Below are 56,640 nucleotides of genomic sequence, written 5' to 3' on the forward strand. Positions count from 1 at the left end.
AGCGCGGTGGTGCCGTCGGCGATGCAGTGCGGCAGCGTCAGCACCAGGTCGTGGACGTCCGGGCCACCGCCGGTGCCGGGGCGGGTGACAATGAGGGCGCGGGCGAGCGGCCCGGTCCGCCAGTTGACGGCGGTGACCAGTTCGTACGTGTTCGCCTCGCTGTGCCAGCGCTCGCCGGCGTCGCCGCTCTCGGCGGAGACGGTGACCGTTCGCAGCGGGATCTCACGACCCGGCGCGGGCCGGAACCGAGGATTGCGGCCCTGCGCGTCGGCGGCGATCGATGCCCGCAGCAGCGGGTGGCGGCGCTGCAGGGCGGCGAGTGCCCGTGCGGCCAGCTCCGCGTCGAACGGCCCGTGCAGCCGGGCGTGGGAAAGGACACAGAGCGGGGAGATCTGGTCGCAGATCCAGTACCACCGCTCCAGCGGGCTGAGCGGGCGGTCCGCCTCTTCGGCTCCGGCGGCTCCGGCCGTCGCGTTCCACTGGCTCATGACCGTACCTCCAGGGTGAAGTCCAGGTACTCGGAATTGGTCTTGTCCAGCACCGACGCAGGGGCGAACCGGAAGAACAGGTCGCGGCCGAGGATGCGCAGTGCCTGCTCGGTCTGCTCCAGGCCACTGAGCGCGTGGGCGCCCTCGACGATCTTCCGGGTACGAGGCTTGCGGGCGGCCTCGTAGGCGCGCAGTCCGCGGCGGGGGTCGTCGCCGGCGGCGACGGCGTCACGCAGGTGGTGGGCGAGAACGACCGCGTCCTCGACGGCCATGCACGCGCCCTGCCCCAAGCTGGTCATCATCGGGTGGGCCGCGTCCCCGAGCAGGGTCACCGGACCGTCGCCCCACTGCTCCAGGAACGGCCTGTCGCGCGCCGGGAAGGCGGAGATCGCCTCTATCGGAGTGGCCTCGACGGCCGCCACCACCTCCGGCGCCCAGCCCGCGTAGGCGGCGAGGATCTCTTCCTTACCACCACGCCAGTCCCGGGCCTGCTCGACCGGCATGTTCTTGGTGCCCCACCAGTAGACCTGGCCGGCGCCTATGTTGGCGATGCCGAAGCGCTTGCCGCGCCCCCAGTAGTGGGCGCCGTACTGCTTGGGCACCCGCGGGTGCGTGAAGTCCGGAGTGGCGACCCAGCACAGGTAGCCGGTCTCCCGGGGCTCCTCCGGCCCGGCCACCTGGGCGCGGATCGCCGAGTTGAAGCCGTCGGCGCCGATCAGCAGGTCGCCACGTGCCTCCCGGCCGTCCTGGAACCGCACGACGACCCCGTCCGAGTCCTGCTCGTAGCCGGTGGCGGCGGCGCCGAGGACGAGCGGGCAGTCGTCGATCTCCTTCAGCAGCAGCTGTTGGAGCAGCGTGCGGGAGACACCGAAGCTGGGCGCACCCAGCCGGTCGCAGAGCTCCTTGAAGTGCAGGGTCCGGATGACCTTGCCCTTGGTGGTGAGGAAGTGCAGCTCCTCCAGGATCTCCGCGTGCTCCTCCATGCGCAGATCGATGCCGAGGGTGCGCAGCGCCAGCACGGCGTTGGTCATGAAGGACAGGGCGCCGCCCGCCGGCTTCAGTTCCCGGGCCCGCTCGTAGACCTCGACGTCCAGACCGACCTTGCGAAGGGTGGCGGCGGCGGTGAGTCCGCCGATACCCGCCCCGACGACGATCGCCTTGATGTTCTTGCCGGCCATCAGTGTGCCGTTCCTTCCTGGGGGGTGTGCTCGATCTCGGTGGTGTCGTGCGGAGTGATGGCCTGGCCGACGGTCTGCACGTACGGCTCGTCCAGGAGCAGCAGGTGGTCGCCGGGCACCTCCACTACGTCGACCCGGCCGCCGGTGAGAGTGGCCCAGCCGTTGGCGGGTGCGGCGTGCAGGGTGCGGGCGGCGCCGTGCATGGGCTTCAGCACGTCCGGCAGCGGAGCGGTCGCCTTGACCAGGGTCAGGTTGATCGGTTCCGGCGCGGGCTTGTAGTCGCGCAGGGAGTTCCAGTTCGCCTTGTAGACCTCGAACAGCCGGCGGATCGCGGTCTGGGCGGTGGCCACCGGGACGATGCCCACGGCCGCCGCGCGCTCGGCGATGTAGTCCAGCCGCCCGTCATCCGTGGTGAGTTCGGCCGGGATCCGGTCCACAGGGGCGCTGCCGCCGCGGTCCACCCAGATCAGCTCCCAGAAGAACCACTCCATCATGGCCTGCTCGGCGACCTCGGGCCGCTCGCCGGGGTCGGGTGCGATGGAGTCCAGCAGGATCAGCTGCGCCAGCTCCGCCTCCCCGGTCCGGCGCAGCTCCCGCGCCATCTCGAAGGCCACGAACCCGCCGAAGGACCAGCCGCCGATCCGGTACGGGCCCTCCGGCTGTACGCGCTTGATCGCATCCAGGTAACTGCGGGCCAGCCCGGCCATGGTGGTGATCGGCACCGTGCCCGGCTCGCCGCCCGCGGCCTGGAGCGCGTACAGCGGCTGGTCGTCGGGCAGGTGCCGGGCCAGACGCACGTAGCAGAGCACGTTGCCGCCCAGCGGGTGGACCAGGAACACCGGGGTACGGCCGGAGCCGTCTGCCGGCCCGGTCTTGATGGGCACCACCGGGTCGAAGGCGGCCACCGCCTCGCCGGAGCGCAGCTTGTCCGCCAGCATCGCGATCGTCGGCGCGGCCACGAACGCGGTCAGCGGCATCCGGACCCCGAACCGCTTCTCGATGGTGACGATCAGCCGCATCGCCGTGAGCGAGGTACCGCCGGCGGCGAAGAAGTCGTCGTGCACCCCGATCCCCGGCCGGTTCAGCATGTCCCCGAAGATCGCGGCGAGGGACTGCTCCAACGCGTCGCGCGGCGGGGTCGGTGCCACTGCGGTACCGGTGTCCAGCTCCCTGCTGCGCAGCGCCGCGTCGTCGCGCTTGCCGCTCGGCGTCATCGGCAGCTTGTCGAGCCACACCAGGTGCGCGGGCACCATGTACTCGGGGAGTACGGCCCGCAGCCGGCTGCGGATCTCGTCCAGGTCGGCCGAGCCCTCCTCGCCGAGCAGGAACCCGACCAGGAAGGAGTCCCCGCCCTCGCCCCGGCGACGGGCCACCACGGCCGCGCTCCGGATGCCCGGGAACTCCTCCGACAGGGCGGTGATGGCGATCTCCACCTCGGCGGGCTCCACCCGGAATCCGCGTACCTTCACCTGGTTGTCGGCCCGGCCGAGCCACACGGTGTCGCCGTCGGGCAGCACCCGCCCCACGTCACCGGTGCGGTAGAGGCGCGCCCCGGCCCGGGTCGGGTGCGGTACGAACCGCTCCTCGGTCAGGTCCGGACGGCCCTTGTAGCCCAGCGCGAGGCAGGCGCCGCCCAGGTAGACCTCCCCGTGCACCCCGGTCGGCACCGGCCTCAGCCCGTCGTCCAGCACGTGGATCTCGGCACCGTCGATGGCCGTGCCGATCGGCGGCAACGCGGGCCAGCCTGCCGGGTCGCCGGACAGCAGGTAGGCGCTGGCGATGTTGGTCTCGGTCGGGCCGTACTGGTTCTCGAGCAGCGTGGGCCGTACGGCGCAGAATCGGCGCAGCTCCTCGGTGACGCGCAACTGTTCCCCGGAGGAGATCAGGATGCGCAGCGCGCGCGGCCGGAGCCCCAGCAGGTCGGAGGCCTCGGCGACGGCCTGCAACGCGACGAACGGCATGAACCAGCGCTCGATCGCCTGCTCGTCCAGAATCCGCAGCAGAACGGCCGGGTCACGGCGGTCGGTGTCGGAGACCAGGTGCAGGGTGCCGCCGCACGCCATCGTGGAGAAGATCTCCTGGAAGGAGACGTCGAAGCTGAGCGGGGCGAACTGCAGGGTGCGGGCGCCGGGCGCGTTGGTCTCGGCGCGCAGCTGCCACTGCGTGTAGTTGGCCCAGAGGCGGTGCGGGAGTTCCACACCCTTCGGCTCGCCGGAAGAGCCCGACGTGAACAGGATCAGGCACAGGCTGTCCAGCGGCAGCGCATCCGGTCCGGCCGCCGTCCCGGCTTCGGCCGAGGCGGCCGCCGCCTCGTCGAATCCGTCCGTGCCCGGCATCGGGATCGTCTCGACCGGCAGCACCAGCTCCGGGTCCGGCACCAGGCCCGCGTGCGCGGCGTGCGTGATCACCCGGAACGGCTCAGCCCGCTCGATCATCCGGGCGATCCGCTCGGCCGGATAGCTCACGTCGAGCGGCACGCAGGCCGCACCGGCCCGCAGTACGCCGATGACGGTGGCGATCATCTCCGGGGAGCGGTCCAGCGCGATGCCCACGCCGACCCCGGCCGGTGCGCCCAGTTCCCGCAGCCGGGCCGTGACCTGGGCGGCGGCCCGGTCCAGGTCGCGGTAGGTCCAGCAGACGCCGCCGAAGACCACGGCCTCCGCGTCGGGCTGCCGGGCCGCCATCGCGGTGAACCGGCTCATCACGTCCGCCGGCTCGGGGGCCGGGTTCGCCGGCAGTTCGCCGTCGGCCGTCAGGAAGTCGAAGCCCGGCGCCTCCTCGGGGTGTTCCACGATCCGGCGCAGCACGGCGGTGAAACCGTCGGCGAGCAGTGCGGCCTGCACGGCGGTGTAGGAGCGGCCCGCGCAGTTCAGCCGGAGCCGGACCCGACCGTCGCGCGGGTCCACGATCGCGTTGGTGAGCAGACCGAAGTTGGTCTCCTCGTAGGTGGTCAGGTCCAGCAGTTCCAGCCGGTCGGTGCCCAGCACCGTCTCCAGGTTGTGCAGCCGGACGAAGGTGAACGCGGTGTCCAGCAGGGGGGCGCCGCCCCGGTCGCTCTGCACCGCGCTGAGCGGGTATGCCCGGTACGGGTGCGAGTCCCGCTCCTGGCGGACCACGTCCCGCACCACCTCCAGCCAACTGGCCTGCCCGCCGCCCAGCCGGAACGGCATGGTGTTGAGGAAGAGTCCTGCCAGCCGGTCGGAATCGGCGACCTCCGGGCGGCCGTGCGTGACCAGGCCGGTGGTGATGTCCGCGGAGCCGGACAGCAGCCGCAGGGTCAGGCAGTGCGCGGCGAACAGCACCAGCCGCAGCGGCACCGCGTGTTCCCGGGCGAACTCCTGTACCCCCCGCTCGAGATCCGCGGGCAGCTCGATGTGGTGGACGATGCCTTCGCCCGGGTTCGGCGCCTCGTACGGCACGAACGGGTCGAGCTGCACGAGCTCCGCCCCGTCGAGCAGGGTGCCCCAGTACTCCTTGGCCTCCGCGGACTCCAGCAGCGCCCGCTCCTGGCGGACGTGTTCGGCGGTGGACGGCAGCGCCCGGTCCGGGACCGGCTCGACGGGCGCGCCCAGGCCGTGCAGGTAGTCCTGGAGCAGCTCGCTCATCAGGTTGGCGACGCTCCAGCCGTCCAGGATCGCGTGGTGGAAGCTGAGCACCAGGTCCACCAGGCCCCCGCGGGCGTGCACCCGGGTGTGGTGCAGTCCGGGACGCTCGTAGTCGTAGGGGTGGTGGCGGCGCTCCTCGATGTGCGCGAGAACGTCCGCCTCGGCCGCCTCCTCGGTCACGCCGCGCAGGTCGGTGACGTCGAGAGCGCCGGTGACCCGGGGGTGCACGATCTGCAGCGGCTCGGTGTACCCGCCGAGGGAGAAGGAGGACCGCAGCACCGGGTGACGCTCCACCAGCCGGCCGTACGCCGCGCGGAAGGCCTGCTCGTCCCAGTCGACGCGCAGCCGGTAGCGGAAGACGTCCCGGTAGACGGTGGTGCTTCCCTCTTCGCTGCCGTGGTACAGCATGCCCAGGTGCAGCCGGGTGGCCGGGTACGCGTCGACCGCGCCCAGGCCCAGCAGTCGGGCCTTGTCCATGCCGGTGACGAGCGCGAACGGCTCGGGCGCCGGGGCCTGGGCCGCGGCCTGCACATCGACCGGGCGGACCTGCGGGGCGAGCGTGGCAATGGTGGTGTACCGGACCATGTCGGGGAGGGTGACGGCCAGGCGGAGCTTCTCGGCGGCCGCCCGGACCCGCAGCATGGTGATGGAGTCGCCGCCGAGCACGAAGTAGTCGTCGTGGACGGAAACGCGCTCGACGCCGAGCACCTCGGACCAGATCTCCGCCAGGGCCTGCTCGGTCGCGTCGCGCGGGGCGGTGTACTGTCCCGCGGCCGCACCGGTGGTCTGGTCGGGCACCGTCCGGATCAGGGCCCGCCGGTCGGCCTTGCCGTTGGGGGTCAGCGGGATCGAGTCGATCCGCACGAACCGGGCCGGAATCATGTAATCGGGGAGGCCGCGGGCGAGTTCGGAGCGCAGACCGGCCGGATCCAGCTCGGTGTCGGCGACGTACGCGCCGATCAGGGAGCCGCCGCGGTCCTGCGTGACCCGGTGCAGCACCACTGCGCCGCGCACCTCGGGCACGAGCGACAAGCGGTGCTCGACCTCGCCCAGCTCGATGCGGTTGCCGCGGATCTTGACCTGGCCGTCGATCCGGCCCAGGTACTCCAGAGTGCCGTCGGCGAGCCGGCGGGCCAGGTCCCCGGTGCGGTACAGGCGCGCGCCGGGCGTGAACGGGTGCTCGATGAAGGCCCGGTGGGTCAGCTCGGGCCGGCCCAGGTAGCCGCGGGCGAGGCCGACACCGGCGATGCACAGCTCGCCGGGGGCGCCCACCGGCTGCGGGTTTCCGTACGGATCGAGCACGTGCAGTTCGGTGTTGTCGATGGGCCGGCCGATCGGGACCCGGTCCAGGGCGACGTCCGGGTCGGCGGGGCAGTCCCAGTACGACACGTCCACGGTGGCCTCGGTGGGCCCGTACAGGTTCACCAGCGACGGCACCGGCAGGCCGGCCGCGGCGAAGATCCGGTTGAAGCGTTCGACCTGCTCCGGCGGCAATGCCTCGCCGGAACAGAAGACCCGGCGCAGCGAGGCGGCCCGCCCCGTCAGCTCCGGCCGGTCCCCGAGCAGCTGGAGGAACTGCCCGAACATCGACGGCACGAAGTGCATCACGGTCACGGTCCGGGCCTCGATCGTGCCCAGCATCTCCAGCGGGTCCTTCTCGGCACCCGGCGCGAGCAGGGTCAGCCCGGCCCCGGCCAGCTGCCACCAGAACAGCTCCCACACCGACACGTCGAAGGAAACGGGTGTCTTCTGGAGCAGTACGTCACCCTCCCCGACGGGGTAGCAGCGCTGCATCCAGTTCAGCCGGTTGACCACCGACCGGTGCTCGACCATCACGCCCTTGGGACGGCCGGTGGAGCCCGAGGTGTACAGGACGTACGCGAGGCTGCGCGGACCGGCGAGCTCCGGCAGCGCCCCGGCCGGCACCTCGGGCAGGACCTCGTCGGCCCGCCGGACGACGGTGCCGAGCCCCTCGGGCAGCGTGGGCGCCCCCGGGCCGGTCAGCACGGCGCGCGCCCCGCTGTCCTCCAGCAGCAGCCGGATCCGGTCGGCCGGGTAGCCCGGGTCGACCGGCACGTAGGCGGCTCCGGCCTTCAGCACACCGAGGATCGCGGGCAGCAGCGCGGGCGAGCGCTCCATCAGGACCGCGACCCGGTCACCCGGTTCCACGCCGTCGCCGCGCAGCGCGTACGCCAGCCGGGCGGCCCGGTCCTCCAGCTCGGCGTAGCTGAGGCGGTCGTCGGGGCCCGGGCCGGTCACGGCGGTCCGGGCCGGGGTGCGGGCGGCCTGCGCGGCGAACAGGCCGTGCAGGGTGGCGTCCTCGGGGAACTCGGCAGCCGTGCGGTTGTGTCCCTCGACCAGCTCGGCCCATTCCTTGGGGTCGAGTGCGGTCAGCGTGGAGACCGGGCGGTCGGGAGCCTCCAGCGCGGCCAGTACCAGGTTCCGCACGTGCCGGCCGAACGCTTCCACCGGGAAGTCGGTGTCGAAGACGTCGGTGGCGTAGTCGAGTTCGACCAGGACGTCCTCGCCGTCCGCGATCTCGTTCACGACCACCGCGAGCACGTCGTGGTCGTGGGCGCGGGTGGCGCCGGTGGTCTGCGCGGTCGTGCCGGGGAGTTCGCGGGCGGCCGGCCACTGCACGTACGACAGGGTCACGTCGAACAGGGCCCGTTGGGCTCCGCCGCCGACCGCGGGAACCTCGCGCAGCACCTCGCCCAGCGGGAACCGCTCGTGGCGCTGCAGTTCGCGCGAGCCGCGCAGCACGGCGGCGACCAGCTCGGTGAAGGTGTCGGTGCCGGCGGCCCGCACGGGCATCGGCAGGGTGTTGGCGAACTGGCCGACCGTACGACGCTGGGCCTGGCCCCGCCGGTTGAACAGGGGAACGCCCAGCACCACGTCCTCGGTCAGGTGGGTCCGCGACAGGTGCACGGCGAACGCCGCCGCGATGAACGCGAACGGCGACTCGCCGCGTTCCCGGATCCGGGCGACGGCGGCATGCGGCAGGGCGAAGGAGTGCCGGGCCGAGGTGCGCTGCCCGCTGGGCGCGCGGCGCGTGAACAGCGGCGGCTCGACGCCCGCCAGCGCGGTACTGAAGTGCTCCCGGTCCTTGGCGTACTGGGCGGAGGCGCGGTAGCGCTCCTCGTCCTCCAGCGCGGCAAGGGCCGAGGGCTCCGGCTCCCGGTCCGGCTCCTCGCCCGCGGCCACCGCGACGGTCTGCGCGAGCAGCAGGTTCAGCGCCCAGGCGTCCGCCAGGATGTGGTGCGCCTTGACGAAGACGTGGACGGCGTCCGGGCCCTCCTTGAGTACCGCCAGCTCGCAGGCCGGGCCCTCGCCGAGGGTGAACGGCCGGTCGTACGAGGCCTCGATCCACTCGGTGATCCGGGCCCCGGCATCCGGCCCGGCGCCGGTGAAGTCCAGCACCTCGACCCGCGGAGCGACCGCGCCGGCCCGCTGCTGCGGAATTCCGTCCACCTCGCGGAACTCCAGCCGCAGCGCGTCATGCCGTGCCGCGGCGGAACCGAGGGCGGCGGCGAATACCGCCGGATCCACCTGCCCGGCAAACCGGCGTGAAATATACAGATTGAACTGCGGCAACCGCGGGAACAGCGAATTCGCCACCCAGATGTCTCGCTGGTAGGCCGTCAACGGTGACCACACGGATGAATTCACGGTTCCCCTGCTCAGTCGTTCTCAGGACATGGACTTGCAGGTCACACCCTGCACAGACACGGTCCGGGCCATCCAGAAAGCCAGATGCCTGGTACTCCCAGTACCAGGCGCGGCATCACCCGGTTCGGAACACCAGGGAATTCCGTCCCTGGATGATCCAGAAAAATGCGGACACTCTGTAAACCCCCCTGGCGGAGGCGTCCTTTCCGTGGCAAGAATCCTGAAGTCGCACCGCAGATCCGTCGGCCGGAAAGGAACTCGATGAGCAGGGAAGTACCGTTGGTTGCCGGACACCCTCTTCTCGGATCGCTCAAGGAGCTGCGGGAGGATGTCCTCGCGGCTTACCTCCGGGCCCAGCGCTCCGTGGGTGACGTGGTGAGGTTCCAGGCCGGCCCGCCCGGCCTGCGTACCGAGGTCTACGGTGTCTTCTCGGCCGACGGGGTCCAGCAGGTGCTCGGATCGCAGGCCGCGAATTTCCGCAAGGACAATCCGACGTATGATGAGATAAGGGAATCCGTCGGAAACGGCCTGCTCACCAGTCAGGACGACGAGTACGTTTTCCAGCGGCGGATGGTCCAGCCGCTGTTCACGCGGCGCCGGGTGGACGAGTACGCCACCGCCGTACGCGCCGAGGCCGTTCGGACCGTGGCCGGCTGGAAATCATCCTCCGATGGCGTCGTGGACGTGTCGTCGGAAATGACTGAATTCGGACTGCGGGCTGTCGCACGCATCCTCTTCGGTGCCGACATCGACACCGCGATCGATGTCATACGACGGCGATTTCCGGTCATCGGCGAGAGCGTGCTCCGCCGCGGTGTCTCCCCGGTCCGGCTGCCCCGGACCTGGCCGACCCCTGCCAACCGCCGCACCATCGCCGCCCAGCGGGAGCTGTACGACGTGTGCGACCGGATCATCGCCCAGCGCGCTGCCGACGGCGAGCACGACGGCGACGACATGATCTCCCTGCTGGTCCGGGCCCGTGACGAGGACGGCTCCGGGCTCACCGCCGACGCGGTCCGCGACCAGATCCTGATCTTCCTGCTGGTCGGGCACGACACCACCGCGACCTCCCTCGCGTTCGCCCTCCACCTGCTCGCGGGCCACCCCGAGGCAAGGGCCCGGGCCCGCGCCGAGGTGGACACCGTCCTGGCCGGCCGGCCCGTGACGGCCGAGGACACGGAAGCGCTCACGTACCTCAACCAGCTGCTGAAGGAGACGATGCGGCTCTACCCGGCCGCTCCCATCATCGGCCGCCGGGCCTTCGCCGACGCCGACGTGAGCGGATTCCGCATCCCCGCCGGGGCCGACGTCTACCTCACGCCCTGGGTCACGCACCGCCACCCGGACTACTGGGAGCGGCCCGAGACGTTCGACCCGGAGCGTTTCACCCCGGACCAGGAGGCGGCCCGTCCGCGCTACGCCTGGTTCCCCTTCGGTGGCGGCCCCCGCGCCTGCATCGGCCAGCACTTCTCGATGATGGAGGCGTGCGTGGCGCTGGCCACCGTCCTTCAGCGCTACGACGTCGAGGCCTACGACCCGCCCGGCCACACCACCCCCGTCGCATTGGGCATGGCCCTGCGCCCCGCCGGTCCGCTCCGCGTCCGGGTGACCGCCCGCACGACGGAGGCGGCCGCGTGAAGCACGTGCGCGAGGCGCTCCTGGCCGCGGACCGCACCCCGGCGGACATCGCCGCCCTGCCGCTGCCCGAGTCCTACCGGGCCATGGTGCTGCGGGCCGAGGACGCCTCCATGTTCGAGGGCATCCCCAGTCACGAGAAGGACCCGCGCAAGTCCCTGCACCTGGACCAGGTCCCGGTGCCGGAACTGGGCCCGGGCGAGGCCCTGGTGGCCGTCATGGCCTCCTCGGTCAACTACAACACGGTGTGGAGTTCGATCTTCGAGCCAGTGCCGACGTTCGCCTTCCTCCAGCGGTACGGGCGCACCTCCGACCTGGCCCGCCGCCACGATCTGCCGTACCACGTCGTCGGTTCCGACCTCGCGGGCGTCGTGCTGCGCACCGGCCCCGGCGTCAACGCCTGGAACCCGGGCGACGAGGTCGTCGCGCACTGCCTCTCGGTCGAGCTGGAGTCCTCGGACGGCCACAACGACACGATGCTCGACCCCGAGCAGCGCATCTGGGGCTTCGAGACCAACTTCGGCGGCCTGGCGGAGATCGCGCTCGTCAAGTCGAACCAGCTGATGCCCAAGCCCGGCCACCTCAGCTGGGAGGAGGCCGCCTCCCCCGGCCTGGTCAACTCCACCGCCTACCGCCAGCTGGTCTCCCGCAACGGCGCCGCCATGAAGCAGGGCGACAACGTCCTGATCTGGGGCGCCAGCGGCGGCCTCGGCAGCTACGCCACCCAGTTCGCCCTGGCCGGCGGCGCCAACCCGATCTGTGTCGTCTCCTCCCCGGAGAAGGCCGACATCTGCCGGGCCATGGGCGCCACGGCGGTCATCGACCGCAAGGCCGAGGGTTACAAGTTCTGGAAGGACGAGAACACCCAGGACCCGCGCGAGTGGAAGCGCTTCGGCTCGAAGATCCGCGAGCTGACCGGCGGCGAGGACATCGACATCGTCTTCGAGCACCCGGGCCGCGAGACCTTCGGCGCGAGCGTCTACGTCACCCGCAAGGGCGGCACCATCACCACCTGCGCCTCGACCTCCGGCTACATGCACCAGTACGACAACCGCTACCTGTGGATGTCCCTCAAGAGGATCGTCGGCTCGCACTTCGCGAACTACCGCGAGGCGTGGGAGGCCAACCGCCTGGTGGCCAAGGGCAAGATCCACCCCACCCTGTCGAAGGTCTACTCCCTGGAGGACACCGGGCAGGCCGCCTACGACGTCCACCGCAACCTCCACCAGGGCAAGGTCGGCGTCCTCGCCCTCGCCCCCGAAGAGGGCCTGGGCATACGCGACCACGAGATGCGCGCCCGACACCTCGACGCGATCAACCGCTTCCGCCCCGCACCGACGGAGCGGACCGATGAACCCAGCCGACCCGAGCAGTGAGACCCACGAGCCAACCGGCGCCGGGCGTTTCCGAGAGGTGAAATAGCTTTGGAATCCACCGCATTCGCAGCAGCTGTGGAAGGTGGCACGAGCGGAACCCTCCCCGTGGGCTCCTTCTACCGCGACGGCGGCGCGCCCGCCATCATGCGCGCCGCCCACTTCCCCGACGAACTGCTGTCCTACCTTCAGATGGAGGGGCTCGCGGCCCTGGAGTCCGCCACCCGCCACCGCTGCGACAGCCTCGTCGAACACGGCTGTTACGACGGCCGGGCCCTGGAGGTCGCGCGCGCCGCCGGCCTGCCCTACCTGGGCATCGACATCAGCCCCGGTGCCATCGCCGCGCTGGCCCACCGGGTCGGCGCGGAGGGTCTGAACGGCCAGGCTCGCGCCCTCGTCGGCGACATCCTGCACAACGGCTCCTGGGTCACCGAGGTCGTCGGCCGGCGCCCGCTCCAGCTGCTTCCCTTCAACCTGCTGGGCAACTTCGCCGAGCCCGAGAAGGTGCTCGCGAGCATCGCCGCGGTCGGCGGGGTAGGGGTGATCTCCGTCTTCAACGAGCAGCCTTGGACCCACGAGGTCCGCCGGGCCTACTACACCGCCTGCGGCATCGAGCGGCTGGACGAGACCGCCGGTGAGTACGGGGGCGTCGTCTTCCGGGGCGACGGAGGTTTCGCCTCCCAGTCCTTCAGCGAGGAGGGGCTGCTCCGACTGCTCGGCACGGTCGACGCGACCGTCCTGAACCGCACCGGCAACCGCCTGGGCCAGTGCGTCACCGTACGCCTGGGCAGCCGGCTCGATACCGATCCGGAGGACTGAGATGACCCCCGAACCGACGGCCACCGCCCGCTCGCCGCGCCCGTCACTCCAGTGGTCGGACGGGGCGGTGCTCGTCGTCGACCAGCGGGCCCTGCCGCACGAGTACCGGCAGCTACGGCTGGAGACCGTCGACCAGCTGGTCGACGCCGTCCGGTCGCTCGCCGTGCGCGGCGCCCCCGCCATCGGCCTGGCCGGCGCGCTGGGCGTGGCCATGTCCGCCTTCCGGCACACCCGGACGGGCAGACTGGACGAGTCGGCCGTCCGTGCCGACGCCGCCCGGATCGCCTCCGCCCGGCCCACCGCCGTCAATCTGGCCTGGGCCGTGGAACGCGTCCTCGGCGTGCTCGGCGGCGGCGCGCAGGCTGTGCTCGACGAGGCGCTGGCCATGCTGGACGAGGACATCGCCGTCAACCGGGCCGCCATAGACCAGGCCGCCGACCTGGTGCTCTCCCTCACCCCGGACCGCCCCCTGCGGATCCTGACGCATTGCAACACCGGACGGCTGGCCACCGCCGCCCTCGGCACCGCCCTCGGCACGATCGTCGAACTGGCCGAACGCGGCCGGGTCGAGGAGGTCCTCGTCGACGAGACCCGGCCGCTGCTCCAAGGCGCCCGGCTGACCACCTGGGAGCTGGCCGAGGCAGGCGTCCCCTACCGGCTGTGCGTGGACTCCGCCGCGCCCGCCGCGATGGCACGGGGCCTGGTCGACGTCGTCCTGGTCGGTGCCGACCGGATCGCCGTCAACGGGGACGTCGCCAACAAGATAGGCACGTACGGACTGTCGGTCGCCGCCGCCCGCCACGGCATCCCCTTCATCGTGGTCGCGCCCGAGTCCACCCGGGATCCGGCGCTTCCCGACGGCTCGGGGATCGTCATCGAAGAGCGGTCCGCACACGAAGTGACCCACGTGGCGGGCACCGCCGTCGCCCCCGCCGGGGCCGGCGCGTACAACCCCGCCTTCGACGTCACCCCGGGCGAGCTGATCACCGCCGTGGTCACCGAAAAGGAGACCATGCGCCCGGCCGCCACCCGGCAGCGGCTCGGCACGGAACTGGCCCGTTTCTCCCGGCAGCTCTACGAACGGGGCTGGATGCCCGGCACCTCCGGGAACCTCTCGGTACGGCTGCCCGGTGAATCCGGGCACGCCCTGATCACCGCCAGCGGCCGGGACAAGGGTGACCTGACCGCCACCGACGCAGTCCTCGTAGACGCCCGGACCGGCGAGAAGACCGAGGAGAGCGCGCTGCGCGCCTCCGCCGAAACCGCCATCCACGCCGCCGTCTACCGGGCCACCGGCGCGGGCGCCGTCATCCATGTGCACGCGCCGTACGCCACCGCCGTGGCCACCGCCACCGGCTCGGCCGACGGTCCGCGGACGGTCGAGCCGGCCGGGTGGGAGCTCCTCAAGGGGCTCGGCCTGGCCGACCCGTCCCGCGCCGCCCTGCCGGTCTTCCCCAACCACCCCGACGTACCGAGGATCGCCGCCGAGGTGGAGGCGTACCTCAGGGCCCCGGTGCCGGACGCCGGCCCGGAGCGGATACCCGGCCTGCTGATCGCCGGGCACGGGGTGACCGTCTGGGGCCAGGACCTGTCCCAGGCCCGCAACCGGCTCGAATGCGTCGAGTCCATCTGCCACCAGATCGTGCTCGCCGGCGCCCACGCCCCCGTCCACGCCCAAGGAGGCCTTCGATGACCCTGCTCCATGTGATGCCGGACGACGCGCCGGACACCGTGCTCCTGCGCACCCGCGACGCCGACGAGATCGCCTCGGCCCTGCGCGAGCACTCCGTCGTGCTGCGCCACTGGGAGGTGCGCGGCCCGGTCTTCCCGGGCACCGACCCCGCCGAGGTACTGGAGCGCTACCGCGCCGAGGTGGACGCGCTCTCCACCGCCGAGTCGCTGAGCCTCGTCGACATCGTTCAGCTGCACCCCGAGGACTCCGACGCCTGGCGGGAGAAGGCCGCCGCCGCACGTGTCACCTTCCTGGAGGAGCACCGGCACACCGAGAACGAGGTCCGCTTCTTCGCGCACGGTACCGGCTGCTTCTACCTCCACCTGGACGGCAAGGTGCTCGCTGTCGTGTGCGAGGCCGGTGACCTGCTGTCCGTACCGGCGGGCACCACCCACTGGTTCGACATGGGCCCGGTCCCGGAGTTCTGCGCGATCCGCTTCTTCGAACGCGAGGACGGCTGGGTCGGAGACTTCACGGGCGACCCCATCGCGCAGCGCTTCCCCCGTCTGGACGCCCTGCTGGCGGCCTCCGGATGACCACCTTCACGGCCGGGGCGGTGGTCCTCGACATCGAGGGCACCACCGGCTCGGCCGCGCACGTCCGCGAGGTCCTCTTCCCCTACGCCCGACAGCGGATCGCCGACTGGTTTGCCGTGCACAGGGGCACGGCGCGCCACGCCGAGCTGGTCCGGGCGACCGGCGCGGCCGAGGAGTCGGATGCCGTACGCATCCTGACCGAATGGGCCGACACGGACGTCAAGGCCGCCCCGCTCAAGGCGGTCCAGGCCCTGATCTGGGCCGCGGGGTACGCCGACGGCAGCCTGCACGGGCACGTGTACGAGGACGTGCCCGGCGCGCTCGCGGCCTGGGCCGACGCGGGAATCGGCCGCTGGGTCTACTCGTCCGGGGCCCGTCCCGCGCAGCGCGACTGGTTCTCCCACACCGCGTACGGGGACCTCACCCGCCACCTCGACGGCTACTTCGACCTGGAGAACACCGGGCCCAAGCAGGACCCGGGCTCCTACCACCGGATCGGGCGCACTCTCGGAGTCCCGGCCGGGCAGATCCTCTTCCTCAGCGACGCGCCGGCAGAGCTGGCCGCCGCGGCCGAAGCCGGCTGGCAGACCGTACGGGTTCACCGTCCCGAGGACCCGCCGGTCGCCGAGCCCGGCCCTCACCCCACCGTCCAGACCCTGACCGAGATCCAGGTGGTACGACCATGAACACGACATCCGACTCCGCGCAGCCGGATACCCCGGCGGACATCCGGGCCGCTATCGGTGCGGAAATAGGCGTCATCGGCGGCAGCGGCTTCTACCAACTGCTCGACGGCGCCGAACAGATCAAGGTCACCACGCCGTACGGTGACCCGTCGGCGCCACTCTCGGTCGGCACGGTGGCGGGCCGCCGGGTGGCCTTCCTTCCCCGGCATGGCCACGACCACGAGTTCCCGCCCCACGAGATCAACTACAGGGCGAACATCTGGGCCATGCGCGCCGCCGGCGTCCGTCAGATCCTCGCGCCCTGCGCGGTCGGCTCCCTCCGCCGCGAGCTGGCGCCCGGCACCATCGTCGTCCCCGACCAGCTGGTCGACCGGACCAGCGGCAGGATCCAGACGTTCTTCGACCGGGGTGCGGTGCACGTGCCGTTCGCGGACCCCTACTGCGCGCACGGCACGGCGGCGATCTCCGAGGCGGGCGGTTCCGGGGTGCGCACCGGCGGCGCCATGGTCGTCATCGAGGGCCCGCGCTTCTCCACCCGCGCGGAGTCCCAGTGGTATGCGGCCCAGGGCTGGTCCCTGGTCAACATGACGGGCGCCCCCGAAGCGGTCCTCGCCCGCGAACTGGCGGTCTGCTACACCTCGCTGGCGCTCGTCACCGATCTGGACGCGGGTCTGGACGCCGACGAGAGCGTCTCCCAGGACGAAGTCTTCAAGGTTTTCGCCGCCAACATCGAGCGGCTTCGCGAAATCGTCCTGAAGACCGTGGAACTCCTGCCGGCCGAGCGCACCTGCCGCTGCGCCCAGACGCTCGACGGGATCCGCCTCCCCTTTGAACTACCGTAGCCCCACAGACTTTTGGACGATTCGGAACAGAGCGAGCAGATGAGCGACGACACCACCCCCAAGCCCCAGACGGACCCGGCCCACTTCTTCTCCACCGACATCCGGGTCGGCCGCATCCTGACGGTCGAGGAGTTCCCGGCGGCTCGAAAGCCTGCCTACAAGATCACGGCGGACTTCGGCCCGGCCGGCGTGCTGGCCACCAGTGCCCAGGTCACCAACTACAGTCCCGCGGAACTCAAGGACCGTCTGGTCATCGGCGTGATCAACCTGGGGAAGAAGCGGATCGCCGGTTTCACCAGCGAGTTCCTGATCCTCGGCTCATACGACGAGGAGGGCGCGGTCCACCTGCTGTCGCCGGAGCCGGTGGCCGCGCCGGGCCATGTCATCGGCTGACGCGCTGCCGGAGCCGCTGCCGACGGGCCTGCCGGACGTCCACCTTGCCCCGGTGGCCCCCGGGCTGGCGCACGCGGAGCGCCACGCGGGGATCCTGAAGCGGCGGAGCGGGCCCGGCCGGCCCGCTTCGCCGCCGCGGCGGACCGCGACCGATACCTGACCGCGCACGTGGCGCTGCGGATCCTGCCGGGCGAACGGCTCGGGGAGCGCCCCGAAGACGTACCCGTCACCCACGCCGCGTGCGTCGGCTGCGGCGGCCCCCGCGGCCGGCCGGTGGTCCCGGCCGACCCGGTCCACCTCGGCGCCGGCCTCCAGACCGACCCCACCACCCTCCTCCTGGGGACGGCCCCCACCCCGCGCGCCCACCCGGCCTGGCATCTCACCCCGATCCCGACCCCCTCCCGCTCCATGGAGGGCTGGAGCAGGATCCGGACCGATAGGCCAGGGCAGCGGCTTCCGACCTCAGGGTGGCGTGTCGATTGCCCAGGCGTCGACACCGGCCCGGGCTGTCCGTCTGTCAGACCTGACGCCGTCAGCGCGCCCGGAATCCCGGTGGGTTGCGACGATCACGACACCTACCCTGGCCGGGGATCCCCCCGATACCCGGTGGGGAGCGGGACACTGACGGAAACTCCCCAGATTCTCCCCAGGGCCCGAGGCTGCCAAGCCGAAGGGACACGCAGGAGGAGAGTGTTCCTTTGAACGCAAGGCTGAATGAACGGATACCCTGGGAAAATGCTTACAGAAGTGGCGGCGACTCGCTATGTCACTCCCTTGAGGGAGGGTGGATCGCTCCCCGGAATCGTCGAGGCCGACGACCTGGGTACCTACGTCATGAAGTTCACCGGAGCCGGCCAGGGCCGCAAGACCCTGGTCGCCGAGGTCATCTGCGGCCGGCTGGCCCAGCGGCTGGGGCTGCGCGTCCCGCGGCTGGTGCAGATGCAGCTCGACCCCGTCATCGGGCTTGGCGAGCCCGACCAGGAGGTCCAGGAGCTGCTCAAGGCCAGCGGCGGGCTCAACCTCGGCATGGACTACCTGCCCGGCTCGATCGGCTTCGATCCGCTGGCGTACCAGGTGGACCCGGTCGAGGCGGGCCGCGTCATCTGGTTCGACGCCCTCGTCAACAACGTCGACCGCTCGTGGCGCAACCCGAACATGCTCGTCTGGCACGGCGACCTCTGGCTCATCGACCACGGCGCCACCATGATCTGGCACCACAACTGGCCCACCGCCACGGCGGCGGCCGCCAAGCCCTACAACGCCTCCGACCACGTACTGGCCCCGGTCGGCCCGGACATCGCCGCCGCGGCCGCCGCGCTCGCGCCGCTGGTGACCGAGGAACTGCTGGTGGAGGTCGCGGCCGACGTCCCCGACGCATGGCTGGTCGACGAGCCGGGCTTCGACTCCACCGACGCGCTGCGCCGCGCCTATGTGGAGGCGCTGCTGCCGCGCGCGGCCACGATCCACGAGAGGATCTCGCTGGAGATCGAGGTGAAGGTGCCCGCCGGTCCCCCCGGCTGGCTCACCGACCACCTGCCGGAATGGCCCCACAAGACCCACAAGAAGAAGAGCGGCAGCGAGTGACCAAGCGGGACGTGTTCGAGTACGCGCTGGTGCGTGTGGTGCCCCGGATGGAACGGGGCGAGTGCTTCAACGCCGGCGTGATCGTCTACTGCCGGGCGCACACGTACGTCGCCGCGCGCACCCACCTCGACGAGGCGAAGCTCCTCGCGCTGGACCCCGGGGCCGACGTGGCCGGGGTACGGGCCGCCCTGCGCGGCGTCGAGGGCGTGTGCGGCGGCGGCGCCGGGGCGGGGCAGGCGGCGGGTGACGACGCGGGGCGGCGGTTCCGCTGGCTGATCGCACCGCGGAGCACCGTCGTGCAGCCGGGTCCGGTGCACACCGGCCTGACGGCCGATCCGGCGGCGGAGGTGGAGCGACTGCTGGACCTGCTGGTGCGCTGAGCGGCGCGGTGCCGCCGCGGGGTCGGCGCGGTGCCGGTGCGGCGGGGCGGCACCGCATGGCGTTGACACCGGGTGCCAGGGCTCCTAGCGTCTCCTCAGCTGAAGCTACTAAGCGGTTGCTCACCTCTGGGCGGCCGCCTCTCAAGGGCGAGGAGATCCAGCATGTCCACCACCGAGCAGCGCGTCGCGATCGTGACCGGAGGGGCCCGGGGCATCGGCGCGGCCACCGCCGTACGCCTGGCCGCCGAGGGCCGGGCCGTCGCCGTACTCGACCTCGACGAGGCGGCCTGCAAGGACACCGTGGAGGCCATCACGGCGGCCGGCGGCAAGGCCCTCGCGGTCGGCTGCGACGTCTCCGACGGCGCGCAGGTGGAGGCGGCCGTCGCGCGCGTCGCGAGCGAGCTCGGCGCCCCGACGATCCTGGTCAACAACGCGGGTGTGCTGCGCGACAACCTGCTGTTCAAGATGACCGAGACCGACTGGGACACCGTCATGAACGTGCACCTGCGCGGTGCCTTCCTGATGTCCAAGGCCTGTCAGAAGTACATGGTGGAGGCCAAGTTCGGCCGCATCGTGAACCTCTCCAGCAGCTCGGCACTCGGCAACCGCGGCCAGGTCAACTACTCCGCCGCCAAGGCCGGTCTGCAGGGCTTCACGAAGACCCTGGCCATCGAGCTCGGCAAGTTCGGCGTCACCGCCAACGCCGTAGCCCCCGGCTTCATCGTCACCGAGATGACCGCCCAGACGGCCGCCCGCGTCGGTATGGGCTTCGAGGACTTCCAGGCGGCCGCCGCCACCCAGATCCCGGTCCAGCGCGTCGGCCGTCCGGACGACATCGCCAACGCCATCGCCTTCTTCACGGGGGAGGCCGCGGGCTTCGTCTCCGGTCAGGTCATGTACGTGGCCGGCGGCCCGCTCAGCTGACGACCCCACGACAGACAGGGCGTACGACATGACGTACAGCGGTAGCGACAGCGGCAAGGTCGCACTGATCACCGGGGCGAGCCGGGGCATCGGCTACGGCATCGCCGAGGCGCTGGTCGCCCGCGGCGACCGGGTCTGCATCACCGGCCGCAACGAGGAGACCCTCAAGGAGGCCGTCGAGCGGCTCGGCGCGGACCGGGTGATCGGTGTCGCGGGGAAGGCGCACGACGAGGCCCACCAGGCCCTCGCCGTGGAGCGCACGATGGAAGCCTTCGGCCGCGTCGACTTCCTGGTGAACAACGCGGGCACCAATCCCGTCTTCGGGCCGATGGCGGACCTGGACCTCGGGGTCGCGCGGAAGGTCTTCGAGACCAATGTGATCTCGGCGCTCGGCTTCGCCCAGCGGACCTGGCACGCCTGGCAGAAGGGCAACGGCGGCGCGATCGTGAACATCGCCTCCATCGCCGGGGTCTCCGCCTCGCCCTTCATCGGCGCGTACGGGATGAGCAAGGCCGCCATGGTCAACCTCACCCTCCAGCTCGCCCATGAGATGGCGCCCGGGGTCCGGGTCAACGCGATCGCCCCCGCGGTGGTCAAGACGAAGTTCGCGCAGGCGCTCTACGAGGGCCGGGAGCAGGAGGCGGCGGCGGCCTACCCGCTCGGCCGGCTCGGGCTGCCGGAGGACATCGGCGGGGCAGCGGCGTTCCTCACATCTGCACAAGCGGAATGGATCACTGGGCAAACTCTCGTCGTCGACGGAGGAATGTTCCTCAATGCCGGGGTCCACTGACCGATAATCGGACATATTTGCCTCCGAAAGAGAGGTAAATGCATACCGAATATGCACGGAACCGGTCAAGTGCCTCACGAAACCAACCCATTGGTTTCGTGGGGCACTGCGGTAGGGTCTGCCGCACCCCTGGCTGATCGAGGAGCGTGCACGTGTTCAACCGGACCAGATGCCTGCAGATCACTGCGGCCCTTGCGTCCATATCCCTGCTCGCCGGATGCGGCCTGCTGTCGGAGGACGACGGCGACGGAAAGAAGAGGATCGTCGTCGGTACCACGAGCGCACCGAGCACCCTCGATCCCGCGGCCGCGTGGGACGGTTCCTGGGAGCTGTACCGGAACGTCTACCAGACCCTGCTGGCCTTCCCGACGGGATCCAGCAAGCCCCAGCCCGACGCGGCCCAGGGCTGCGAGTTCACGGACGCGGCGAGCCAGGCCTACCGGTGCACCCTGCGCAAGGGCCTGAAGTTCTCCAACGGTGAGCCCCTCGACGCCGCGGCGGTCAAGTACTCCCTCGACCGGATCAAGACCATCGGCTCCAACGTCGGCCCCAAGGGTCTCTTCGGCACCCTCGACAAGATCGAGACGCCGGACCCGCTGACGGTCGTCTTCCACCTGAACACCTCGGACGCCACCTTCCCGTACGTCCTCGGCTCGCCCGCCGCCTCGCTCGTCGCGCCCAAGGACTACCCGGCCGACAAGGTCCGCGAGGGCGACAAGATCACCGGCTCCGGCCCGTACGTGCTCGACTCGTACAAGGACGGCGCCGAGGCGGTCCTCAACAAGAACCCGAACTACACCGGCTTCGCCAAGCGGGCCAACGACGGGGTGACCATCCGCTACTTCGCGGACTCCCCGAAGATGGTCGCCGCGCTGAAGGCGAAGGAGGTCGACGCCACCTACCGAGGCCTGTCGGCCGCCGAGATCACGGACCTGCAGACCCCCGCCTCGCACGACGCGGGCGTCCAGGTCGTCGAGAACGTCGGCGCCGAGATCCGCTACCTGGTCTTCAACCCCAAGGACCCGGCCGTCGCCAAGCTCCCGGTCCGCCAGGCCATCGCCCAGATCGTCGACCGGGGCGCCCTCGTCTCCAAGGTCTACCAGGGCACCGCCGAGCCGCTCTACTCGATGGTCCCGAAGGGGGTCGTCGGCCACAAGACGCCGTACTACGACAAGTACGGCGCCGCGGACGTCGCCAAGGCCAGGAAGATCCTCAGGGACGCCGGGATCACCCAGCCGGTCGACCTGACCTTCTGGTACACCACCGACCGCTACGGCTCCTCCACCGCCGACGAGTTCACCGAGCTCAAGCGGCAGCTGGACGAGAGCCAGCTCTTCCGGATCACTCTGCGCAGCCAGCCCTGGAAGACCTTCCAGACCGGCTACAAGACCGGTGAGTACCCGATCTTCGGCCGTGGCTGGTTCCCCGACTTCCCGGACCCGGACAACTTCATCGCGCCGTTCGTCGGCAAGGAGAACGCGGTCGGCACCCCGTACGAGCCCAACGAGATCCTGACCGACCTGCTGCCCAAGACCCGCCGCGAGGGCGACCGCTCGGCCGGTGTCCAGGAGTTCGAGCGGGCCCAGCAGATCTTCGCCGAGGACGTCCGGCTGCTGCCCCTGTGGCAGGGCAAGCTGTACGTCGCGGCGCGCGAGGACATCGCGGGCGCCGAGCGGGCGCTGGACCCGCAGACCGTCATGCAGATGTGGGAGTTCTACCGCAAGACCAGCTGGTAGTACCGGCGCCGGCGCGTCGGCCGCCCTGGGCGGCCGACGCGTTGTCAGTGGGCCCCGGTAAGTTCTGGAGCAGTTGCACGAACTTGTACCGGAGGTTGTCGTCGTGACCCAGATGCTGCCCGAGTCCTGGCTCCCCGTCCTCGGCGGGGAGCTGGACCAGCCCTACTTCAAAGAGCTCACCGAGTTCGTCGAGAAGGAACGGGCGAACGGGCCGGTCTACCCGCCCCGCGAGCAGGTTTTCGCGGCCCTGGAGGCCACTCCCTTCGAGCGGGTGAAGGTGCTCGTCCTCGGCCAGGACCCGTACCACGGCGCCGGCCAGGGTCACGGTCTGTGCTTCTCCGTGCAGCCCGGGGTCAAGACCCCGCCCTCGCTGCGCAACATCTACAAGGAGATGAAGGAGGAGCTCGACCTGCCGATCCCGGACAACGGGTACCTGATGCCGTGGGCCGAGCAGGGCGTCCTGCTGCTCAACGCGGTGCTCACGGTCCGGGAGGCCGAGCCCAATTCGCACAAGGGCAAGGGCTGGGAGAAGTTCACCGACGCCGTGATCCGCGCGGTCTCCGAGCGGCCCGACCCGGCCGTCTTCGTCTTGTGGGGCGCCTACGCCCAGAAGAAGCTCCCGCTGATCGACGAGGAGCGGCACGTGGTCGTCAAGGGCGCCCACCCCTCCCCGCTGTCCGCGAAGAAGTTCTTCGGATCCCGGCCCTTCACGCAGATCAACGAGGCCATCGCCGCGCAGGGGCATGAGCCGATCGACTGGCGGATCCCGGACCTCGGCTGACGTCCCCCCGCGCCTCGGCGCCATTGCCGGTACCTCCGGCTAGCTTCTAGATGATCAGACCGGAGCAGGTCTGGCAGAGCAAGCCGGAGGCCGCCGTGACCGAGCAGCAGGAGGCGTCGGAGGACGCCGTCATGACCAGGATCGGCCAGGCGGTCATCCTGCTGCACGCCGGGGACCGCGAGGAGGCCCGCAACCGGCTCGGCGAGATCTGGTCCGAGATCGGCGAGGAGGGGGACTCCCTCCACCGGTGCACCCTGGCCCACTACATGGCCGACGCCCAGGACGATCCGGCCGACGAGCTGGCCTGGGACCTGCGGGCCCTGACGGCCGCCGCTGCCGCCGACCGGCCGGACGACGGGCCCGGGACCGGGCCGCCCCAGGACGGGCGGCCCGTGCGGTGGGAGCCGCATCCGGCGATGCGCGTGTTCTACCCGTCCCTGCACCTGAGCCTGGCCGCCGACTACATGAAACTGCAGCGGCCGGAGGCGGCCCGGGTCCACCTGGCCCGGGCCCGCGCGGCCACCGGGGCGCTGGCCGACGACGGGTACGGGAACGGCGTCCGGGTCGCCATCGCCCGGCTGGAGCGGCGACTGGCCACGGAGCCGGGAAGCGGCCCCGGCCCCGGTCCTGCCGCCGGACCAGGACCCCGACCCGGACCCCGACCCGGACATGGGCCTGGGCCCAAGCCGTTCCCCGAGCAGTCCCCGTAGGCCGGACGCCCGCGTGCGGTCAGTCCCCGTGCACGCCCGAGCAGATACGGGCCTCCGGGCTGTCGGGGCGCCAGTGGCCGTGCCTGCGGCCCAGCGCGCACACATCGGCCGGCCGCACCGGGAGCTTCCGGATCAGCTCACGCTCCACCTCGGCGTCGGGCCGGGCACGCCGCGGATGCCCGTCCGGGCGCCCGGAGACGGGCTCGGCGGGCCGCCGGGGCTCCGGGATGTCCGGGACCGGCGGCGCCTCCTGCGCGGTCCCGCCGGAGCCGCCCGGTACGGGGCGCTGCGCGGACCGCTGGGCGGGCGCGGGGGCCGCCGGGGCCGCGGGCCGCTCCGGGGCGGCCTCCACCGCCTCCAGCGCCTCCAGGGCGGGTGCCCGGACGGCCACGGGGGCGGCCCCGGGCCCGCCCCGCGGATCGTGGCGGGGCGGTACCCCGGTGGCGGGGGCCGCCGCCGGCTGCACGGGTCCGGGGCTCACATTCACACAGCCGGTGACCGCCGAGACGGCGCAGGCGACTCCGAGCAGCAGCGTTGTCGTGGTTCGGGTTGGATGCACGCGCGCAACTCTGCTGTGCGAGGACCCGGTTGCGAAAACCCGGAGCCGATATTCACCCCGCACGGGTGACGGCCGCACCCGCCGTCCAGGGACTGGCCCCCGGACGCCTTCTAGTCCCCGGTGGCGCCGTCGATCTGCTCGCGCACCAGGTCCGCGTGGCCGTTGTGGCGCGCGTATTCCTCGATCATGTGGGTGTAGACCCAGCGCAGGCTGAACACCTCACCGCGGTGGTGGCTCTCGGCCCGCGAGAGCAGGTCCAGCGAACGGCCCGCGGCGGCCTGGCGCGCCAGCTCGACCTCGGTCTGCCAGACCTGCTCGGCCTCCGCCCAGGTGGCGGTCTCCGTGAAGTGGAAATCGCCGTCCGGGTCCTCGCTCGTGCAGTACAGCTCGGGAACGTCCTCGCCCAGCATGATCTCCCGGAACCAGTACCGCTCCACCTCCGCCATGTGCCGTACGAGGCCCAGCAGGCTCAGCTCGGAGGGCGCGAGCGGGGTGCGGCGCAGCTGTTCGTCCTGGAGCCCCTCGCACTTCCAGGCGAGGGTGGCACGGTGGTAGTCGAGCCATCCGTCCAGCATCTCCCGCTCGTCGGCGGTGGGGGCGGGTTCGGTGCGATGTGATCCAGAACTGGTGGTCATGCGGCCCATCCTCGGCGAACCGGGCCCCCGCCACCAGGGATTAAGCTGCGGGAATCCCACAAGGAACCAACCTGGAGGCGCCCGGTGAAGGTCGGCTGCATCGGACTCGGCGACATCGCGCAGAAGGCGTACCTGCCCGTCCTCACCACCCGCCCGGGCATCGAGCTGCACCTGCAGACCCGTAACCCCGCGACCCTGGAGCTGGTCGGCGACACCCACCACGTCCCGGCCGCGCGCCGGCACACCGATCTCGACGCGCTGCTCGCCCAGGGGCTCGACGCGGCCTTCGTGCACGCCGCCACCGTGGCCCACCCCGAGATCGTCACGCGGCTGCTGGAGGCCGGCGTACCCGTGTACGTGGACAAGCCGCTCGCCTACGAACTCGATCAGTCGCGGCAGCTCGTGGAACGGGCCGAGCAGCTCGGGGTCTGCCTCGCCGTCGGCTTCAACCGCCGCTTCGCGCCCGCCTACGCGCAGTGCGCCGACCACGCCCGCGAACTGATCGTCATGCAGAAGAACCGGGTCGGGCTGCCCGAGGACCCGCGCACGCTGGTGCTGGACGACTTCATCCACGTCGTGGACACCCTGCGGTTCCTGCTGCCCGGCGAGCCCGACCACTTCGACGTCCGGGCAGTGGTGCGCGAGGGGCTGATGCACCAGGTGGTGCTCCAGCTGTCCGGCTCGGGCTTCACCGCCCTCGGCATCATGAACCGGCTCTCCGGCTCCACCGAGGAGATCCTGGAGGTCTCCGGCCGGGACACCAAGCGGCAGGTCGTCAATCTCGCCGAAGTCATCGACCACAAGGGCCAGCCGACCGTGCGGCGCCGCGGGGACTGGGTCCCCGTCGCCCGCCAGCGCGGCATCGAGCAGGTCGTCGACCACTTCCTGGAGGCGGTCGCGGCGGGCACCACGCTCAGCGCCCGCGACGCCCTGCGAACCCACGAGCTGTGCGAGCGGGTGGTGAGCTCGGCTCTGGAGCAGGCCTCCTGAGCGTACGGCTGCCGGCGACCGCGCAGTACACCGCGAGGGCGGCGAGGGCGGCGGCCACCGGCCAGTCCCCGAAGCGGACGTAGAGGGTCGTGCCGCGGGCGAGCGGCACCTCGTACACGGCCGCCGTGCTCGCGGAGGTGGGCAGGGCGGCGCCGACCCGCGCCCCGGACGGGCCGTTCACGACGCTGATGCCCGTGAGGGTGGCGTGGACCATCGGGCGGCCGTTCTCGGCGGCGCGCAGCGCGGCCAGCGAGGCGTGCTGGGCCGGGGCCCAGCTGTCCTGGAACGAGGAGGTCGCCGACTGGGCGACGAGCAGGGAGGCGCCGTCCAGGGTGAGGCGCCGGCTCATGTCGGGGAAGGCCGACTCGAAGCACACCAGCGGGCCGACGCGGACGCCACCGGGCCCGTCCGGCCGGGCGGGCAGGTCCATGACCACCGGGGTGTCGCCGCGCACCCGGTCCTCGCCCGCGGCCCTGCCGACCGAGGTGGCCCAGCCGAACAGCGCACGGGCCGGCACGTACTCCCCGAAGGGGACCAGCCGCATCTTGTCGTACCGGTCGCCGGTGGGGCCCTGGGGGCCCACGAGGACCGCGCTCTTGTAGATCCCGGGGCGGTCCGCCCGCCGCGCGTCCACGTTCACCAGCAGCGGAGCCCCGACCTCCGCCGACAGTGCGGCCAGCCGCCGGGCCAGGTCCGGCCGGGCCGTCAGGTCCGCTCCGACGCTGCTCTCGCCCCACACCACCAGATCGACCCGCTGCCCGGCCAGCGGCCGCGTCAGCCGCTCGCCGAGGTCGAACCGCCGTTCCGCGCTGTCCGGGGCGTCCGCCACCGGGCCCGGCTGTACGACGGCCACGCGCAGCCGGCCCGATTCCTCGGGCCGGGCCGCCCACACCCACACCGCTCCCGTCAGCACCGCGCATCCGGTCATCCCCGCCACCGCCGGGACCCGCGCCCCCGGCACCGCGATCAGCAGCACCAGCGCGCAGTTCACCGCGACCACCAGCAGGCTGACCAGCCACACCCCGCCGACCGAGGCCAGCCGCAGCGCGGGCGCCACCTGCCACTGGCTCGCCCCCAGCAGGCCCCACGGCCCGCCCAGGCCCTGCCAGGACCGGATCAGCTCCGACAGCAGCCACCCGGCGGGCACGAGGACGAGCGCGCAGCAGGACCGGCCCGCCGCCGGGGTCCCGCCGAGGAGCTCCCGCACCAGGAGGGCCCAGGGGATCCAGAGCAGCCCGAGCAGTGCCGCCACGGGGATCAGGAACACGTGCAGGCTGGGCAGCAGCCAGTGGTGGACGGCCAGGATGAAACCGGAGCCGCCGAGCCAGCCCTCCAGCGCCGCCCGCCGCCCGGTGGGGGCCGACCGCAGCAGCAGCATCCAGGGCACGAGGGCGGCGTAGGCGAACCACCAGAGCGCGGGGGCGGGGAAGGCGAGGGCGGGCAGCGCCCCGGCGGCCACGGCGGCGGGCGCACGCCATCCAGGGGACCACCACCGCATGCTCGTCATGATCATGGCGTGCCTCCGCTTCCAGTGTGGCAGTGCCGGGCATCCGGGCCAGTCGAGCGGCTCCGCCCCGGCTCAGGCGGACATGTGCCGCCATTTCTCGTGCACGGTGACGCCGGTGAGCCGCCAGCCGTCAGGGGTGCGGGCCAGCGTGAAGCCGTAGCGCCCGGCGGCGACGAAGTTGGGCGCGGTGACCGCGGGGTCGGAGTCCGGCCCCGCCAGCCGCATCGGATTGAGGAAGTCCGCCCGGACCTCGGCGCTGTCCCCGGGGGACCCGCCCAGGTCCTCGATCCGGATCAGCCGGTTCACGATCAGGTGCTGGCGGACGGGGAAGAGCGTCATCGTCTCCGCCAGCCAGTCCGCGACCTCGGCCACCGGACCCTCGATCCCGCCGGCCGAGCTGTAGTCGACCCGTCCGGAGGCGGTGAACAGGTCCCGGTACGCGGCCCAGTCACCGTCGTCCACGGCCACCGCGTAGCCCGTGACCACATCGTCGATCGCCAGCCGGTCCATCACCGTCGCGAGCTCCACACGCTGAGTCATCGGGTCAGTGTGGGGCTGCGCGGGCGCGAGGCCAAGGGCCGTGCGCCCACCGGATCTTCCCGCGGGCGGTCAATGACCGGAACGGGACTCCCGCTGCCGGACCACGACGAGGAACGCGTCGCTGTCCAGGTCCATGACCACCTCCGCCGGCACCCCCTCGCGCATCCGCTGCGCGGCGTACTCCTCGGCGGGCCAGCTTCCCCGCGGACTTCCGGCGGGAAATCGCTCCAGCACCACACGACCCATGGGACACCCCCTGCTGCTTGCCTTCCGCTCTCTTCAGGCACAACGACGCGCAGGCCGCCCGGGAACGTTCCCGAACGGCCTGCGGTTCACGCGAAGAGGTGGAGCGGGCCCCGTCAGGAACCCGACTCGCCCGCGTGCGGGCTCAGCACGTCCGTGCCGATCAGCACGAACAGCACGATGCCCAGGAGGCCTTGAGGCCGGATGCGGGGCAGGGGGGTCGCACGCGAAGTATCAGCATCCATTTGCGCTAGCCCCCAGGGATGTGCCACCGACCGCTCCGGTCGGTGCGAGCACCGTGCATCCGGAGTGCGACCGGGCCGACGTCCTCACCTTGCCGGGGTAGTCGTGCTGCGTCCAACCCGTTCGTCGCACACCGGCGGCGCCGGTCCGGCCCCGACCACCCGTGCCCGCGACCGGCCGCGCTACGCCGGGATCGCAGCCGACCGAGCGGGCAGGATGGGGGGACCGCTGTCAACGGGGGCAGACAGAGTAAAAGATCCGGTGCGGTCGATCGCTGAGTCGAAGCGCGGGTCACGAGCAGGGGCAGGGGCGGCAGTCCATCTCGTCAAGGCCGGGACAGTCGTGGTGGATCCCAGACCAGTGCCGTAGTGCCCTCCTCCGGCAGATCTGGCGACCGTTGCTGACGCGTTGCACGTGGTGGTCGGGGTTGCACAGACCGCTGTTGAAGGGCTTGTCCACCAGCGAAGCCGACCCGCAGCGAAGTAGTTGCGGTAGATCGGATCGAACGCGCCATCGAGAGTGGGCATTTTCGCCAATCTTCCGAGCTAGAGGCCCCTGGGGCTCGGATCGTGGTTGAATCGCACGCTCTCGCGGAATCCTGCTTCAATTCGATTGCTCTTTGTGGGGATGGGGGATGACGTAGGGGCGCCCTTCATTTCAACTCGACTTGAGATTGATCAGCTCGTTGGCCTCACATTTCACGGCGGAGCGATCCTTCACGTCTCCGTCATGCCATTCCCGAGGGGGGGAATCCGTGAATTCTCTTGCGGCACGTATAGCCGGTTCGAAGGTTGTCAAGAGTGTGGTGATAGGCGCCCTGTCGGCTGCGGCCATAGGTCTGACGGCTCCGATTGCGAGCGCGTCCTACGAGTCGACCTGGCAGCAGGGGTGTCGGGGCTACTGGTACAGCACCTCCGGCCACGGCTACTGCTCCAGCGCGTCGAACTACCCGTCCTACACATACATTACGCAGTACGACTGCAATGTCGAGCTTGATACGGAGCACTGGGACCACCTGAGTCAAGGGTATGTGGGAAAGTTCGACACCCACGAGTGCACGTTCAAGATCAACAAGACTCACGTGACCTACGCCGTCTAGTCAGCTGGTTCTAGTCAAGGAGGGCCCGCCTGAATGGCGGGCCCATCCTTCGTTTCAGGGAATTCTGCCAATGACGACCTACCCTGTCGCTCGCTTGACGGCCCTCACGCAGGGTTACAGCGGTCGAACCATCATCGAGAATCTCGACCTGTCCATCCTGCCCGGCGTCACGGGATTGCTGGGCCCTAACGGCGCGGGCAAGACCACGCTCTTCCGTACCCTCGCGACCATCGCACCGCCACAAAGCGGGCAGGTGGAACTGTTCGGCAGCCCCGTCACCAACGAACGGCAAGCGCGGCATGTCCGGCGTCGCATCGGCTATCTACCGCAGGACTTCGGCTACTACCCGGCCTTCTCCGTAACGGACTTCGTCCGCTACTGCGCCTGGCTGCGTGAGGTCCCCTCCAATAAGGCCGACTCTGCGACCAAGGAGGCACTGGCGGCCGTGGGGCTGGCCGACCGAGCCCGGGACCGCATGAAGTCGCTGTCCGGTGGCATGCTCCGCCGGGCCGGAATCGCTGCGGCCATCGTCGGCTCTCCCTCCCTGCTTCTGCTGGACGAACCGACCGTCGGCCTCGACCCCGCGCAGCGCCTCGACTTCCGTGAGCTCATCCGTTCCCTCGCCCACGCGGGAACGGCCGTCCTTCTCAGTACGCACCTGGTCGAGGACGTCGGCGCCGCCTGCGACACCGTCCTCGTGCTGAGTGACGGCCAGGTCCGCCACAGCGGCACGCCTCACCAACTGGCAGAGTCGGCAACTCCCGAAGCCCCGGGCGACAGCCCCCTGGAGCGCGGTTACATGACGGTACTCGGCAACCGCCGACCCGACGAGGGAGCCGCATGCTGAATGCCTACCGCATCGAGCTGCGCCGCTCGCCGCTGCTGACAGCCTTTCCCGTGATGATCGGCGTGGATCTGCTGGTGCTTTTCGGCCGGTCCCGGTACTGGATCGGCGTATGGCCCGAAGCGAGCGTGGCAGCCCAGGTCGTCACACTCTTCCTGGGACCCGTCCTCGCCGGCGTCTCCGCCTGGCAGGCAGGGCGCTCCTCCCGCGTAGGAATGCCCGAGACCCTGCTCGCGGCCGCCCGACCAAACTGGCGGATCGAGGCCGCACGTCTGGCCGCCACCCTCACCCTCGGATTCCTCGCCTACGCGATCGGATGCCTGACCGCCGCGGTCATCTCGTTCAGCGAAGCGGGCCCTGGCTTCTTGTGGCCCTCCTACCTCCTGCTCGGCGCCTCGACCCTGATCATCTTCGCGTCGGTGGGGCATCTGGCCGGCCGCTGGTGGCCCTCCGCCACCTTCACTCCCATCGTCTGCGCACTGGGCTGCTTCATCAGCATGCTGGCACTCCCCATCAAATTCAACGTCCTCGCGGGGCCGCCGGACCAGCACCTACGCCCCCTTCCGGTCGCAGTGAGGATGCTGTTTGCACTCGCCCTCGCCACACTGGCGGTGACAGCACCTCGACTTCGCACGAGCGCGGAGCGCCAAATGCCGCGCTGGGCAACGTCCCCGTACATCCGTAGTGCCGCAATCGGTTCGACAGCAGCCTCCTCCATCGCACTGGCTGCGCTGCTGTCCAGCGGAGAATTGCGAGTCGAGCGCCCGGCATCTGCGACGGCGCCGGTGTGCGACCGTGCCGAAGAGGGAGCGCCACAGGTGTGCGTGTGGCCCGAGCACCGCAAGTACCTGCCCGAATTGACGGCCATGGCGCAACGCTTGGGCCAGCCCGTCCAACCCTCGTTGAAGTCACCCGAAGAGTTCTACGAGTTCGGGCTGCGGCGGACCAAGTGGGGCGACCGAGGATTCGACATCGCCGAGGGGCACGTCCGCACGGCAGCAATCGCCATGGCCGACCAGGTGTTCACCCAGTCGCTGGGCATCTGCATACCTCCTCAAAACGAGACCCGGGCCTGGCAGGCGATGGACAACATTCATCTATGGCTCGAGTACCGCTCCACAGGCCAAGACCCGGCTGTCGCGGACCAGGGACTCCATATGGAGGGTGTCTCCGCCGCCCAACGCGAAGCAACCAAAGCCACACGGATGCCCGCCGCCGATCAGCAGAAGTGGCTCGCCGAGGAGCGCAGCCACATCATGCGAGATCCCTCCTGGTGCAGGCCTGATGACCGGTTCTGACCTGCTCCGTTACGCAAGGGTCCACCGGGGCGTAGCCGTCCTGTCGGCAACGGCTGCCGTCGCCCTGCTCTCGGCCTTCTTTGGCGGCACCCATATCGCCCTGCCTTCGATCGGGAGCGGAGGAGTTACCACCGGTGTGCCCTTCAGACACGAACTGCCACTTTTGTCAGCCGTCTTCCTCACTGCGGCTCTCGACGGATCCATGTCGGCACATGACGAAATCGGTGGATCCGCGATGCACCGGTTTCGTCTCCACTACTGCGTTGGCCTGACACTGACAGCTTGTGCCTTGTCTTTCACCACTGAGGCGCTCGCCGTCAGCACGGAGGCGGGGATCGTCTTCATTCGATCCCTCCTGATCTGGCTCGGTCTGGCCCTGCTGTCGGTGAGGCTCCTCGGTCATCAACTTGGCTGGATCATTCCTCTGGCCTCAGCCTTCTTCTTGATCTGGTACCCCCTCAATTGGTGGGACTGGACATCGAACTCGGCGACCGACTTCTTCAGCTGGGCCGTCGCCGTGCTTGCTTTGTCCCTCGGGGCGGCTGCAACCGCAGCCACTCCGTGGCGAAGAAGGACCTTCCTCCGGAGGTAAATCTACGAAAAGCCCACCTGGGCCGGCGCCTCGGGGTTTGGGAACACTCGCCGGACAGGCGAGGTGAGAGCGGATGTTCCTGAACCCCTGGCGGACCCGGGCCGGGGTGAGCCGGCTACGCTCAGCTTGCCGCCGGGTTCGGAATCGGCATCGCGACCGCCTACCGGTACATCCGCGAGGCCATAGAAGTCCTGGCCGCTCTCGCACCGACCCTGGCCAAGGCGATGGAGACGGCCCGGACGAAAGCGTTCGTGATCCTGGACGGCACGCTGTTGCCGATCGACCGGAACGCCGCCGGCACCCCCTACTACTCGGGAAAACACAAGCGGCACGGCATGGCGCTCCGCGGTCGGCGAGGGCGCGGACCTTGGTCCCGATCATGTCCTCCTCCGCGAGGACGCGCCCGTACGGGCTCTGGGCGACCGGCCCTCAGAAGATCTCCTTGAGGATGTCGACCTCGCAGTCCTGCCCGGTGGCCGGGTCGGTCACGGTGAAGCGGGCGGACAGCGGGGCGGTCGCCAGCGCGTGCACCTTCCAGCCGCGGGCTTCCACACCGGCGCGGAGTGTGGCCGCGGTGTCGGCCATGGGCGCCGGGGTCTCGGTGGCGACATCGAGGTCCTGGCTGGGGCGGTTCGCGAGTCGGTGCGCCCGCACGGCATACCCGCCAGTGAGGACCAGGGGATACGGGGATCCACCCCAGCGGCTTCGACGAGGCCGCCGTCCTGGTGGTCGACGGCACCCGGAGAAGGCGCTTGCCGGCCGTGTCCAGGGCCTGCCGACCCGCCTCAGCCTCGACTGACCCGGGCCCTCCTTTCTGCTCCCGACTTTGCAGGTGCGCACTTCTGGCTGCTCGCCTCCCGGCCTCCCGGGTGGGAGACGAGTGGGAGACGATCATGGTGCGGTGCTGCAATCAGGCGCTGGGAAATGCTAGATGGCGCTACCTGTGTGGCCCGGTTTCAGCTGCCGGATTCGCCCGCGTGCGGGCTCAGCACGTCCGTGCCGATCAGCACGAACAGCACGATGCCCAGGAGGATCCGGTAGATCACGAAGGGCATGAAGCTCTTGGTCGAGATGAACTTCATGAACCATGCGATCACGGCGTAGCCCACGAAGAAGGCGATGACGGTCGCGAAGATCGTCGGACCCCAGGAGATGTGCCCCGGGGTCTCCACGACGTCCTTGATCTCGAACGCTCCCGAGGCCAGCACGGCCGGGATCGCGAGGAGGAAGGAGTACCGGGCCGCGGCCTCGCGGGTGAAGCCGAGCAGCAGACCGCCGGAGATCGTCGCGCCGGACCGGGAGACGCCCGGGATCAGGGCCATCGCCTGGCACACACCGAAGATCAGACCGTCCTTGACGCCCAGCTGCTGCAGCGTCTTGCGCTCGCGGATCGCGCGGTGCCGGCCGCCTTCCTCGTCGCGGGCGGCCAGCCGGTCGGCGACGCCGAGCACGATGCCCATGACGATCAGGGTGGTGGCCGTCAGCCGCAGGTCGCGGGCCGGACCCACGATCGCGTCCTTGAAGACCAGACCGAGGACGCCGATCGGGATCGAGCCGACGATCACCAGCCAGCCCATCTTCGCGTCCTGCTCGGAGCGCAGCGCCTTGTCGAACAGCGAGCGGAACCAGGTGGAGACGATCCGCGCGATGTCCTTGCGGAAGTAGATCAGCACGGCGGCCTCGGTGCCGATCTGGGTGATCGCGGTGAAGGCCGCTCCTGGGTCGTGCCAGCCGGCGAACGCCGCGGTCAGCCGCAGGTGGGCGCTGGAGGAGATCGGGAGGAACTCCGTAAGCCCCTGGACGAGACCGAGGATTAGGGATTCGAACCAGCTCATGTCGGGGTGCGCTCGTCCTTGTGATCGTCGGGCAGTTCGCTCCGATGCTAGGGCCCGTGCGAAGCGGCGCTGACCACAGGGGGGTGCTGGGGCACCGGTTCGGGCACCGGAGCCTGGTTCCGAGGGGGCGCGAACCGGTGCCGCTTGAGCCACGCGACGACTCCGGCGCCCACCACGGACACCACGATGAAGCCGAACGATATGAGGAACGCGGGCGATCCGGGGGAGGTGGCGCTGGCACCCGCGACCACGTACGCGGTGGTGTTCGGGACGACGCCGATCGCCGTGGCGAGCAGGAACGGCCCCCAGCCGCAGCGGGACACCGCGGCACAGTAGTTGGCCACCACGAACGGCATCCCGGGGAAGAGCCGGACGGCGAGCATCGAGCGGAAACCGTGCCGGCTGAGCTGCCCGTCGGCCGCCTGGAGCCAGCGCCCGCGCAGGAACGGCCGCAAAGCCTCCTGGCCCAGGATCCGGCCCAGGCCGAAGGCGATACCAGCGCCCAGCACCGTGCCGCCGACCGCCGCGACGAGGCCGAACTGCGTGCCGAAGACCGCCCCCGCGGCCAGGTTCAGCAGGGGACGCGGGACGAAGGCCGCCGCGCACACACCGTACGCGGCTGCGAACAGCAGGACCGCGGTGCCCACCGGGAGCCCCGGGGGCCAGCCCTCCGAGAGGATGCGCTGGGGCTCGTACAGCAGCACGCACACGCCGGCCGCGACGAGCAGCACGACGAGCACCGACAGCCGGGTCCACGGCGCGAGGAGGAGGGGCATCCCGGGAGACTAGCCCAGGTATGCGGCAGCGCGCCGTAATCTGGGCCTCATGCTGTCGAACGGCCGCCGACCCCCCGGAGTTCCCCCCAGCGCCCTCGCGGACACCCTCCTGGAGCGGCTGACCGCGGCGTACGGGGCGGCCGCCGACCCCGAACGCGCCCAGGCCATGGCCGCGTACATGAAGGACGTCGCGCCCTTCCTCGGCATCCCCACCCCGCAGCGCCGGGAACCGTCGAGGACTGTGACCAAGGACACTCCCGAACCCTCCGAGGCGGACTGCGCGGCGCTCGCGCTGCGCTGCTGGCTCCTCCCGGAGCGCGAGTACCAGTACTTCGCGGTGGACTACCTGCGCCGCCACGTCGGCCGCTGCTCCTCCGGCCTCCTGCCGGTGGTGCGGCACCTGATCGTCACCGTCCCCTGGTGGGACACCGTCGACCTGCTGGCCGCGCACACGGTCGGACCGCTGGTGGCCGCCGACCCCGGACTCACGGCCGTGACGGACGAGTGGATCGAGGACGAGAACCTCTGGCTCGCCCGCACCGCACTGCTCCACCAGCTCCGCCACAAGTCCGCCACCGACGCCGGACGGCTCTTCGGATACTGCCGCAGGCGGGCCGGGGACCCGGACTTCTTCATCCGCAAGGCGATCGGCTGGGCCCTGCGCGAGTACGCGAAGACGGACCCCGACGCCGTACGCGCCTTCGTCGAGGCCGAACGCGGCTCCCTGGCCCCGCTGTCCGCGCGCGAGGCGCTCAAGAACCTCTGACCACGCCGTAATTCGTTCGACGCGCCCCGGACCGTCCGGCAGGATCAGGGGCATGAACCGGTATGCCTTCCTCGCAGCGCGGTCCGCAGTCGCGGACGCGCCGAAGGCTGCCGAAAACGCGTACGCATCTGCACACGCACCCGTCTTCGCCGCATTCGACGGCGCACGAAGCTGACCCTTCCCGGATCGTCCGGCGGACCCCGCAGGGGGAGGGTCGGCTCGACCTCGGGGTCCCGTTCCAGCTTCCAGACACGGGAATGAACCATGGCCAAGACGGCCTTCGTGCGCACCAAGCCGCACCTCAACATCGGCACCATGGGTCACGTCGACCACGGCAAGACCACCCTCACCGCCGCCATCACCAAGGTGCTCGCCGAGAGCGGCGGCGCCTCCTTCGTGCCCTTCGACCGCATCGACCGGGCTCCGGAGGAGTCCCGGCGCGGCATCACCATCAACCTCACGCACGTCGAGTACGAGACCGACACCCGCCACTACGCCCACGTGGACATGCCCGGTCACGCCGACTACATCAAGAACATGGTCACGGGCGCCGCCCAGCTCGACGGGGCGATCCTCGTCGTCTCCGCACTCGACGGGGTCATGCCACAGACGGCCGAGCACGTGCTCCTCGCCCGGCAGGTCGGCGTCGACCACATCGTGGTGGCCCTCAACAAGGCCGACGCCGGGGACCCGGAGCTCACCGACCTGGTCGAGCTGGAGGTCCGCGAGCTGCTCACCACGCACGGGTACGGCGGCGACGCCGCTCCGGTCGTACGGGTCTCCGGACTCGGCGCGCTGGAGGGCGACCCGCGGTGGACGCAGGCGATCCAGGCGCTGCTGGATGCGGTGGACACCTACGTACCGACCCCGGTGCGCTACACGGACGCGCCCTTCCTGCTGTCGGTGGAGAACGTGCTGACCATCACCGGGCGCGGGACCGTCGTGACCGGCGCCGTCGAGCGCGGCACCGTACGCCTCGGGGACCGCGTCGCGGTGCTCGGCGGCGACGGCGAGCCGGCGGAGACGGTCGTCACCGGGCTGGAGACCTTCGGGAAGCCGATGGAGTCCGCCGAGGCCGGGGACAACGTCGCGCTGCTGCTGCGCGGGGTGCCGCGCGACGGCGTGCGCCGCGGGCACGTGGTGGCCGCGCCCGGCAGCGTGACACCGCGACGCCGGTTCAGTGCGCAGGTGTACGTGCTCTCCGGGCGCGAGGGCGGCCGTACGACGCCGGTCTCCAGCGGCTACCGGCCCCAGTTCTACATCCGCACCGCCGACGTGGTGGGGGACGTCGACCTGGGCGAGGCCGCCGTGGCCCGGCCCGGCGAGACGGTCACGATGACCGTCGAGCTCGGCCGGGACGTCCCGCTGGAGTCGGGGCTCGGCTTCGCGATCCGCGAGGGCGGACGCACCGTCGGCGCGGGCACGGTGACGGCCGTCCTGGGCTGAACCGGGGTCGACGGCGACCCCTCTGTGGTGACGGCGGTCGGGCTGCGCCAGACTGCCGTCACCACAGGCATGCGCGAAGGGGCGGGCGGGACATGGGCGGCGAGGGCGGCGGCACGGCACTGGTACTCGGCGGCGGGGGACTGACCGGCGTCGGCTGGGAGTGCGGAATCCTGTACGGCCTCGCCCGCGCCGGAGTGGACCTCACCACCGCGGACCTCGTCGTCGGCACCTCGGCCGGTTCGGTGGTCGGGGCCCAGCTGACGTCCGGACTGCTCACGCCGCAGGAGCTGTACGAGCGCCAGCTCGGGAAGGCCGAGGGCGAGGCCGCGGCGAAACTGGGGGCCGGCCTCATCGCCCGGTACGCCGTCGCGATGGCGCGCTCGCGCACCGGCACGGCCTACCGGCAGCGGGTCGGCGCGATGGCGCTGGCCGCCGACACCGTGGGGGAGGACGAGCGGCGCGGGATCCTGGCCGCCCGGCTGGTCTCCCACGAGTGGCCCGAACGGCGGCTCGTCGTCACGGCGGTGGACGCCCTCAGCGGTGAGCTCAAGGCCTTCGACCGGCAGAGCGGCGACGGCCTCCTCGACGCGGTCTCGGCGAGCTGCGCGGTGCCGGGCGTATGGCCGCCGGTGACCGTAGGGGGCCGCCGTTTCATCGACGGCGGTATCCGCTCCGCCACCAACGCCGACCTGGCCGCCGACCACGCGCGCGTGGTGATCATCGCGCCGATGTCGCTCGGCTCCGGGCTGGTCCCCTCGCCGGCGGCGCAGGCCGAGCGGCTGCGGGAGGCGGGGGCACGCGTGCTGCTGATCACCCCGTCCCCCGCCGCCCGCAAGGCCTTCGGCCGCAACGTGCTGGATCCGGCGCGGCGGGACCCGGCGGCGCGGGCGGGCCTGGCGCAGGCCGCAGAGCATGTGGCGCAGGCGGCGGCGGTCTGGTCGGGCGGGGCCGTCTGAGGGCTGTTCGAAGCCCGCCCGGCCGCTGCCGGACAATGGAGCGGTGAGCGACGAACAGATCCCGGTCGTCCGGGACGTGGGGCAGGGCACCGCCAAGCTGATGCCGGACGTGGACCGCGACCGGGCCTGGCTGCTGACGGTCGACGGGGCCCCGCAGTCGTATGTGGACCTCGACGATCCGCAGCACCTGGAATTCGAGTACGTACGCCGCCTCGCGCACGTCCTGGACTGCGTCGCCGAGCCGGGGCGCGCCCTGGACCTCCTGCACCTCGGCGGCGGCGCACTCACCCTGCCGCGTTACGCGGCGGCGACGCGGGCCGGTTCCCGGCAGACGGTCGTCGAGTTCGACGGGGGCCTGGTCGAGCTGGTGGCCGAACACCTGCCGCTCGCTGCGGGCTCCGGGGTCACCGTGCACACCGCCGACGCCCGGGCCTGGCTGGAGGCCGCACCCGCGGCGAGCGCGGACGTGGTGGTGGCCGATGTGTTCGGCGGCTCGCGGGTGCCCGCGCAGCTGACGTCGGTGGAGTACGCCCGGGCGGCCGCGCGGGTGCTGCGGCCCGGCGGGCTGTACGCGGCGAACCTGGCCGACGGGGCGCCCTTCGACTTCCTGCGGGCGCAGGTGGCGAACTTCGCCGAGGCGTTCGCGGAGCTCGCGCTGATCGCCGAGCCGGCGGTGCTGCGGGGGCGGCGGTTCGGGAACGCCGTGCTGCTGGCCTCCGACGTGCCTCTGGAGGTGGGGGCGCTGGCCCGCCGGTGCGCGGCCGACGCGTTTCCCGCCAGGGTGGAGTACGGGGACGGGCTGGCCCGGTTCAGGAAGGGCGCGGCGCCGGTGACCGACGCGGACGCGGCCCCTTCCCCGGCGCCGCCGGAGGGCGCGTTCAGCCTGGGGTGAGCGGGCGGCGCCGACGGCGTGTCAGCGGCCGGCGGTCTCGGCGGGGGCCTGCTCGGCCGGGGCCGGGGCCATGGCCAGGGACGGGGACGGAGCCGAGGCCTGGTCACGGGCCGCCGTGGCGATCGTCTTGCCGTGCGTCCTGCGGGTCATCCGGCGGACGTCCGGGACCAGGAGGACGAGGGCGGTGGGCACGACGACCAGGACCGCGCAGCCCCACAGGGCGTCGGTGCGGCCGAAGGCCGCTTCGGCGGGCCCCGCCAGCGCCGTGGCCAGCGGGAGCATCGACACCGAGCCGAACCAGTCGTAGGCGGTGACCCGGGAGAACTTCTCCTCCGGGATCTCCTGGTGCATCGCGGTCATCCAGTTCACGCCGAAGACCTCGATCGCGGCGCCGCTGACGAACATCACCAGGCACAGCCCCCACACGGGCAGCGGCACGGCCAGTCCCGCCGACGGCAGCGCCAGCGGGAACACGCACAGGGTGCCGACGAGCAGCAGTCGGCGCGGTTTCCACGCCATCATCAGGACGGCTCCGGCGATGGTGCCGACGCCGAAGAAGGCCAGGGCCACGCCCCAGGGCGCGGGCCCGCCCAGCTGGTCCCGGGCGACCAGGGGCCCGTAGACCGCGTCGGCGGCGCCGACGACGGCGACCACGACGGAGAACTGGAGCACGATGCTCCACAGCCAGGGGCGGGTCCGGACCTCCACCCAGCCCTCGCGCAGATCGGACAGCAGGCCGCCGCCGGGGGCCCGGTCGGGTACGTGGCTGACGTCGAGGAAGCTCCGCAGGGCACCGGCCACCGCGAAGGCGGCGGCGTCGGCGGCCAGGACCCAGCCCGGGCCCACCGCGGCGATCATCGCGCCGCCGAGGGCCGCGCCGCCGATACCGGCGCCGTTGATCGCCATGCGGAAGAGCGCGAAGGCGCGGTTGGAGTGTTCGCCGGAGACCGTGGAGAGCAGCATGCCCTCGGCCGCGGGATTGAAGAAGGCCGTACCGGTGCCGCACAGGGCGGTCAGCAGCATCATCTGCCACAGCCGGGGTTCGCCCGCGAGGACGAGGACGGCGAAGGCGGCCTGCGAGAGGCAGTTCAGGACGTTGGCCGCGACCATCACGCGGTGACGGGGCAGCCGGTCGGCGACGGCGCCGCCGATGAGCAGGAAGAGGACGAGGGGCAGCGTGCGGGCGGCGGCGATCAGGCCGACGTCGCCGACGGACCCGCCCGTCTGCATGACCGCGAAGGCGGCCGCGATGTGCGCTCCCTGGCTCCCCAGGTTCGTGATGATCGCCGCACCCGTGAGCAGGCTGTAGTTGCGGCCGGCCCAGTCGGGTCGGCGGCGGCCGGCGGGCGTGCGGGGTGCTGCGGTGCGGGGAGAGCTCACCCCGGGACTATCCCCGCCCCGGGCCGAGAATCCAAACGGATTGCCGGCCCGGGACACGGGAGGCGGGGATCACGGCGTGGTGAGCCGGATGGAACTGATGATCTTGTCGGAGACGTCGGTCGGAACCTCGTCCTTCACACCGGCCGCGCTGATGAGCACGAAGCTGGCGAAGTCACCCACGGCGTTCTTGAAGCCGAAGCCGACCGTCTTGCCGTCGGTGGAGCACTTGTGCTCCTTCTTCAGGCCCGGCGCGGTCGCCACCACGATGTGGCCCTTGAGCCCGGAGGAGGTCGTGTACTCCTTCGGCGCGCCCACCTTGACCGTTCCCTTGGGCTCCTTCTGGGCGAAGGCGGCCCAGGCCCAGGTGCCGGTGTTGTCGGTCGCCACCTGCGCGGTGTCCTTGGCGCCCTGGGCGCCCTTGATGCCGGTGTCCGCGGCCGAGAACTTCTCGACCCTGCCGTCCGCGTCCTTGTCGACCGTGCACCACTCTTCCTTGAACGTGGCGGTGCCGCTCATCGTGATGATCGGCGTGCCGTCGTTCTTGACCTCGTCGTGGAAGGAGAGGATCACGCCGGACTCGTTGACGTTCCACTCGGGGGGCACGTCGTACTGGACGCCGTACTTCGTGTTGACGACGACCTTCCAGCCCGGGACGACGGGCTGGGCGTTGCCGCCGGCCCGCGGGTTCGGGCTGCTGCCGGCCGGGGCGGGTGCCTCGGTGGCCGGGGCGGAGGGGCTGGCCGCCGGCTTGGCGTCGGCCTCCGTCTTCTTGTCGTCCCGGGTCAGGACGAAGGCGCCGGTCGCGGCGGCCGCCACGACGACCGCGGCCGCCGCGACGATCGCGACGGTCTTCGTCGAGTACGGGCTTCCCCCGCCGGCGGCCTGGGGCTGCTGCGGCGGCTGGGGCTGGCCCCACTGCTGGCCGGGCGCGGCCTGGGGCGGCTGGTACCCCGGCTGCTGCGGGTATCCGTAACCGGGCTGCTGCTGGTACGGGTTCGGCTGCCCGGGCTGTCCCGGCTGTCCCGGCTGCTGCTGGTACGGGTTCTGTTGCGCGTCCTGAGGGTTCTGTTCGCCCCCGGGCGGCTGCTGCTGTCCTGGCCACATGGCCGGTAACGATAGTGGCCGTGGCGGCGGGGAGCCACGGCCGCCCCCTTGGGAGCTCTGGTCAACGAGGACTACTCGCGGGTAACATCGCGTTCCATGAGCGCAGATCAGATGAACGTGGGCGAACTGCTCGCCGCGACGGTACCCATGGCCCGGACCCTGAACCTCCAGTTCCTGGAGACCACCCCCGAGCGCGCGGTCGTCCGGCTCCCGGACCAGCCCGACTACCACAACCACGTCGGCGGCCCGCACGCCGGCGCGATGTTCACCCTCGCCGAGTCCGCGAGCGGCGCGATCGTCCTGGCCGCCTTCGGCGACCAGCTCTCCCGCGCCGTGCCCCTCGCCGTCAAGGCCGAGATCGGCTACAAGAAGCTCGCCAAGGGCGTCGTGACCGCCACCGCCACCCTCGGCCGCCCGGCCGCGGAGGTCATCGCCGAACTCGACGCCGGCGGCCGCCCCGAATTCCCGGTCACCATCGCCATCCAGCGCGAGGACGAGGCCGTCACGGGCGAGATGACGGTCGTCTGGACCCTGCGCCCGAACGCGTAGCGCCTGACGGCCGCCGCGGCCCGGGCTCCGTCGCACGACGACGGAGGGAACGCCTGCGGCCAAGGCCGACATCAGCCTCGACGCCGATACGAGCCCCGGCGCGCCGCCGCTGCCGGAGGGCTGAACCTCCAGGCCGCGGTGGCGCGTCTCGGCGGACCCGGCGGGCGCGCGGCGCACAGTGGGCGCGGGAGCGGTCCGGCGCGGGCCGCTCCCGCCGACCCACGCCGCAGGGAGCGCCCATGAGCGAGGCCGTGTCCAGACGTTCCGCGATGCGACTGCTCGCGGCGGCGGGCACGGCGGGCACCGCTCTCGCGGCGGGCGCCTGCGCGCCCGGAGTGCCGCCGGGCGCGGAAGCCCGTGGGACGCCGCCCGCCGCACCGGCCGCCGCCGAGGGCAAGGGCGCCGCCCGGATCGACGCCCTGCTGGAGCGGCTCACCCTCGACGAGAAGACCGCCCTGCTGCACGGAGCCCCCGACCCCGCCTCCCTCGGCCAGGCCGGCTACGTACCCGGCGTGGCGCGCCTGGGCATCCCGGCGCTGCGCCTCGCCGACGGGCCCGCCGGGGTGCACGTGGCCCGGCCCGCCACCGCACTGCCCGCGCCGGTCCTGCTCGCCTCCGCCTTCGACCCGGCGCTCGCCCGCGAGTACGGCCGCGTCCTCGGCCGCGAGGGCCGGGCGCTCGGCCAGGACGTCCTGCTGTCGCCCATGGTCAACCTCATCCGCACCCCGTACGCGGGCCGGAACTTCGAGACCTTCGCCGAGGACCCGCGCCTGACCGCCGACCTGGTGGGCGAGATGATCCGCGGCATCCAGGACGAGGGCCTCATCGCCACCGTCAAGCACTTCGCCCTCAACAACCAGGAGCACGGCCGCGACACCGTCGACGTGATCGCCGCCGAGCAGACCCTCCACGAGACCGAGCTACGGGGCTTCGAGGCCGCCGTGGCGGCCGGCGCGGGCGCCGTCATGGGCGCCTACAACAAGGTCAACGGCGTCCACGCCTGCGAGAGCAAACCGCTCCTCGACGAACTGCTGCGCGGCAGCTGGGGGTTCGACGGCTGGGTGATGTCCGACTGGGACGCCACCCACAGCACCGTCGCCGCCATCGGCGCCGGCCTCGACATGGAGATGCCGGGCGGCACCCACTTCGGCGGGCCGCTGCGCGAGGCGGTGCGCGGCGGTTCCGTACCGGAGGCCGCCGTCGACCTCGCCGTCCACCGGATCCTGACCACCATGGACCGCTTCGGGCTGCTCGCGGCCCCGCCCGCAGCCCGGCCCGCGCGCGACGCCGCGGCCGGGGCCCGGACCGCCCGCAAGGTGGCCGCCGCGGGGGCGGTGCTGCTGCGCAACGAGCACGGCACCCTGCCCCTGACCGGCGCCGCCGCCCGCTCGATCGCGGTGATCGGACCGACCGGCCAGGTGCCCTTCGTCGGCGGAGGCGGCAGCGCGCACGTGGTCCCCGACGGGGCGGCCGCCCCGCTCACCGCCATCCGGCGACGGGCCGGGAACGGGTCGACCGTCCGCTACGCACTCGGTGAGGACCTGTACGGGCGGCCGCTCCCGGCGAAGCTGCTGACCCCGGCCGCCGACATGGAACGGCGGGCCGTGGAACCGGGGCGCGTCTGGAGCCACGAGGGGGAGTTCCGCCTCGCGGCCGACGACGAATGGACCCTGCTCGTCCACTACACCGGCAAACGGCCCGTCGTACGCCTCGACGGGGAGGAGCTGTTCCCCGTCCGGCAGGGCGTGGCCGAGTACTTCGCGGGCGGACTGCTCGGCTCCGCACCCGACGGGATGAGCGTCCGCCGCAGCACCCTCGCCCTCAAGGCGGGCACCCACCGGCTCGCCGTGACCGCCGAGGGCGGGGACAAGGGCCAGCGCTTCCGGATCCGGCACACCACCGGGGCGATCCGCGCCGCGGACCTCGCCGAGGCCGTGAGGACCGCGAAGGCGGCCCGCAGCGTGGTGCTGTTCGCCTACGAGGACGCCACCGAGGGCCGGGACCGGACCTCCCTGGCCCTCCCGGGCGGGCAGGAGCGGCTGATCGAGGCGGTGGCCGCCGCGAACCCCCGTACGACCGTCGTGCTCAACACCTCCTCCAGTACGACCATGCCCTGGCTCCCGCGGACCGGAGCGGTCCTCCAGATGTACTACCCGGGCCAGGAGGGCGCGGGAGCCACCGCCGACCTGCTCTTCGGGGACGTGGACCCGGGAGGCCGCCTCACCCAGACCTTCCCGGCCGACGAGCAGGCGACCCCGTTCGGCGGCGACCCGCTGCGCTACCCGGGCGTGGGCGGCCGGCAGGAGTACTCCGAGGGAGTCCACGTCGGCCACCGCTGGTACGACGCCCAGCGGGTGACCCCGCTGTTCCCCTTCGGGCACGGGCTCTCGTACACCACCTGGCAGTACGAGAAGCTCACCGTGAGGCCGGAGCGGGGCGGGCTGCGCGTGGAGTTCACCGTCCGCAACACAGGCCGCCGCAAGGGCACCGAGGTGGCCCAGGTGTACGTCGGCCCGTCCGCCGAGCTGGAGCTCGACCAGCCGGTGCGCGCACTGGCCGGGTACCGGCGACTGGTCCTGCCACCGGGCCGGGCGGAGCGGGTCACCCTCGACATCACCGCGCGGGCGCTGTCGTCGTGGGACCCGGAGCGGCACGCCTGGGTGCTGGGTTCCGGCCGACGTCAGGTGTTCGTGGGCCGTTCGTCACGTGAACTGCCACTGAGGTCCAAGGCGGTCGTGACGAGCCGATAGGCTGCCCGTTCGGCGTGTCACAGGGGGCGCGCCGGGGACGACACGGGAGGACGTACCGGTGCACATCCAGGAATGGCTGGAGACGATTCCGGCGGTCAGCATCTATCTCCTGGTGGGTCTGGTCATCGGGCTGGAGAGCCTCGGCATCCCGCTGCCGGGAGAGATCATCCTCGTCAGCTCGGCGCTGCTGGCCTCGCAGCACGGGGAGATCGACCCCGTGGTCCTGGGGCTCTGCGCGATCGCCGGGGCGATCGTGGGCGACTCGATCGGTTACGCGATCGGCCGCCGGGGCGGCAAGCCGCTGCTGGAACGGCTGGGCCGGCGCTTCCCCAAGCACTTCGGACCCCAGCAGGTGGCGGTGGCGGAACGGTCCTTCGAGAAGTGGGGCATGTGGGCGGTCTTCTTCGGACGGTTCGTGGCGCTGCTGCGGATCTTCGCCGGGCCGCTGGCGGGCGTGCTGCACATGCCGTACTGGCGCTTCCTCATCGCCAACGTCCTCGGTGGCATCCTCTGGGCCGGCGGCACCACGGCCGTCATCTACTCGGTCGGGATCGTCGCCGAGCCGTGGCTGAAGCGGTTCTCCTGGCTGGCCCTGGGCCTCGCCGTGCTGTTCGGCCTCGCGGTGACGCTGGTGGTGCGCAGCCGGATGAAGAAGGCGGCCGCGGCCGCCGGGTCGGACGGGGCGGAGATCCCCTCGCAGCAGACGGCCCGGGCCACCGTCGGCGAGTGACGGCAGCGGAGACCTCCGGGCCGGACTGGTCCGACGAGGGCCGCTCGGAGCAGTACCACCCACTGGTGAACGGGCTCGGGCGGGCGGCCGAGCGCGGCGACACGGCCCTGGTACGGCGCCTGCTGGGCGGGGGAGCCGAGGTCGACGCCTGGGTTCCCGGCGGCCGCAGGGCACTGGACCTGGCGTCGTGCGCCGGACACGCCGAGGTCGTCCGGCTCCTCGTCGAGGCGGGCGCCGACCCCCGGCTCGACGCCGGCCCCTACGGCGAGGCGACGCCGCTGGCCCTGGCCGCGATGAACGGGCACACGGACGTCGCCCGGGCCCTCCTCGACGCCGGCGCCCCGCCGGGCGGCCCGGCCGGCCGGATGCGCTACGTACCGCTGGTCCTCGCGGCCACGTCCGCGGAGCGCGGGAACCCGCGACTGGTCGACCTGCTGCTGGACCGGGGCGCCGACATCGAGGAGGAGATGCGGGGGCGCACCGCGCTCGACTGGGCCGCCCGCTTCGGCTTCCCGGACACGGCGGAGCGGCTGCTCGCACGGGGCGCCGCCCTCACCGAGCGGACCCTGCGGGAAGAGCGGGACGGGCGGGCGCGGCGGGAGGGGCGGCGGTTCACCGGCCGTGCGACACCCGGCACACGCCGCCCCGACCACGAGGCCCTCAGGGCCCTGCTCCTGGCCGCGCGGGACTCCCGGGGGACGGTCTAGGGAGCGTCCGGGGTCACCGAGGCGCGGTGCTGCTTGGCCAGCTCCACGTACATCAGGGCGTTGACCTTGATGCCCTCGCGCTCCTCGTCGGTCAGCTCGCGCCGCACCTTGGCGGGTACACCCGCGACCAGCGAGCCGGGCGGGACGACCATGCCCTGCGGGACCAGCGCCTGCGCGGCGACCAGCGAACCGGCGCCGATCACCGCGCCGTTCAGCACCGTGGCACCCATGCCGATCAGGCAGTCGTCCTCGACGGTGCAGCCGTGCACGACGGCGTTGTGGCCGATGGAGACGCGCTCGCCGATCGAGACCGGGAAGCCGGGGTCCACGTGCACCGTGCAGTTGTCCTGCAGGTTGCTGTCGGCGCCGAGCGTGATCGGGCCGCAGTCGGCGCGCAGCACCGCCGAGTACCAGACGCTCGCGCCCGCGGCGAGGGTGACCTCGCCGACCACGACCGAGGTCGGAGCCGTGAAGGCCGTCGGGTCGATGTCCGGGTTCTTGCCGCCGACGCCCGCCACGAGTGCCTGGGCCGCCTGGTACGTCATGTTCTCTTCCTCTGCCGTCTGTCGTCCGGTTGCCGCGCTAACGGCACCGTAGGCCACGCGCGCCGCCGCACCGGCGATGGGGTGAAGATCACAGGAGTGTGGTCGGGGCGAGCGGGGTCCGGCGCACTACCGTGGCCGGGTGCCGAAGAAACAGAACACGTTCTCATCTCTGACGGCCGCGCGCCGCCGGCTGGCGAGCCGCGTGGTCCACACCGGCTGGCGCTGGATGCAGCGGGCCGGCGCGGTCACCGCGCAGACCCCGGGGCGGCTCAGGTTCGGTGCGATCGGGGACGGCACCCGGCTCGCCTTCCCGCAGGGCACGGTCTTCGGCGAGCGGTGGATCCGGCTCGGCGGGCACTGCATCATCGGCGAGCAGGTCACCCTCACCGCCGGGATGATGCCGGACCTCGACCTGGGCGCCGAGCCGATGCTGATCCTCGGCGACGGGGTGGTCATCGGCCGCAACAGCCATGTCATCGCGGACGCCCGCATCACCATCGGGTCGAACACCTTCTGTGGCCCCGGCGTCTACATCACCTCCACCAACCACAGCTACGACGACCCGCACGAGCCCGTCGGACGGCAGTGGCCGCGCAGCGAGCCCGTGGAGATCGGCCCGGGATGCTGGCTCGGCACCGGCGCGGTGATCCTGCCGGGCGCGCGCCTCGGTCGCAACGTGGTGGTGGCCGCGGGCGCCGTCGTACGGGGCGAGGTGCCCGACCACGCCGTGGTGGCGGGCGCGCCGGCGCGCGTCGTCCGGCGCTGGCAGCCGGAGACGGGCTGGCAGCCGCCGCTGCGCACGCCGGCACCGGTACCGATTCCGGACGGGATGACGCCGGAGCAGCTACGCGGTCTGGCCGAGCTCGCGGAAGCCGAGCCCGCGTAGGGGCCAGGACGCCCCAAGGCCTCGGAGTCGCTCAGCCCGCGGCCAGGAGGACCGTTCCGGCGAGGGCCAGGCCGGCGCCCGCGGCCTGGACCGTGCGCAGCCGTTCCTTGAGTACGGCGAAGGCGGCCAGTGCGGTGATCACCGGGTAGAGCGAGGACAGGACGGCGGCCATGGTGACCGGGCCGTTCTGGGCGGCTATGGAGTACGTGCCGTTCGCCGCTACGTCCGCGAGGCCGACGAAGGCCAGGGCGGGCAGCAGCCCCCACAGGAGCTTCGGGCCGGCGCCGGCCGGAAGGGCGGGTATGCCGCGCCGGGTCTGCGTCCACAGGGCGGCGCCACCGACGGCGACATTGGTGACCCGCTGTACGAACAGCGCGAGGAACAGCCCGGTGACGGTGCTGGACGCCTCCGCGATCAGGGCCATGACCGCGCCGAAGCCGAAGGCCGCGACCAGGGTGAGGACGACGGCCTGCCGCTGGACGGGTGCGCCGCGCAGTTCCGGGCCGCCCGCGAGGACGATGCCGACGACGGCCACGGCGATGCCCGCGAACTGGCCGAGGCCGGGCCGCTCGCCCAGCATCAGCCCCGCGGTGACGGGTACGACCACGCCCAGGGAGCCCAGTGGCGAGACCACGCCCATCGGGCCGAGGGCCAGCGCCTTGTAGAAGCTGAGCATGGCGACCGGCCCGACCAGGCCCGCGGCGACCGCGAACCACAGCTGCGGACCGGCCTCCCGCCAGGCGCCGGTGCCGAGGACCACCGCGCCGAGCACGACGACCGCGACGATCTGGGAGACGACGACCACCGTGAGCGCCGGGATCCGGCGGGTCAACAGCCCGCCGCCGAAGTCGGCGAGCCCCCACAGCACGGCTGTGGCCAGGGCGAAGAGGGCGGTCATGGGGCCTCGCAGTACAGTGCAGTGAACGCTGGAGTGCAGCATCGAATACAGAACACGTTAGTGCACTCTGTTGGACTGTGTCATCCAAAATATTGGACGGAATGGTGTCGGATCTCGAAGAGCTCACCCAGGCGCTCGCCCGGAACCTCAAGCGGTGGCGCGGGGAGCGCGGTTTCACCCTGGACTCCCTGGCCGCCCGCGCGGGAGTGAGCCGCGGGATGATCATCCAGATCGAGCAGGCCCGTACGAACCCCAGCGTGGGCACCACGGTCAGGCTGGCCGACGCGCTGGGCGTCAGCATCTCCGCGCTCCTCGACCACGAACGGGGCCCGCAGGTCCGGATCGTCCCGCCGGACCAGGTGGTGCGGATCTGGTCCAGCGAGGCGGGCAGTTCGACGACGATGCTGATCGGTACCGACGAGCGCGGGCCCATGGAGCTGTGGACCTGGCACCTGGTGCCGGGCGAGGGGACGGACTCCGTCGCGCACCCGGCCGGCACCATCGAGATGCTGCACGTCACGGCCGGGGAGCTGACCCTGGTGGTCGGCGAGGAGGAGTTCCGCGTCCCGGCCGGGGCCGCGGCCGCCTTCGAGGCGAACCTCGCGCACTCCTACCGCAACAACGGCTCCGTACCGATGGAGATGACCCTTGCCGTATCGGTCCCCCCGGTATCGGCGCCGGTCCCCGCGCGCACGCACCAGGGCGCGACGGGCACTCCCTAGAGCGCGGGGATCTCGATCGCGGGGCAGCGGTCCATGACCATCGACAGCCCCGCCCCGCGGGTACGGGCGAAGGCGGCCTCGTCGATCACGCCGAGCTGGAACCAGACGGCCTCGGCGCCGATGGAGGCCGCCTGGTCGGCGACCGGGCCGGCCAGCTCGCTGTTCACGAAGACGTCCACCACGTCCACCTTGAACGGGATCTCCGCCAGCGAGGCGTACCCGGGCTCGCCGTGCACGGTCTCGGCCTTGGGGTGCACGGGGATCACGCGCTTGCCGAACCGCTGCAGCACGCGGGCCACCCCGTAGGCCGCGCGGTCCTGGTTGTTCGAGAGCCCCACCACGGCCCAGGTGTCGCCGAGCTCGGTGAGGATCTTGCGGATGGTTGCCGGATCGCCGTACACGTGTGCCGCCTCCTGGTGTTCTCGTCCCGCCGGCCCTGTCCGCTGCTTCTCCACCGCGGGGACCGACGTTCAGCCCCGTCAACCGAAATCTCCCGGGCACGATTCCCCGGCCCCCGCTCCCTGATCCGCCCTGACCGGCAAGACGCCCCCTGGTGCTGTGACCCCGCCATGGGCGGGAGGGGGCCCGTTCTGCACCGCTTAGGGTGGTGAGGTGAAGGCAGACCAGTACGTGACGGTGGCCCGTGAGGGCATGCACGAGTCCGAGATCAACCGCTCGCGCTTCCTGTGCTCGCTCGCGCCCGCCGCGACCGAGCAGGAGGCCCAGGACTTCGTCGCGCGCATCCGCAAGGAGCACCCCACCGCCACCCACAACTGCTTCGCCTACGTGGTCGGCGCCGACGCCTCCGTCCAGAAGGCCAGCGACGACGGCGAGCCCGGCGGCACCGCCGGGGTGCCCATGCTGCAGATGCTCATGCGCCGCGACATCCGCTACGCGGTCGCCGTCGTCACCCGCTACTACGGCGGCGTGAAGCTCGGCGCCGGCGGCCTGATCAGGGCCTACGGCGGGGTCGTCGGCGAGGCCCTCGACGCGCTCGGCACCGTCACCCGGCGCCGCTACCGGCTGGCCACCGTCACCGTGGACCACCAGCGGGCCGGCAAGACGCAGAACGACCTGCGCTCCACCGGCCGGACCGTGGTCGACCTGCGCTACGGCGCCGAGGTCGAGATAGAGGTGGCCCTCCCGGAGGCGGACCTGCCCGCCTTCGAGGCCTGGCTCGCCGACACCACCGCGGGCAGCGCCGGTCTCACGCTCGGCGGAGAGACGTACGCGCCCTGAGCGCCCCCGGGGACGGGTTAGCGTAGAGGGGTTCAGCGAGCGGGAGACGACCAGGGGGAGACGGCATGCGCGGGGCCGCCGAGTGAAGTTCCTGCACACCTCCGACTGGCACCTCGGCCGGGCCTTCCACCGGGTCAACCTGCTCGGCGCCCAGGCGGTCTTCATCGACCACCTCATCGAGACCGTGCGTGAGCGCGAGGTCGACGCCGTCCTCGTCGCCGGTGACGTCTACGACCGGGCCGTGCCGCCGCTGCCCGCCGTCGAGCTGTACGACCGGGCCCTGCACCGTCTCGCCGACCTCGGCGTGCCCACCGTGATGATCTCCGGGAACCACGACTCCGCGCGCCGGCTCGGCGTCGGCGCCGGGCTGATCGACCGGGCCGGGATCCACCTGCGGACCGACCCCGCCGGCTGCGCCGACCCCGTCGTCCTGGCCGACGAACACGGTGACGTGGCCCTGTACGGCCTGCCGTACCTGGAGCCCGCCCTGGTCAAGGACCAGTTCAGCGCGGAGAAGGTGAGCCACGAGGCGGTCCTCGGGGCCGCCATGGACCGGATCCGGGCCGACCTGGCCACCCGCGCGCCCGGCACCCGTTCGGTCGTCCTCGCGCACGCCTTCGTCACGGGCGGACAGGCCAGTGACAGCGAGCGCGACATCACCGTCGGCGGGGTCGAGTCCGTACCCGCCTCCGTCTTCGACGGCGTCGACTACGCCGCCCTCGGCCACCTCCACGGCAGCCAGACCATCGGTGAACGGGTCCGCTACTCCGGTTCCCCGCTCGCCTACTCCTTCTCCGAGGCCGACCACCGCAAGACCATGTGGCTGATCGAACTGGGGGAGGAAGGGAAGATCGTCTGCGCCGAGCGCATCGGCACCCCCGTACCGCGCAGGCTCGCCCGGCTGCGCGGACGGCTGGAGGACCTGCTGAAGGATCCGGCGCACCAGGTGCACGAGGACGCCTGGGTCGAGGCCACCCTCACCGACCCGGTCCGTCCCGACGACCCCATGGCCCGCCTCGCCGCCCGCTTCCCGCACACCCTCACCCTCGCCTTCGACCCCGAGGGCCGCCAGGAGGAGACCGGCGCCTCCTACGCCCAGCGTCTCAAGGGCCGCAGCGACCAGGAGATCGCCGAGGACTTCGTCGCCCACGTGCGCGGCGGCGGCCGGGCCGACGAGGCCGAACGGGCCGTCCTCCAGGGCGCCTTCGACGACGTACGGGCCGACGACAGCCAACGGGAGACCCACCGATGAGGCTGCACCGGCTGGCCGTGACCGCCTTCGGACCGTTCGCCGAGCCCCAGGAGATCGATTTCGACGCCCTCTCCGAGGCCGGCGTCTTCCTGCTGCACGGACCCACCGGCGCGGGGAAGACCTCTGTGCTCGACGCCGTCTGCTACGCGCTCTACGGCTCCGTGCCCGGCCCCCGCCAGGCCCCGGGCACCAGCCTGCGCAGCGACCACGCCGCCGCCCACACCCCGACCGAGGTCACCCTCGAACTCACCGCGGGCGGCCGCCGCCTGGAGCTCACCCGGCGGCCGGAGCAGGAACGCCCCAAGAAGCGCGGCACCGGCACCACCAAGGACAAGGCCCAGAGTTGGCTGCGCGAACACACCGGTGAGGGCTGGGAGCCGCTCAGCCGCTCCCACCAGGAGATCGGCGAGGAGATCGAGCAACTGCTCGGCATGAGCCGCGAGCAGTTCTGCCAGGTCGTGCTGCTGCCCCAGGGAGAGTTCGCCCGGTTCCTGCGCGCCGACGAGGCGGCCCGCGGCCGCCTGCTCGGCCGGCTCTTCGACACCCGCCGCTTCGCCGCCGTCGAAGCCCTGCTCGGCGAGCGCCGCCGGGCCGCCGAGGCCAGGGTCCGGGCCGGCGACGAGAAGGTGCTCCACACCGCCCAGCGGCTCGCCCAGGCGGCGGGAGACAGCGCCGACCTGCGCGCCTGGCCCATGCCCGGACACCAGCCGGGCGACCCCGGGCTCGCCGAGGCCGTCCGGGCCTGGGCGGCCGTCGCCCGGTGCGCGGCCCGCGAGAGCCTCGACGTCGCCGAGTACGCGCTGGCCGCCGTCGAGAGCCGGCACGCCGCCGCCCGGCACGCCGCGGAGGACGCCCGGGAGCTCGACCGGCTGCAGCGCCGGCACGCGGAGACCGTCGCCCGGGCCGCCCGGCTCGCCGAGGCCGAGCCCGAGCGCGACCGCGTGCGGAGCCTGCTGGACCGCGCCCGGCGCGGCTCCCTGGTGGCCCCCGCCCTGGAGCTGCGCGGCGCCGCCTCCGCCGCGCACCTCGCCGCCGCACACGCCGAGACCTCCGCCCGTGCGCAGCTCCCGCCCACGCTGAAGGAGGCGGGAGCCGAGCAGCTGGCCGACATCGAACAGCGGCTGCGCGAGGCCCTGGGCGCGCTCGGCGCGGCGCAGCGGGCGGAGCAGCGCAGCGCCGAGATCGGCCGTGAACGGGCCGACCTGGAACGGGAGTCCAGGGCCGCCGAGGAGCAGCACCAGGAGTCCGCCGAGTGGCTGGAGCGCTGGGAGGCGACCCGGACGGCCCTGCAGGAACGCGCCGACGGCGCCCAGCAGGCCGCGACCCTGGCCGAGCAGCTCGCGGGCCGGCTGGAACCCGCCCGCATGCAGCTCAACGCCGCCCGTCGGCGGGACGAGCTCGACACCGACGCGGAGCGCGCCGCGGCGGAACTGCTCACCCTGCGCGAGGAGTCGGCGGCCGCCCGGGAGAGCTGGCTGGAGCTCAAGGAGGCCCGGCTGCGCGGCATCGCCGCCGAGCTCGCGGAGGCACTGGTCGCGGGGGAGGCCTGCACGGTGTGCGGGTCCGCGGAGCACCCCGCTCCGGCCCGCCCGGCCCCCGGCCACGTGGACCGCGCGGCCGAGGACGCCGCCCACGAACTCTTCGAACGGGCCGAGCGGGCACGGGCCGCCGTCGAGCGCAGGCTCGCCGCCGCGCAGGAGGCCCGCGCCGAGGCGCAGGCCGCCGCCGGGGACGCCACCACCGCCGAGCTCCTCGCCCTGACCGCCGACCTGAGTGCCCGCCATGCCGCGGCCCACGCCGCGGCCGCCGGCCTGCACGCCGCCCGTGAGCAGCTCGCCCGGGCCGAGCGGGAGCACGCCACGCGCAGCGCCGACCGGCAGGGCGCCGAGACCCGGGCCGCGGCCAGGGCCTCCCGGCGCGAGGCCCTGGACCGCGAACAGGCCGGACTGGAAGCCGAACTCACCCTCGTACGGGACGGCGCGCCGACCGTCGCGGCCCGCGCCCGCACCCTGGAGGACCGGGTCCGGATGGTCGCCGGCGCGGCCACCTCGCTGCGCCGGGCCGAGACCACCGCGGCCCGGCTGAAGGAGGCCGACGACCAGCTCGCCGACGCCGCGTTCAAGGCCGGCTTCGACACCATCGAGGCCGCCGCCGACGCCGTGCTCCCCGAGTACGAGCGCACCGCCCTCCAACACCGGCTGGACGCCTGGCAGACGGAGGAGGCCCTGCTGGCGGACCGCCGCCGCGAGACCGGCGCCGCCGAGGCGGCAGCCCTGCCCCCGGCCGCACCGGATGCGGCCGAGGCGCGGGCGGTCCGGGCCGCGGCGGAGCTTCGTACCGCGGGGTCGGCGGCCGACGCGGCCCGGCTGCGCTGCACGGAGCTGGACCGGCTCTCCCGGCAGGCCGAGCTGGAACTGCGCGCGCTCGGCCCGCTGCGGGAGGCCTACGACCGGGTCGCCCGGCTGGCCGGACTCACCGCGGGCACCTCCGCCGACAACGAGCGCAAGATGCGCCTGGAGGCCTATGTGCTGGCCGCCCGCCTGGAGCAGGTGGCCGCCGCCGCGACGGTACGGCTGCTGCGCATGTCGGGCGGCCGCTACACCCTGGTCCACTCCGACGCGCGCGCGGGCGGCCGGGGGCGCTCCGGCCTCGGACTGCACGTGGTCGACGCGTGGACGGGCAGTGAGCGGGACACCGCGACGCTGTCGGGCGGCGAGACGTTCTTCGCCTCGCTCGCCCTGGCGCTCGGCCTCGCGGACGTGGTCACCGACGAGGCGGGCGGGGTGCGCCTCGACACCCTCTTCATCGACGAGGGCTTCGGCAGCCTGGACGACCAGGCGCTGGACGAGGTGCTGGACGTCCTGGACTCGCTGCGGGAGCGGGACCGCAGCGTGGGCATCGTCAGCCACGTCGCCGACCTGCGGACCCGTGTCCAGGCCCAGCTGGAGATCGTCAAGCAGCGCGGCGGCTCCGTGGTGCGCCACCGGACGGCGGCGCTCACGGACTGACCGTGGTCGCGGTGGGCTGAGCTGCGGCGGGGCAGCGCAGGCTGCGGGGCTGAGTGGCCTGCGGGGCTCAGGGGCTGAGCGGCCTGCGGGGCAGCGGTGAGGAGTACACGATGCTCGTCGTCACCGGGCCGAGGCCCGAGATCCGGCCGGTGACCTCCTCCAGGTGCCCCATGGACCGCGCCGCGACCTTGAGGACGAAACAGTCGTCGCCGGTCACGTGATGGGCCTCCAGGATCTCGGGGGCCGACTCCAGGAAGTCGTGGAACGGCTTGTAGTTGCCGTGCGGGTAGCGCAGCCGCACCAGCGCGAGGATCGACTTGCCGAGCTTCTCCGGATCCACCGTCGCCGTGTAGCCGGTGATGATGCCCGTCTCCTCCATCCGGCGGACCCGCTCGGTGACCGCGCTCGCGGACATGGACACGGACCGGGCGAGGTCGGTGAAACTGGCGCGCCCGTCCCGCTGGAGGGCTTCGAGGATCCGCCAGTCGGTGGCGTCAGGGGAATAGTCGGTCATGGTCCAGATCTAGCAGGGAATTCCCCGGTCGGACAAGGGAAAGGCCGGGGAAAGTCGCTTCCGGTGATGATCAACAGATCGTAGATTTCTAGCCATGACGACGACGCAGAACACCTCCACCGCCCCCGCCGCCACCACCAACCCCGTGCTCCGGGTGCCCCCGGCCTCCCCGGCCGCGGCCGCCGCGTACTTCGCCGCGAGCCTGGCCTTCCACGCCGACGTGTCGGACGTCGCCGCCGCCTTCAAGGGCCACCGCGAGCACGGCGCCGAGCTCGGCTTCCAGCTCGTCGACTCCCGCTCCACCCCGTCCTGGGACCAGGCCCACGTGCCCGGCGCCGTCCACCTGCCCACCGCCCTCATCCCCGAGCAGGCGGAGCGGCTCCTGGACAAGAACGTCCCCGTGGTGACGTACTGCTGGGGCCCCGGCTGCAACGGTGGTACCCGCTCCGCCCTCGCCCTGGCCGAACTCGGCTTCCAGGTCAAGGAGATGCTCGGCGGCATCGAGTACTGGATCCGCGAGGGCTTCGAGGTCGAGACCTGGCAGGGCGGCCGGCAGCGCACCGAGGCCGACCCGCTGACCGCGCCGACCGACTCGGACGACTGCGGCTGCTGAGGTGCGTGCCTTACGGGGCCGGGCCCCGTACGCGGCTCACACGGATGGGCCGCTCACCCCCGGGGGGGATGAGCGGCCCGTCCGTCGTCCACCGCCCGGCGGCGGCGGAGCCGTCAGAGCTTCGACAGCTCGTCCACCAGATCGTCCAGCCCCAGCGAACCCTGCGACAGCGCCGCCATGTGCCACGCCTTCAGGTCGAAGGAATCGCCGTGCGCGGCACGCGCGTTGTCCCGGCCCAGGAGCCAGGCGCGCTCACCCAGCTTGTAGCCGATCGCCTGTCCCGGCATCGACAGGTAGCGGGTCAGCTCGCTCTCGATGAAGTCCGCCGGCCGGCCGCTGTGCAGGCCGAAGAACTCCTGCGCCAGGTCCACCGTCCACTTCTCGCCCGGGTGGAACGGTGAGTCCGCCGGGATCTCCAGGCCCACGTGCATGCCGATGTCCACGATGACCCGCGCCGCCCGCATCATCTGGCAGTCCAGGTAACCCAGGCGCTGCTCGGCGTCCTTGAGGTAGCCGAGCTCGTCCATCAGCCGCTCCGCGTACAGCGCCCAGCCCTCGGCGTTGGCACTGACCATGCCGACGGTGGCTTGGTAGCGCGAGAGCCGGTCCGCCACGTGCGTCCACTGCGCGAGCTGCAGGTGATGGCCCGGAACGCCCTCGT

The 56,640-nt window shown here is 72.1% G+C and carries 52 protein-coding genes and 2 pseudogenes (2 of these 54 only partly in view); 35 read left to right on the top strand and 19 right to left on the bottom strand.

Features of this window, described 5'->3' with window-relative positions; genetic code table 11:
* The 3 genes in view from Sspor_RS34210 to Sspor_RS34220 are tightly spaced (each overlapping or abutting the next) and all read right to left on the bottom strand, a layout consistent with a single transcriptional unit that may run on beyond the window.
* A protein-coding gene (locus tag Sspor_RS34210; protein WP_202202545.1) for a phthiocerol/phthiodiolone dimycocerosyl transferase family protein crosses the window boundary here: on the bottom strand, positions 1-488 show its beginning. It extends 925 nt beyond the left edge of the window; only the first 488 of its 1,413 coding nucleotides appear in the window; its start codon is at positions 486-488; the stop codon falls past the left edge of the window.
* On the bottom strand, positions 485-1,666 hold the full coding sequence (locus Sspor_RS34215; protein WP_202202546.1) for an FAD-dependent monooxygenase: 1,182 nt from the start codon (positions 1,664-1,666) through the stop codon (positions 485-487). Before Sspor_RS34215 ends, Sspor_RS34210 begins: the two co-directional genes overlap by 4 nt.
* The gene (locus tag Sspor_RS34220; RefSeq protein ID WP_308445563.1) at positions 1,666-8,940 is read right to left on the bottom strand and encodes a non-ribosomal peptide synthetase; all 7,275 of its coding nucleotides are present in this window, start codon (positions 8,938-8,940) and stop codon (positions 1,666-1,668) included. The genes Sspor_RS34215 and Sspor_RS34220 overlap by 1 nt, the downstream gene beginning before the upstream one ends.
* 261 nt (positions 8,941-9,201) lie before the next feature.
* On the opposite strand from Sspor_RS34220, the gene Sspor_RS34225 reads away from it, so the two are divergent.
* The 15 genes from Sspor_RS34225 (at position 9,202) to Sspor_RS34295 (ending at position 23,861) form a co-directional block, all read left to right on the top strand.
* On the top strand, positions 9,202-10,578 hold the full coding sequence (locus Sspor_RS34225; protein WP_202202547.1) for a cytochrome P450: 1,377 nt from the start codon (positions 9,202-9,204) through the stop codon (positions 10,576-10,578).
* Complete coding sequence (gene ccrA / locus Sspor_RS34230; protein ID WP_202202548.1) at positions 10,575-11,951, top strand: crotonyl-CoA carboxylase/reductase; 1,377 nt, start codon at positions 10,575-10,577, stop codon at positions 11,949-11,951. The genes Sspor_RS34225 and ccrA overlap by 4 nt, the downstream gene beginning before the upstream one ends.
* Before the next feature lie 48 nt (positions 11,952-11,999).
* Positions 12,000-12,767: a class I SAM-dependent methyltransferase gene (locus tag Sspor_RS34235; RefSeq protein ID WP_237404150.1), complete on the top strand. Its 768-nt coding sequence runs from the start codon at positions 12,000-12,002 to the stop codon at positions 12,765-12,767.
* 1 nt (position 12,768) lies between these two features.
* Positions 12,769-14,460, top strand: a complete 1,692-nt coding sequence (gene mtnA / locus Sspor_RS34240) for an S-methyl-5-thioribose-1-phosphate isomerase (RefSeq protein ID WP_202202549.1) — start codon at positions 12,769-12,771, stop codon at positions 14,458-14,460.
* The gene (locus Sspor_RS34245; protein WP_202202550.1) at positions 14,457-15,035 is read left to right on the top strand and encodes a 1,2-dihydroxy-3-keto-5-methylthiopentene dioxygenase; all 579 of its coding nucleotides are present in this window, start codon (positions 14,457-14,459) and stop codon (positions 15,033-15,035) included. Before mtnA ends, Sspor_RS34245 begins: the two co-directional genes overlap by 4 nt.
* Complete coding sequence (gene mtnC, locus Sspor_RS34250; RefSeq protein ID WP_202202551.1) at positions 15,032-15,721, top strand: acireductone synthase; 690 nt, start codon at positions 15,032-15,034, stop codon at positions 15,719-15,721. Before Sspor_RS34245 ends, mtnC begins: the two co-directional genes overlap by 4 nt.
* Complete coding sequence (locus Sspor_RS34255) at positions 15,718-16,563, top strand: S-methyl-5'-thioadenosine phosphorylase (RefSeq protein ID WP_202202552.1); 846 nt, start codon at positions 15,718-15,720, stop codon at positions 16,561-16,563. Before mtnC ends, Sspor_RS34255 begins: the two co-directional genes overlap by 4 nt.
* A 39-nt stretch (positions 16,564-16,602) precedes the next feature.
* Positions 16,603-16,956: a tRNA-binding protein gene (locus Sspor_RS34260; protein WP_202202553.1), complete on the top strand. Its 354-nt coding sequence runs from the start codon at positions 16,603-16,605 to the stop codon at positions 16,954-16,956.
* 735 nt (positions 16,957-17,691) lie between these two features.
* Positions 17,692-18,540, top strand: coding sequence for a HipA family kinase (locus tag Sspor_RS34265; RefSeq protein ID WP_202202554.1), 849 nt, complete (start codon positions 17,692-17,694; stop codon positions 18,538-18,540).
* Positions 18,537-18,920: a DUF3037 domain-containing protein gene (locus Sspor_RS34270; protein WP_202202555.1), complete on the top strand. Its 384-nt coding sequence runs from the start codon at positions 18,537-18,539 to the stop codon at positions 18,918-18,920. The genes Sspor_RS34265 and Sspor_RS34270 overlap by 4 nt, the downstream gene beginning before the upstream one ends.
* 162 nt (positions 18,921-19,082) lie before the next feature.
* On the top strand, positions 19,083-19,844 hold the full coding sequence (gene fabG, locus Sspor_RS34275) for a 3-oxoacyl-ACP reductase FabG (RefSeq protein WP_030009793.1): 762 nt from the start codon (positions 19,083-19,085) through the stop codon (positions 19,842-19,844).
* A 28-nt stretch (positions 19,845-19,872) separates the two neighbouring features.
* Positions 19,873-20,634 (top strand): SDR family oxidoreductase, encoded by a 762-nt coding sequence (locus tag Sspor_RS34280; RefSeq protein ID WP_202202556.1) that lies wholly within the window; start codon positions 19,873-19,875, stop codon positions 20,632-20,634.
* 152 nt (positions 20,635-20,786) lie between these two features.
* A complete protein-coding gene (locus tag Sspor_RS34285; RefSeq protein ID WP_202202557.1) occupies positions 20,787-22,370 on the top strand; it encodes an ABC transporter substrate-binding protein in 1,584 nt (527 codons plus the stop codon).
* Positions 22,371-22,482: 112 nt separating this feature from the next.
* On the top strand, positions 22,483-23,151 hold the full coding sequence (locus Sspor_RS34290; protein ID WP_202204036.1) for a uracil-DNA glycosylase: 669 nt from the start codon (positions 22,483-22,485) through the stop codon (positions 23,149-23,151).
* Positions 23,152-23,246: 95 nt separating this feature from the next.
* Entirely contained in the window at positions 23,247-23,861 is a 615-nt protein-coding gene (locus tag Sspor_RS34295; RefSeq protein WP_237404424.1) for a hypothetical protein, read from the top strand.
* A 19-nt stretch (positions 23,862-23,880) separates the two neighbouring features.
* On the opposite strand, the gene Sspor_RS34300 is transcribed toward Sspor_RS34295, so the two are convergent.
* The gene (locus tag Sspor_RS34300; RefSeq protein WP_237404151.1) at positions 23,881-24,420 is read right to left on the bottom strand and encodes a hypothetical protein; all 540 of its coding nucleotides are present in this window, start codon (positions 24,418-24,420) and stop codon (positions 23,881-23,883) included.
* 110 nt (positions 24,421-24,530) lie between these two features.
* Positions 24,531-25,055 carry a DinB family protein gene (locus Sspor_RS34305; RefSeq protein ID WP_202202560.1) on the bottom strand — a complete coding sequence of 175 codons (525 nt, stop codon included), beginning with the start codon at positions 25,053-25,055 and terminating at the stop codon, positions 24,531-24,533.
* An 84-nt stretch (positions 25,056-25,139) separates the two neighbouring features.
* Here Sspor_RS34305 and Sspor_RS34310 point away from each other — a divergent pair, with 84 nt between their 5' ends.
* Complete coding sequence (locus Sspor_RS34310; RefSeq protein WP_202202561.1) at positions 25,140-26,045, top strand: Gfo/Idh/MocA family protein; 906 nt, start codon at positions 25,140-25,142, stop codon at positions 26,043-26,045.
* Here Sspor_RS34310 and lnt read toward each other — a convergent pair.
* From lnt to Sspor_RS41190, 4 genes are all read right to left on the bottom strand, one after another.
* A complete protein-coding gene (gene lnt / locus Sspor_RS34315) occupies positions 25,969-27,558 on the bottom strand; it encodes an apolipoprotein N-acyltransferase (RefSeq protein ID WP_372499594.1) in 1,590 nt (529 codons plus the stop codon). The genes Sspor_RS34310 and lnt overlap by 77 nt on opposite strands.
* Positions 27,559-27,624: 66 nt before the next feature.
* Entirely contained in the window at positions 27,625-28,092 is a 468-nt protein-coding gene (locus tag Sspor_RS34320; RefSeq protein ID WP_202202562.1) for a nuclear transport factor 2 family protein, read from the bottom strand.
* Between the two features lie 69 nt (positions 28,093-28,161).
* On the bottom strand, positions 28,162-28,338 hold the full coding sequence (locus Sspor_RS34325; protein ID WP_181382610.1) for a DUF8839 family protein: 177 nt from the start codon (positions 28,336-28,338) through the stop codon (positions 28,162-28,164).
* Between the two features lie 113 nt (positions 28,339-28,451).
* Entirely contained in the window at positions 28,452-28,580 is a 129-nt protein-coding gene (locus Sspor_RS41190; protein WP_266817981.1) for a hypothetical protein, read from the bottom strand.
* A gap of 752 nt (positions 28,581-29,332) precedes the next feature.
* On the opposite strand from Sspor_RS41190, the gene Sspor_RS34330 reads away from it, so the two are divergent.
* The 5 genes and pseudogenes from Sspor_RS34330 to Sspor_RS34350 form a co-directional block, all read left to right on the top strand.
* Complete coding sequence (locus tag Sspor_RS34330; protein ID WP_202202563.1) at positions 29,333-29,677, top strand: hypothetical protein; 345 nt, start codon at positions 29,333-29,335, stop codon at positions 29,675-29,677.
* A gap of 94 nt (positions 29,678-29,771) precedes the next feature.
* Entirely contained in the window at positions 29,772-30,524 is a 753-nt protein-coding gene (locus Sspor_RS34335) for an ATP-binding cassette domain-containing protein (RefSeq protein ID WP_237404152.1), read from the top strand.
* A complete protein-coding gene (locus Sspor_RS34340; RefSeq protein WP_202202565.1) occupies positions 30,518-31,819 on the top strand; it encodes a DUF7224 domain-containing protein in 1,302 nt (433 codons plus the stop codon). The genes Sspor_RS34335 and Sspor_RS34340 overlap by 7 nt, the downstream gene beginning before the upstream one ends.
* Positions 31,806-32,411, top strand: a complete 606-nt coding sequence (locus Sspor_RS34345) for a hypothetical protein (protein ID WP_202202566.1) — start codon at positions 31,806-31,808, stop codon at positions 32,409-32,411. Before Sspor_RS34340 ends, Sspor_RS34345 begins: the two co-directional genes overlap by 14 nt.
* A 116-nt stretch (positions 32,412-32,527) precedes the next feature.
* Positions 32,528-32,785: pseudogene (locus Sspor_RS34350) on the top strand (IS5/IS1182 family transposase); the annotation flags it as partial.
* On the opposite strand, the pseudogene Sspor_RS34355 reads toward Sspor_RS34350, so the two are convergent.
* From Sspor_RS34355 to Sspor_RS34365, 3 genes and pseudogenes are all read right to left on the bottom strand, one after another.
* A pseudogene (locus Sspor_RS34355) lies at positions 32,718-33,089 on the bottom strand (nucleotidyl transferase AbiEii/AbiGii toxin family protein); the annotation flags it as partial. The pseudogenes Sspor_RS34350 and Sspor_RS34355 sit on opposite strands and share 68 nt — an antisense overlap.
* 278 nt (positions 33,090-33,367) lie before the next feature.
* The gene (locus tag Sspor_RS34360; RefSeq protein ID WP_202202567.1) at positions 33,368-34,246 is read right to left on the bottom strand and encodes an undecaprenyl-diphosphate phosphatase; all 879 of its coding nucleotides are present in this window, start codon (positions 34,244-34,246) and stop codon (positions 33,368-33,370) included.
* 47 nt (positions 34,247-34,293) lie between these two features.
* Entirely contained in the window at positions 34,294-35,022 is a 729-nt protein-coding gene (locus Sspor_RS34365) for a TVP38/TMEM64 family protein (protein ID WP_202202568.1), read from the bottom strand.
* A gap of 49 nt (positions 35,023-35,071) precedes the next feature.
* Between Sspor_RS34365 and Sspor_RS34370 the strand changes: the two genes are divergently transcribed.
* The 4 genes from Sspor_RS34370 (at position 35,072) to Sspor_RS34385 (ending at position 39,082) form a co-directional block, all read left to right on the top strand.
* Entirely contained in the window at positions 35,072-35,788 is a 717-nt protein-coding gene (locus tag Sspor_RS34370; RefSeq protein ID WP_202202569.1) for a DNA alkylation repair protein, read from the top strand.
* A 264-nt stretch (positions 35,789-36,052) separates the two neighbouring features.
* Positions 36,053-37,234 (top strand): elongation factor Tu, encoded by a 1,182-nt coding sequence (gene tuf / locus Sspor_RS34375; protein WP_202202570.1) that lies wholly within the window; start codon positions 36,053-36,055, stop codon positions 37,232-37,234.
* A gap of 92 nt (positions 37,235-37,326) precedes the next feature.
* Positions 37,327-38,190: a patatin-like phospholipase family protein gene (locus tag Sspor_RS34380; protein ID WP_202202571.1), complete on the top strand. Its 864-nt coding sequence runs from the start codon at positions 37,327-37,329 to the stop codon at positions 38,188-38,190.
* Between the two features lie 100 nt (positions 38,191-38,290).
* Positions 38,291-39,082, top strand: a complete 792-nt coding sequence (locus Sspor_RS34385) for a spermidine synthase (protein ID WP_237404425.1) — start codon at positions 38,291-38,293, stop codon at positions 39,080-39,082.
* A 21-nt stretch (positions 39,083-39,103) separates the two neighbouring features.
* On the opposite strand, the gene Sspor_RS34390 is transcribed toward Sspor_RS34385, so the two are convergent.
* Together Sspor_RS34390 and Sspor_RS34395 are read right to left on the bottom strand one after the other, a co-directional pair.
* Positions 39,104-40,462 carry an MFS transporter gene (locus tag Sspor_RS34390; protein ID WP_202202573.1) on the bottom strand — a complete coding sequence of 453 codons (1,359 nt, stop codon included), beginning with the start codon at positions 40,460-40,462 and terminating at the stop codon, positions 39,104-39,106.
* 69 nt (positions 40,463-40,531) lie between these two features.
* Positions 40,532-41,566 (bottom strand): DUF8017 domain-containing protein, encoded by a 1,035-nt coding sequence (locus Sspor_RS34395; protein ID WP_202202574.1) that lies wholly within the window; start codon positions 41,564-41,566, stop codon positions 40,532-40,534.
* 96 nt (positions 41,567-41,662) lie between these two features.
* Between Sspor_RS34395 and Sspor_RS34400 the strand changes: the two genes are divergently transcribed.
* From Sspor_RS34400 to Sspor_RS34415, 4 genes are all read left to right on the top strand, one after another.
* Positions 41,663-42,115: a DUF4442 domain-containing protein gene (locus tag Sspor_RS34400; protein ID WP_181382609.1), complete on the top strand. Its 453-nt coding sequence runs from the start codon at positions 41,663-41,665 to the stop codon at positions 42,113-42,115.
* 239 nt (positions 42,116-42,354) lie between these two features.
* Positions 42,355-44,865 (top strand): glycoside hydrolase family 3 protein, encoded by a 2,511-nt coding sequence (locus Sspor_RS34405; RefSeq protein WP_202202575.1) that lies wholly within the window; start codon positions 42,355-42,357, stop codon positions 44,863-44,865.
* Between the two features lie 58 nt (positions 44,866-44,923).
* A complete protein-coding gene (locus Sspor_RS34410) occupies positions 44,924-45,595 on the top strand; it encodes a DedA family protein (protein WP_202202576.1) in 672 nt (223 codons plus the stop codon).
* On the top strand, positions 45,592-46,302 hold the full coding sequence (locus Sspor_RS34415) for an ankyrin repeat domain-containing protein (RefSeq protein ID WP_237404153.1): 711 nt from the start codon (positions 45,592-45,594) through the stop codon (positions 46,300-46,302). Before Sspor_RS34410 ends, Sspor_RS34415 begins: the two co-directional genes overlap by 4 nt.
* On the opposite strand, the gene Sspor_RS34420 is transcribed toward Sspor_RS34415, so the two are convergent.
* Positions 46,299-46,847, bottom strand: coding sequence for a gamma carbonic anhydrase family protein (locus tag Sspor_RS34420; protein WP_202202577.1), 549 nt, complete (start codon positions 46,845-46,847; stop codon positions 46,299-46,301). The two genes, Sspor_RS34415 and Sspor_RS34420, sit on opposite strands and share 4 nt — an antisense overlap.
* A gap of 139 nt (positions 46,848-46,986) precedes the next feature.
* Between Sspor_RS34420 and Sspor_RS34425 the strand changes: the two genes are divergently transcribed.
* The gene (locus tag Sspor_RS34425) at positions 46,987-47,733 is read left to right on the top strand and encodes an acyltransferase (protein ID WP_202202578.1); all 747 of its coding nucleotides are present in this window, start codon (positions 46,987-46,989) and stop codon (positions 47,731-47,733) included.
* Positions 47,734-47,764: 31 nt separating this feature from the next.
* Here Sspor_RS34425 and Sspor_RS34430 read toward each other — a convergent pair whose 3' ends face one another.
* The gene (locus Sspor_RS34430) at positions 47,765-48,631 is read right to left on the bottom strand and encodes a DMT family transporter (RefSeq protein ID WP_202202579.1); all 867 of its coding nucleotides are present in this window, start codon (positions 48,629-48,631) and stop codon (positions 47,765-47,767) included.
* Positions 48,632-48,735: 104 nt separating this feature from the next.
* On the opposite strand from Sspor_RS34430, the gene Sspor_RS34435 reads away from it, so the two are divergent.
* Positions 48,736-49,353 carry an XRE family transcriptional regulator gene (locus Sspor_RS34435; protein WP_202204039.1) on the top strand — a complete coding sequence of 206 codons (618 nt, stop codon included), beginning with the start codon at positions 48,736-48,738 and terminating at the stop codon, positions 49,351-49,353.
* Here Sspor_RS34435 and Sspor_RS34440 read toward each other — a convergent pair.
* The gene (locus Sspor_RS34440; protein ID WP_202202580.1) at positions 49,350-49,754 is read right to left on the bottom strand and encodes a CoA-binding protein; all 405 of its coding nucleotides are present in this window, start codon (positions 49,752-49,754) and stop codon (positions 49,350-49,352) included. The two genes, Sspor_RS34435 and Sspor_RS34440, sit on opposite strands and share 4 nt — an antisense overlap.
* Before the next feature lie 211 nt (positions 49,755-49,965).
* On the opposite strand from Sspor_RS34440, the gene Sspor_RS34445 reads away from it, so the two are divergent.
* The 3 genes from Sspor_RS34445 to Sspor_RS34455 all read left to right on the top strand — a co-directional run bounded on the left by Sspor_RS34445 (position 49,966) and on the right by Sspor_RS34455 (position 54,852).
* Positions 49,966-50,592 (top strand): YigZ family protein, encoded by a 627-nt coding sequence (locus tag Sspor_RS34445; protein ID WP_202202581.1) that lies wholly within the window; start codon positions 49,966-49,968, stop codon positions 50,590-50,592.
* A gap of 82 nt (positions 50,593-50,674) precedes the next feature.
* Positions 50,675-51,844, top strand: a complete 1,170-nt coding sequence (locus Sspor_RS34450; RefSeq protein ID WP_202202582.1) for an exonuclease SbcCD subunit D — start codon at positions 50,675-50,677, stop codon at positions 51,842-51,844.
* On the top strand, positions 51,841-54,852 hold the full coding sequence (locus tag Sspor_RS34455) for an AAA family ATPase (protein ID WP_202202583.1): 3,012 nt from the start codon (positions 51,841-51,843) through the stop codon (positions 54,850-54,852). Before Sspor_RS34450 ends, Sspor_RS34455 begins: the two co-directional genes overlap by 4 nt.
* A gap of 67 nt (positions 54,853-54,919) precedes the next feature.
* On the opposite strand, the gene Sspor_RS34460 is transcribed toward Sspor_RS34455, so the two are convergent.
* A complete protein-coding gene (locus Sspor_RS34460; protein ID WP_202202584.1) occupies positions 54,920-55,366 on the bottom strand; it encodes an Lrp/AsnC family transcriptional regulator in 447 nt (148 codons plus the stop codon).
* 94 nt (positions 55,367-55,460) lie between these two features.
* Here Sspor_RS34460 and Sspor_RS34465 point away from each other — a divergent pair, with 94 nt between their 5' ends.
* Complete coding sequence (locus Sspor_RS34465; RefSeq protein ID WP_202202585.1) at positions 55,461-55,979, top strand: rhodanese-like domain-containing protein; 519 nt, start codon at positions 55,461-55,463, stop codon at positions 55,977-55,979.
* 113 nt (positions 55,980-56,092) lie between these two features.
* Here Sspor_RS34465 and Sspor_RS34470 read toward each other — a convergent pair whose 3' ends face one another.
* Positions 56,093-56,640, bottom strand: partial view of a DUF885 domain-containing protein gene (locus Sspor_RS34470; RefSeq protein ID WP_202202586.1) — the final stretch only. The gene runs 1,156 nt beyond the window's last position; 548 of the gene's 1,704 nt are visible here — the last part of the coding sequence; the start codon falls outside the window, past its right edge; the stop codon is at positions 56,093-56,095.

It is taken from the genome of Streptomyces spororaveus (assembly GCF_016755875.1).
In the GTDB taxonomy this organism is placed as follows: Bacteria; Actinomycetota; Actinomycetes; order Streptomycetales; family Streptomycetaceae; genus Streptomyces; species Streptomyces spororaveus.

Bases quoted from the DNA above. Each gene is read 5' to 3' on its own strand.
- Sspor_RS34430 (WP_202202579.1), bottom strand. From the start codon at position 48,631: ATGACCGCCCTCTTCGCCCTGGCCACAGCCGTGCTGTGGGGGCTCGCC.
- Sspor_RS34345 (WP_202202566.1), top strand. From the start codon at position 31,806: ATGACCGGTTCTGACCTGCTCCGTTACGCAAGGGTCCACCGGGGCGTA.
- Sspor_RS34255 (WP_202202552.1), top strand. From the start codon at position 15,718: ATGAACACGACATCCGACTCCGCGCAGCCGGATACCCCGGCGGACATC.
- Sspor_RS34325 (WP_181382610.1), bottom strand. From the start codon at position 28,338: ATGGGTCGTGTGGTGCTGGAGCGATTTCCCGCCGGAAGTCCGCGGGGA.
- Sspor_RS41190 (WP_266817981.1), bottom strand. From the start codon at position 28,580: ATGGATGCTGATACTTCGCGTGCGACCCCCCTGCCCCGCATCCGGCCT.
- Sspor_RS34215 (WP_202202546.1), bottom strand. From the start codon at position 1,666: ATGGCCGGCAAGAACATCAAGGCGATCGTCGTCGGGGCGGGTATCGGC.
- tuf (WP_202202570.1), top strand. From the start codon at position 36,053: ATGGCCAAGACGGCCTTCGTGCGCACCAAGCCGCACCTCAACATCGGC.
- Sspor_RS34395 (WP_202202574.1), bottom strand. From the start codon at position 41,566: ATGTGGCCAGGACAGCAGCAGCCGCCCGGGGGCGAACAGAACCCTCAG.
- Sspor_RS34340 (WP_202202565.1), top strand. From the start codon at position 30,518: ATGCTGAATGCCTACCGCATCGAGCTGCGCCGCTCGCCGCTGCTGACA.
- Sspor_RS34420 (WP_202202577.1), bottom strand. From the start codon at position 46,847: ATGACGTACCAGGCGGCCCAGGCACTCGTGGCGGGCGTCGGCGGCAAG.
- Sspor_RS34360 (WP_202202567.1), bottom strand. From the start codon at position 34,246: ATGAGCTGGTTCGAATCCCTAATCCTCGGTCTCGTCCAGGGGCTTACG.
- Sspor_RS34290 (WP_202204036.1), top strand. From the start codon at position 22,483: ATGCTGCCCGAGTCCTGGCTCCCCGTCCTCGGCGGGGAGCTGGACCAG.
- lnt (WP_372499594.1), bottom strand. From the start codon at position 27,558: ATGATCATGACGAGCATGCGGTGGTGGTCCCCTGGATGGCGTGCGCCC.
- mtnC (WP_202202551.1), top strand. From the start codon at position 15,032: ATGACCACCTTCACGGCCGGGGCGGTGGTCCTCGACATCGAGGGCACC.
- Sspor_RS34460 (WP_202202584.1), bottom strand. From the start codon at position 55,366: ATGACCGACTATTCCCCTGACGCCACCGACTGGCGGATCCTCGAAGCC.
- Sspor_RS34265 (WP_202202554.1), top strand. From the start codon at position 17,692: ATGCTTACAGAAGTGGCGGCGACTCGCTATGTCACTCCCTTGAGGGAG.
- Sspor_RS34465 (WP_202202585.1), top strand. From the start codon at position 55,461: ATGACGACGACGCAGAACACCTCCACCGCCCCCGCCGCCACCACCAAC.
- Sspor_RS34305 (WP_202202560.1), bottom strand. From the start codon at position 25,055: ATGACCACCAGTTCTGGATCACATCGCACCGAACCCGCCCCCACCGCC.
- Sspor_RS34245 (WP_202202550.1), top strand. From the start codon at position 14,457: ATGACCCTGCTCCATGTGATGCCGGACGACGCGCCGGACACCGTGCTC.
- Sspor_RS34385 (WP_237404425.1), top strand. From the start codon at position 38,291: ATGCCGGACGTGGACCGCGACCGGGCCTGGCTGCTGACGGTCGACGGG.
- mtnA (WP_202202549.1), top strand. From the start codon at position 12,769: ATGACCCCCGAACCGACGGCCACCGCCCGCTCGCCGCGCCCGTCACTC.
- Sspor_RS34380 (WP_202202571.1), top strand. From the start codon at position 37,327: ATGGGCGGCGAGGGCGGCGGCACGGCACTGGTACTCGGCGGCGGGGGA.
- Sspor_RS34400 (WP_181382609.1), top strand. From the start codon at position 41,663: ATGAGCGCAGATCAGATGAACGTGGGCGAACTGCTCGCCGCGACGGTA.
- Sspor_RS34365 (WP_202202568.1), bottom strand. From the start codon at position 35,022: ATGCCCCTCCTCCTCGCGCCGTGGACCCGGCTGTCGGTGCTCGTCGTG.
- Sspor_RS34455 (WP_202202583.1), top strand. From the start codon at position 51,841: ATGAGGCTGCACCGGCTGGCCGTGACCGCCTTCGGACCGTTCGCCGAG.
- Sspor_RS34370 (WP_202202569.1), top strand. From the start codon at position 35,072: ATGCTGTCGAACGGCCGCCGACCCCCCGGAGTTCCCCCCAGCGCCCTC.
- Sspor_RS34320 (WP_202202562.1), bottom strand. From the start codon at position 28,092: ATGACTCAGCGTGTGGAGCTCGCGACGGTGATGGACCGGCTGGCGATC.
- Sspor_RS34280 (WP_202202556.1), top strand. From the start codon at position 19,873: ATGACGTACAGCGGTAGCGACAGCGGCAAGGTCGCACTGATCACCGGG.
- Sspor_RS34225 (WP_202202547.1), top strand. From the start codon at position 9,202: ATGAGCAGGGAAGTACCGTTGGTTGCCGGACACCCTCTTCTCGGATCG.
- Sspor_RS34405 (WP_202202575.1), top strand. From the start codon at position 42,355: ATGAGCGAGGCCGTGTCCAGACGTTCCGCGATGCGACTGCTCGCGGCG.
- Sspor_RS34260 (WP_202202553.1), top strand. From the start codon at position 16,603: ATGAGCGACGACACCACCCCCAAGCCCCAGACGGACCCGGCCCACTTC.
- fabG (WP_030009793.1), top strand. From the start codon at position 19,083: ATGTCCACCACCGAGCAGCGCGTCGCGATCGTGACCGGAGGGGCCCGG.